The following is a 53,807-nucleotide window of genomic DNA, read 5'->3' on the forward strand; positions in this document are numbered from 1 at the left end:
GCCATCACCGAGCAGTTGAAACGCCTGCCCTTCCAGCACACGTTTGGCGGCAAGACCCACGCGCCGGTGATGGAGTTGGCCGAAAAGCTGAAGGCAATGGTGCCGGTCGAGGACGCCTATTTCTTCTTTGGCAATTCCGGCTCGGACGCTAACGACAGCCACTATAAGATGCTGCGCTATTACTTCAACGCGATCGGCAAGCCGCACAAGCGCAAGATCATCACTCGCGAGCGCGGCTATCACGGCGTGACCGTGGCGGCAGGCTCGCTGACCTCCCTGCCTGCGAACCTCGCCCATTTCGACGCGCCCCTTGAGGCGCTCTCGATTCTGCGCACCGATGCGCCGCATTATTACACCGGCCGTCAGGGCAATGAGACCGAAGCGCAGTTTGTCGAGCGCATCCTGCAAAACCTCGAAGACCAGATCCTCGCCGAGGATCCCGACACGATCGCCGCGATGATCATCGAGCCGATCACCGGCGCCTCCGGTGTGATCGTGCCCCCCGAAGGCTACTACGAGGGGCTGCAGGCGCTCTTGCGCAAACATGACATCCTGATCTGGGCGGATGAGGTCATCTGCGGCTTTGGTCGCACAGGCGCCGATTTTGGCTGCACCACCATGGGCATCAAACCGGACCTCATGACCTTTGCCAAGCAGCTGTCTTCGGCCTATTTCCCGATCTCCGCCTCCGTCATTCCTGGCTGGATGTACAAGGCGATGGTGGATCAGACCAATGAGGTCGGCGTCTTTGGCCATGGCTACACCTACTCGGGCCACCCCGCCGCCTGTGCTGCGGCCCTGAAGACGCTCGAAATCTACGAGCGCGACAAGATCTTTGACCACGCCGCCGAGGTCGGCACCTACCTGCAAGAGCAACTGCGCGCGACCTTCACCGATCACCCGCTGGTGGGCGAGGTGCGCGGCAAAGGCCTGATCGCCGCGCTCGAACTGGTTTCAAACAAGACCACCGGCGCCACCATCGCAGGCGGCAAGGGTGGTGCTGCCGCAGTCAAAGCCTGCCAGACCGAGGGCGTGATCCTGCGCGCGGTGGCCGGCAATGCGCTGGCCTTCTGCCCGCCGCTCATCATCACAAAGCCAGAGGTGGACGAGATGCTCAAACGCACCAAGGCCGGTGTCGATGCTGCCTACGAGGCCCTGAAATCCGAAGGCCTCTTGAACAGCTGATCCAAAACAAAAGGCGCCGCGATCGAATCGGGCGCCTTTTCATCTTCTTACAAATATCCCGGAGCGCGAGGCAGCGCCTCGCAACAGGCTTTTCCCATAGGGAAAAGCACACCCTGCGCGCCGCACGGCGCTCCTTCTGGCCCCCCTCAGAAGACCTTGAAGGTCATCGTCGTCAGCGAGCGCTCGATATTGGGGATCTGAAGCAGATGGTCGTTGATGTATTTTCCCACATCCTCGCCCGAGGGGATATAGAGCTTCATCAGCAGATCATATTCGCCACTGGTGGAGTAGAGTTCCGAGTGGATTTCATGCAGCGCAATATCCTCGGCCACCTTGTAGGTGGTGCCGGGTTTGCAGCGGATCTGGATAAAGACACAGGTGGACATTTCTCGCCTCAGCTTCTGTCAGGTCTGGTTGGCCTGCAACCTCGCATGTGGCGCAAGAAAGGGCAATCCCGGCAAATCCAACGCCGCACTGTGAGAGGCAGATCGCGACACCACATCCCTCCGACAATCGGAGCTGCCCCCTTGAGCCTGTGCACCTCTCAGCCCTATAAGCCTAGCCAACAGATTGAGGATTTCGCCATGCGCACAGCCCAGGTTTCCCGCTCCACCGCCGAGACGGAGATCTCCGTCTCCGTCAACCTCGATGGCAGCGGCACATATGACAATCAGACCGGCGTTGGCTTTTTTGACCATATGCTCGACCAGTTGTCGCGCCACTCGCTGATCGATATGACCATCCGCGCCAAGGGCGACTACCACATCGACGACCACCATACCGTCGAGGACACCGGCATCGCACTGGGTCAGGCCCTGGTGCAGGCGCTTGGCGACAAAAAAGGCATCAACCGCTACGGCGAGTGTCACCTGCCGATGGATGACGCGCAGGTGCGCGCGGCGCTGGATCTCTCCGCCCGGCCTTTCCTTGTGTGGAATGTGGATCTGCCCACCCAGAAGATCGGCAGCTTTGACACCGAACTCGTCCGCGAGTTCTTTCAGGCGCTGGCGACCCACGGTGGCATCACCCTGCATATCGACCAGATCCACGGGGTGAACAGCCACCACATCGCCGAGGCCGCCTTCAAGGCCGTGGCCCGCGCGCTGCGCACCGCGGTTGAGGTCGACTCCCGCAAGGCCGACTCCGTCCCTTCCACCAAAGGCGCGCTCTGACACGCTCCAGAAGAGCCCCCAGGCTCTCTCCCGCTTTTGCCTCGCCCAGACGCGTGCCCTAAGAGGGCTGCCGGGCCGGGGCGCATAAGATCCCGAGGATTTACCTATGCTGACCGCCATCATCGACTATGAGTCCGGCAATCTGCACTCCGCCGAGAAGGCCTTTCAGCGCATGGCGACAGAGGTCGGCGCGGGGGATGTGGTTGTCACATCCGACGCCGATGTGGTGGCCCGCGCTGATCGGTTGGTGCTGCCCGGCGACGGTGCCTTTCCCGCCTGCGCCGCAGAGCTGCGCGGCCACAAGGGCATCTATGACGCCATGGTCGAGGCCGTGGAGGTCAAGGGCCGTCCCTTCCTCGGAATCTGCGTTGGCATGCAGTTGATGGCCACCACCGGTCACGAATATGAGGACACGCCGGGGCTTGGCTGGGTCGACGGGGATGTGGTGAAAATCACCCCGGCAGAGGCACATCTGAAGGTGCCGCATATGGGCTGGAACGATCTGGTGATCAATCATCCGCACCCGGTGTTTGACGGCATCTCGACCGGGGATCACTGCTATTTCGTGCACAGCTACCATTTCCGCGTCGCCAACCCGAACGAACGGCTGGCGCATGTGGATTATGCGGGCGATGTCACGGCAGTGATCGGGCGCGACACCATGCTTGGCATGCAGTTTCACCCCGAAAAGAGCCAGCATGTCGGGCTCAAGATGATCGGCAATTTCCTCACCTGGAAACCCTGACGTCAGCCCTGCCCCCCTGCCCTTACCTTGCCCTGTCTCCCGCTCGAATCTGGACGCAGGCCGCCCCCTTGGGGCGGCGCGCGCAAGGGGCCGAAGGCCGCTTGCGCGCCACCGGAAGCACCGCGCGCCCGCCCCATCGAGGGGCGGGCGCGCGGCGTTTGGCCTCGATGTCATGTCTCACAGCCCTCGTCTCATGGCGAAGTCCACACCCGGATCGGCCCTGATCGCAGGCCAAACGCGCTCCGCCTCGGGCCACAGTGCTCTGCCTCAGGCCGCGGTGCTCTGCCGCAATGAAACGGGGGCCACGCCGTAGAATTTGCGAAAGGCCCGTGCAAACCCTTCTGGCGAGTCGTAGGCATAGCGGCGCGCGACGGCCTCAACCCGGTCGCCTCGGATGAGATCCTGACGCGCCAGCGTCAGCCGCCAACGCCTGAGATACCCCATGGGGGTCTCGTTCATCTGCGCCGAGAACAACTCGGAAAAGCGCGAAAGCGACAGTCCTGCCTCCTGCGCAAGATCCGAGGTGGTCCAGCTCCGCCCCGGTGCATCATGCATCGCCACAATCGCGCGGGCCAATCGAGGGTCTGCGAGACCAGCAAGAAGACCGGGCGCCGCCGTGCCAGCCTCGATCAAATGGCGCAGGAGGCGCACCATCAGGACCTGACCGAGGCTCGACACCACGGACTGCGCCCCACAGCGGTGCGCCTCCCGTTCCTGACGCAACAAGGCCAGCACGGACGCAAGGGCCGGGGCCTCGGCAAGATCCACCTCCACCCGCTGCGGCAGCGCCGCCACAAGCGGATTATGCGCCCCGTCCCAATCCACACGCAGCGCCAGACCGACCCCCTCTGCCCCGGTGTCCTCAACCCACCCTTCGGGGATGAACACAAGGATCTGACGCCCTGCCTCCGGCTGCATCACACAAAGGTTGCCCGCCCCGCGCGCGGCCAGAACCACCCGCATCCGAAAGCGGTCAATCAGGGTCGTGAGACGGTCCATGCGCTGCTCCGAATATCTCACAGCGTGTTTCACTGCGTGTTGACTTCGGAATACTGGTCAGCTTTTTCGGAATTATCAAGCCCAGAGTCGTGCGATACCCTCTGCAGAGCCGTTCCGGCGCGCCGGGACAGAGTCACATCAGACACCCCTCAAGACTGACCCACATACGGAGACACATCATGCTGATCCCTCGCCAGAAAACCCCGGACCTTACGCTGCCTCTCTTGGGTGGCGGCCAGTTTGACCTGGCCTCCGAGGCCTCTGAACGCGGCACCGTCATCTGCTTTTACCGTGGCCTGCACTGCCCGATTTGTGCCAACTACCTCAAGGAGTTCGAAAAGCGCGTGGCCGACTTTGCCGAGCGCGGCGTGAAGACCATCGCCATCAGCTCTGACGGCGAGGAGCGCACCCGCCAGATGGCAGAGAAGATCGAAGCCGAAAACCTGCGCTTTGCCTATGATCTGCCGCTCTCCGTGGCCAAGGACTGGGGGCTCTATATCTCCACCTCGCGGGGCAAGACATCGATTGGCATTGAAGAGCCTGCGCTCTTTGCCGAGCCGGGCCTCTTTATGGTGACACCCGAGCAGACGCTGTACTACGGCTCTGTGCAGACGATGCCCTTCGTGCGCCCGCATTTCTCGGAACTGGTGGCGGCGCTCGATTTTGCCATTGCCAATTCCTATCCGGCGCGCGGCGAATACACCGGCGCGGTCTAAGCGCACCTCTGCATCCCAGCTGCATCACCGGTCCCCGAAACGGCCAAGAGCAATGGACATCGCCTGACCAAAAAGGCATATGGGCCTGACCAGTTTTACGGTCAGGCCCACGCACTCTTGTACTTACGTTTCGAAAAATTCAGTCACCGGGACGGGCAGCATCGCTATCTGGTGCTGAGCCTTACGCCGACGCTGTTTGGGGACTGGTGCGTGATCCAATCCACCGGCCCGATTGGACAACCAGGTGGCCAGGAGCGGCGCAACTATTGCCCCACCCTCGGAGAGGCTGAAACCCTGTTCGAGAGCACGCGGGAGCGACAGGTCAAGCGTGGCTTTGTGCCGATCCCGGTGCAGATGGGCCTGTTCTGAGGCGCGCAGGCCCGCTGATGGCTTCCTGCTGGCTCCCTGTGAAAGCGCGCCTTACTTCACCCGTGTCCAGGTCTGTTTCGAGCAAATCAGTCCGCCCGCGACACAGCCCCGCAGACGCAGGCTGTTGCCGTTGAGGTCCATCTTGCCGATGTAGATCTTATCGTTTGACGGACGCCAGACCTTGCCCTCATAGGCGCCGCCGCCTTGCGGGACCATATCCATCACCAGCGTTTTGCCAAGGTTGGGGGAGCTGTATTCTCCGCCGTCGTTGAAGGTGCGTGCGATGGTGCCGCAGAGCGCCGCGCCGCAGGGCTTCATCGCAATATGTGCGTAAGAGCCGTCATCGGGCTGTGTCTTCCAGGTGCCCTCGATGGGGTCGGCGGCAAAGGCTGCGGTGCTCATCCCAACGGTGAGCGCAATGCTCGCGAGTATCTTTTTCATATGTCTTGTCCTCCCTATGAGGTGAAGTCTGACCGAGGCAGGCGCATTCAGGCAAGATTGACCTCGGGTCGCCCTCGGCACTGCGTGCACTCAGGACCGGGCGCCACCCCGACAGGATGCTCGCGTCATGGGGCATTCTGTGCGTCGCAATTCGCCCCTGACCTCCCGCGTTGCCGCCCCCCACCAGTTGAACCACACATGAGCGCGGGGCAATTGAGGCGCCAGAAGGCGCGGGCTACGTTGCAATTCACCCGCAGCTTGGGCAAAAGGGCAGCCGAAAGATATTCCACCATCACCAAAAGGGCGCACTGATGATCCTCTACCCTGCCATTGACCTCAAGGACGGCCAGGCCGTGCGGCTTCTGCATGGTGACATGGACAAGACCACCGTATTCAACGACAACCCCGCCGCGCAGGCGCTGGAGTTCGTGGCGGCGGGCTGCGAATGGCTGCATCTGGTGGATCTCAACGGAGCCTTTGCGGGCGAGCCTGTAAATGCGGCCCCCGTTGAGGAGATCCTGAAGCAATGCAAGGTGCCCGCGCAGCTGGGTGGTGGCATTCGGGACATGGCTACGATCGAGCGCTGGCTCGACAAGGGGCTGGCGCGGGTCATCCTTGGCACCGTGGCGGTGGAAAACCCCGACCTCGTGCGCGAGGCAGCACGCGCCTTTCCGGGCAAGGTCGCCGTAGGGATTGATGCCCGCAATGGCAAGGTCGCAACCAAGGGCTGGGCCGAGGAAACCGATGTCGAGGTGACCGATCTGGCGAAATCCTTCGAGGACGCGGGCGTTGCAGCCATCATCTACACCGACATCATGCGCGACGGTGCCATGAAAGGGCCCAATATCGACGCGACGGCAGCGCTGGCCAATGCGGTCTCTATCCCGGTGATTGCGTCGGGCGGGGTGTCATCCCTTGAAGATCTGCATGCACTCAAGTCCTGCGGTGCGGCGCTCAACGGCGCGATCTCTGGTCGGGCGCTTTATGATGGTGCGATTGATCTCGCAGAGGCGCTGGCCGTCCTGAAGGGCTAAATACGCCAAGGCAAATGGCGCTGCGGTGCCAGTCTTTTCCCACGCTCAGACCGAGATCGACCTCAGAGAGAGGGGTTTCGCTTCGGGCTTCGCCCGAAGCGACCGCGGTGGCGCGTGTCCATTGGACACGCGCCACCGCGCCCGGCCCAACGCCAACAGATCCACGCCAGAGGCGGGGATCGCATTGGGGGCGGGAGGTTTCTCTTTTCTGGGCATTGCGCCCGCTGTCGGGAGGACGGCGCTCTGCGGCACCTTGACCTCTGGGCACACATGGTAAGGGGCGCCATAGTCCGTGCAACACAGGAGCCGCGCCATGCCCCAATCTTCCCCCCAGTCCAAAGTCATATCCTGCCCGTTGCCCAAGACCTCGACCCTGTGGCAGCGGGTGCAGCCTCAGGATTTTATCGATGGCTATGCCGTCGAAAGCGCTCTTTCCCCTCGGGAGGCAATGGAAATTGGCCTCACCATGCCCGGCTGGGCCAGCGCGCTTTTGGCCCTGCGCAATCGTCTTGTTGCGCCCTTGGGGCTCAAGACCGAGGCCACCGATACCGGCGAAGGGGCCATTTTCCCGGTCACGCATGAAGACGAGAGCGAGATCATCCTTGGGACAGACGACAGCCACCTCGACTTTCGCATCTGCATCCGTCGCGAGGCCGGGCGCATCCATATGGCGACCTGGGTGCACCGCAACAATCTCTTGGGGAGAGCCTATCTTGTGGCAGTGATGCCGTTTCACATTCTGATTGTGCGTGACTCCATGCGCCGGATCGCCCGCGCCAGCGCACCACTTGCTCCTGTCAGCTAGGCCGCCAAGCAGATCTGACCTGACGCTCCACCAGTCTGGCCCCAGCCCGATGGTCTAACAGCCTGACAGAGGATCGCGGATTTCCCGCGTCCCGGCGCTATGCCCTCTTTTCCCGCCGCCGGTTCCGGTCCATAAGGCCCCTATGCTAAAGACCCGTCTCATTCCCTGTCTCGATGTTGCCGATGGCCGTGTGGTCAAAGGCGTGAATTTTGTTGGCCTGCGCGATGCAGGCGACCCGGTAGAAGCCGCGCGCGCCTATGATGCGGCCGGAGCCGACGAGATCTGTTTCCTCGACATCCATGCAACCCACGAGAACCGTGGCACCATGTTTGACATGGTCCGCCGCACCGCCGAGCAGTGCTTTGTACCGCTGACGGTGGGGGGCGGCGTACGCACCAAGGAGGACGTGCGGGCGCTATTGCTGGCGGGGGCCGACAAGGTCTCGTTCAATTCCGCCGCTGTGGCCAACCCGGATGTGATCGCCGAGGCCGCCGACCAGTTCGGCAGCCAGTGCATCGTCTGCGCCATCGACGCCAAATCCGTCGCCCCCGGCAAGTGGGAGATTTTCACCCATGGCGGGCGCCGCGAGACCGGCATCGATGCCGTGGAGTTCGCCCGCCTTGTAACCGCCAAAGGCGCGGGCGAGATCCTCTTGACCTCGATGGATCGTGACGGCACCAAATCGGGCTTCAACCTCGAGATGACCCGCGCGATTTCCGATGCGGTGAATGTGCCGGTGATTGCTTCGGGCGGTGTCGGCACTCTGGATCACCTCGTGGACGGTGTGACCAAAGGTGGCGCCAGCGCGGTGCTGGCGGCCTCGATCTTCCACTTTGGCGAATACACGGTGCAAGAAGCCAAGGAACACATGATCGCCAATGGCATCCCGATGAGGCTCCAATGACCTTGCTGCACGACCTCGAACAGACCATTCTGTCCCGCAAGGGCACCGATCCGGACACCAGCTGGACCGCGAAGCTCTTGTCCAAAGGGCCAGAGAAATGCGCCGAAAAATTTGGCGAAGAAGCCATCGAAGCCATCATCGAAGCGGTGAAGGACGACAAAGCCAAGCTCGCCTCTGAGGGCGCGGATGTGCTCTACCATTTTCTGGTGATGCTGGCAGCGCGGGATGTGGCGTTGGACGATGTTCTGACTGTGCTTGCTGAGCGGCAGGGTCTGAGCGGCCTTGCGGAGAAAGCCGCCCGTCCCAAAGGCTAGGCGCAAAAGCGTCGGGGCCAAGCGCGCGGCCCAAAGCGGACCGAGTGCAAAGCCGCCTATTCCACGGCCCAAATCATCCTCTGCAGACCCGCGAGTCGTGCAAGGCGGCTAAGTTCCGCATCGAGTTTCTGCAGGCGTTTGGGCGTCATCAAATGCGGATGTTCCATCCAAAGTTTGCTGAGCGTGAGCGTACCCTTGCTGCGATCGCCCTTGATCTCGGCGCGGCCCACTAGGCGGCTGCCTTCCAAGAGCGGGTAGATGTAATAGCCCCACTGTCGTTTGGCGGCGGGCACAAACATTTCAACTGTGTAGTCAAAGCCAAACAGCCGCGCCAGCCGCTTGCGATCACGGATGGCCGGGTCGAACGGGTTCAGAATGCGCAGCCGCGAGGTGGGCGATGAGAGCGCCGCAATGCGGGCTTCGATGTCGCCGCAGGCCAGCACGTTGGACCAGCTGCCATCCGCGCCCTCGACCTCGGCCTCGATCAGATCGGGCGCCGCCTCTTCTGCCCAGCGCGCCACTTCTTCGACCGCGCACGCCTCCCAGAATTTGCGGATCTCCCCCAAAGTGCCAAAGCCGATCCGATCAAGCGCCGCATGACAGAGCCCCTGCACCTGAGCCTGATCGCTCAGCTGAGGCACGTCTTGCGGATACACGCGCTCGGCCAGATCGTAGTATTTGGTAAAGCCCTCCCGATGCGAGGTGGCCAGTTCGCCCGCATACCAGAGATAGTCGAGCACCATCTTGTGCGGCGGGCGGGTCCACATGGCCGTCCTGTCCGCACGCCTGGTCTCAAAGTCCTTGGTGGAGAGCGGGCCGTCCTCCGTGATCCGGCGCAAAACATCCGAAATCAGCTCGGGGTCCAGATGCTTGCCAAACCAGTTGGAGCGGCTCACCTCATGCTTTTTGCGCGCAAACTGCCGCTGCCACATGGGCAGAAATGTCATCGGCAACACCGAGGCATCATGGGTGAAATGCTCAAACACCTGTCGGTGTGTGCGCAGCAGCGGGTCGAGCATCGGCTCGCGATAATTCTGGTTGCGGCTCCAGAGGATGTGATGATGCGCGCGCGACACCACCTGAATGGTATCAAGTTGCACGAAGCCAAGCTGTTCGATCAGCCCGAGCACATCCAGAGGCCCGGTGGGCGTCTGCGCCAGGCCATGCGACTGAAGCCACAGGCTGCGGGCGGTTCGATTGTCTATTTTTAACCGGGCCATTCAGCAGCGCCTCCGTGTTCCCCCTTTGTTTCACACAAAGAGGGAGGAGGAAAGCCGTTTCTAGCGGTCCGCAAGAACGCCCCCGCGCGCCGGGACACGGCCCGGCGCAACGGGTGTAGTTCTATCAAAACCGAGGGCGGCCCTCAGCCCCGACCGCGATAGGGCGGCACACCCTGATCGGGAATCCAGACACCCTCGGGCATCGTGCCGGACTGCCAAAAGACATCAATCGGGATACCGCCGCGCGGATACCAATAGCCCCCGATCCGCAGCCATTGCGGGTCGAGAAAGTCGACCAGCCGCCGCGCGATCGAGATGGTGCAATCCTCGTGAAAGGCGCCGTGGTTGCGAAAGGAGGTCAGGAAGAGCTTGAGCGACTTTGATTCCACCAGCCACGGGCCAGGAACATAGTCGATCACCAGATGGGCAAAGTCCGGCTGGCCCGTCATCGGACAGAGCGAGGTGAACTCCGGCGCGGTGAAGCGCACGTTATAGGCCACATCTGCCTGCGGGTTTGCCACCCGTTCCAGCTCGGCCTCTTCGGGGCTGGCAGGGATCCGGGTCTCACCGCCCAGTTGTTTGAGGTTTTGGTAAATATCTTCAGACATTGAACTCTCCATCACATCAGACGCCACGTTTGTTGCCCCAGATGAGGACATGCAGTTGCGGCAGAATACGGGGCGCAAACCACCGCTCGCCCATAGCCCGTTCCGTGAGCCAGCGCAGGCGCTCCGCCTGTGCATTGAGATCCACAGGGGTTTCGGGGTCGACCTCGGGGTTGCCGGGCTGCAGATACAGCGGCAGGTCACTGTGGCGGCGGTGAACCTCCCGCGCCCAGAGATAGTCGGCCTCATCAAAGATCACGATCTTCATCACCTGCTGGCGCGCCCCTGCGCCGATTTTGCGACAGGCAATAAAGGCGCCCCAATCCACGTCTTCCCCACTGGAGGGCGGTTTGGGCGAAAGCACCAGCGTCTCAAGATCGGAGAACCACGGTCGCGGGATCGAGCCTTGGGTTTCGCAGGCGAACCGATAGCCCGCCGCCTTTCCCCGCGCGATGAGCGGGCCGAAGTCCTGGATTGCCGGGTTGCCGCCCGAAAGCGATACAGTCAGGGGCTGGTCGCCCGAGAGGCGGCGCACCTCCTGCCAGACGGCTTCGGTCTCCATCGCGGCCCAGCTGTGGCGGTGCGCGCTGTCCACCGCATGCAGGCTGTCGCACCAGCTGCAGCGATAATCACAGCCGCCCGCGCGCACAAAGACCGTGGGTTCGCCAATCAAGGCCCCCTCGCCCTGAATCGTCGGGCCAAAAATCTCTGCGATCCTGAGGGTCATGGCCGGTACTCCGCCCAGGTCTTTGGGGTCTCGCTCACGAGAACCGCGCTGGTCTCGGGCCAGCGCGCGGCGCACCACTCGTAGAAATGGCGTGCCATGTTTTCCGCCGTGGACGGGCTGTCCATCACATCATTGAGATGCCGGTGGTCGAAGTGATCGTCGATATAGGTCTTGAGCGGTTTGAGATCATGATAATCGCGCACAAAGCCATCCGCGTTGAGGCTCTCGGCGGACAGCTCTACCACCACGATATAGTTGTGCCCATGCAGGCGCGCGCATTGGTGATCCAAAGGCAGATGCGACAGCTGGTGCGAGGCGGAGAAGTGAAACTCCTTGCGAATGCGAAACATCACTCTGCCTCCCGCCCGGCAATGGCCGCGCTCCAATAGTCTGGGTCGGCATAGACCGTGGGGTCCGCAACCTCCGCCAGATGGAAAGCCTCGCGCCGCTCCACGCAGGTGCCACAACGGCCGCAGTGGATGTCACCGCCCTTGTAGCAGGACCATGTTTCAGCAAAGGGCGTGTTGTGAGCGGCGCCGGCACGCACGATGTCGGCCTTGCTCTGCTCGACAAAGGGCGTGTGCAGGCGCACATCGGCATAACCGTCCAGCGCCGCGCGCTGCATCGTTTCAAAGGCGCGGGTGAAGCCGGGTCGACAATCGGGATAGATGAAGTGATCCCCGCCATGCACGGCGGTGGCCACGGCCTCATCCCCTTGCGCCGCCGCGACGCCAAAGCCAATCGCAAGCATGATCGCATTGCGGTTGGGCACCACGGTGATCCGCATGGTGTCCTCGGCGTAATGCCCATCAGGGACGTCGATGTCGTCGGTGAGCGCCGACCCGGAGAGCGCGCCACCGATGCTGCGCATGTCGATCAGGTGAAACGTAACGCCCAGCCGCTCGGCAGCGGCGCGGGCAAAGTCAAGTTCCTTGCGATGGCGTTGACCGTAGTCAAAGGAAACCAGACGGGTAAGTTGGTGTTTCTGGGAGGTGATATGCGCCAGCGACACGGAATCGAGTCCGCCAGAGCAGATGACAAGTGTTTTCATATTTGGGGCCCTTGTTTTGATGTCCGGGTAGGCTGCGACCGGATGGCGGGCCTTATTTCAGAAACCGCGGAATTTGCAAGAGCCCTCTCTCTGGGCGCTTTGAGCACGCGAAATGAAGCCCCCGCCAACGCGCGCAAAAAGTGGAGCGCTGGCACAGTTTCATGCGTGATCAAGAGAGTGGTAAAATTGGGCGATTGGGGCAGGATAATGCGCGCGTCTTCCTATGGCGGCACGCAGGCGCACCCTCTCCCGTTCCCGATATATACCGAGGTAATTCAATGAATTAGTGATATACAAAGGGAGGAGATGGTGGGCGACCCTGGAATCGAACCAGGCGTGCGTCTCCGCGAGGGAGTTACAGTCCCCTGCCACACCTTGCGGCCTGTCGCCCACTGTCAGAAGCTTGTTGCACCTGACGTGGAGGCGTGATTACTAGCGCACCAAACGGGCGTCAACCGGAAAAACGCAACTTTTTTCCGCTGCCTTGCATTTTGTTTTCCGGAGCATGCCATGAACAAGAAATCCAACAAGAAACCCGCTTGGGTCGTGGAGAAGGAAAAGGCCAAAAAGGCGGCAGCATCCGAGACCGTCTGGCTCTTTGGTCTGCATGCGGTGCGGGATGCGCTTTTGAACCCCAAACGTGAGAAGCTACGCCTTGTGGTGACGCTCAATGCGCAGAACAAACTGGAGGATGCCATTGCGACCTCTGGCATCACGCCCGAGGTGGTGGACCCGCGCAAATTCTCGGTACCGATTGATCCGGGCTCTGTACATCAGGGCGCTGCACTCGAGGTCAAGCCTCTGAACTGGGGCGGGCTTGAGGACAATTGTATCGGGGCCGAAGTGCCGCGCGTGATCCTTCTGGACCGGGTAACTGATCCGCACAATGTCGGCGCGATCCTGCGCTCTGCAGAGGTGCTGGGTGCATCGGCGGTGATCGGCACCCGGCATCACTCCGCACCGGAAACCGGTGCGCTCGCCAAGACGGCATCGGGCGCGCTTGAACGTCAGCCCTATCTCAGAATGCGCAATCTCTCCGATACCATCGTGGCATTGCAACAGATGGGGTATCTGGTGCTTGGCCTTGATGGCGAGGCAGAAGAGACCATCGAGGAGGCGGTCGCCGGGCGCACCAAAGAGCCGATCGCGCTGGTCCTGGGCGCCGAAGGCCCCGGTCTGCGACAAAAAACCAAGGAAACCGTGGACAAACTTGTCAAAATCGATGCCGCGCGCGGTTTTGGCTCCTTGAATGTTTCAAATGCCGCTGCACTCTCCCTATATGCATCTTTGAAGGGCTAGGACGCAGAGGAGGCTCCCATCGCACATCACAGTATTCCCGGAGGCAAGCTGATTGTCTGTTGTTATTGTGGCGTGCAATCCGCCTTTGTGCCGGACGCCACACTTCATGCGCTGGTGTGCGGCACCTGCGGCGCCCCCCTCAAGGCGCAAAAGCAACGCCCGCTGAGCGATCACAAGGGCGCAAAGCTGCCCAACGCCTCGACCCTTCAGCCCCATGGCAGAGATGACAAAGCGGCAAAGGTCAAAAAACCCAAGCCCGTCAAAACGGGCAAACCGGGAAAGTCGGGAAAATCGGGCGACTGGAGCACGCTTGCGCATGAACTGGCATCAGCCAAGCTGATGAAGAAGCGTAAGAAGAAAAAGAAATCCTCGTGGAAGATGGTCTTTGACGTGATCGAGGACATCTTTGACTGAGGCTGCTGGCGGGATGCGCCGATTTACTGTGTCTTCACGGTAGCAGTCGCTTCTGTCGCTGCTCACAACATGTTCAAATTCTCGTATGTTCTCTTTTCTCGGGGCGCGGCCTTGGGCATTGTTGGCACATCTCATCGCGCAGAAACGTGACCCCGGACGGAGACCTTTGGACGTGCCGACACATCCTCTGACACTTGCCCTGCGTTCTGCGAGTCTGGCCGTCGGGCTGGGGCTGATGGTGGCACTTGTGCCCGTGTCCAAGGTTGCGGCGGGGCAGATTTATATTGCGGTTCAGGATGGCTATGCGATGGGGGGCTATGACCCGGTGTCCTTCCACGAGGCGGAGGCCCCTTTGCGCGGTCACCAAGATCATGCCTTGATGTGGAAAGGGGCGGTGTGGCTGTTCCACTCCGCGCAGAACCGGTCCCGGTTCGAAGCCGATCCGCGGGCCTTTGCGCCAAGGTTCGGCGGGCATTGCGCCTATGGGCTCTCACGCGGGCACGCCTCGGTCGGCGATCCGGAGACATGGGAGATCGTGGATGGGCAGCTGTTTCTTTTCAATTCTGCGCGCGGGCGCAGCCTGTGGCAAGAAGACAGGCAACAGATGCTCAAAGCTGCGCAGGCGTCCTGGCCGGAGGCGCTGCGCGCCCAATGAGCGCTGAGGCCTGACCCGCGCAAGCAATGCGGCGCGTATCGTGATCCCTACAACCTGGCCGCGAGGTTGAGGCCGATTCGTCAAGGCGCAACCCGGCGGTCGTGATCACAAAATCGCGAGATCCCTTTAACCCGGCGGGCTGAGCCCCACCTAGTATCACAGACTATGGCGCTGGAACCGCCGTAGATCTTTTTCACTGTCCCTCGTTCCACACCTTGCGCCCGAAGCCATTCGGGCGCTTTTTTCTTGTCGAGGCATTGGTGCCAAATCCGTGAGCCCCTTTCAGAAGGGCTTGCATGGCAATCGCAGGCGACCCAGAGTGGCGGCATGTATTCGGATACGCTTCTCAAAGACGTTCTTCGTCGCACGCACAGCATCGCCGTGGTTGGGGTTTCAACCAACCCGGTGCGCCCCAGTTACTATGTTGCCAGATACCTGTCCCTCAAGGGGTATCGGGTCATTCCCGTCAATCCGGGCCACGCGGGCAAGGAGCTCTTTGGCGAGACGATCCGCGCCAACCTGTCGGACATTGATGTCCCCGTCGACATGATCGACATCTTCCGCCGTCCCGAAGCGGTGCCGGAGATTGTGGACGAAGCGCTGACGGTGTTTCCCACGCTCAAGACGATCTGGATGCAGATCGGGGTGGAACACGCAGAGGCCGCCGCAAAAGCCGAGGCGCGTGGCCTCACCGTGATCCAGAACCGATGCCCAAAAATCGAGTATCAGCGCCTCTTTGGTGAACTGCGTCAGGGTGGTTTTGCCACCGGGATCATTTCATCGAAACTGTGACCACTGGCGGAACGCGCCGGGGCGCTGCCCCGGACCCCGAGATATTTTTGAAAAGCTGAAGCGCGCCGGAGGGATCAGGCAGGATGCGCAATCGCGCGTTCGACCCATGCTACGAGGGCATCGAGATCCGGGCTGGCTTCTTCACAGAGCCCTTCGGCGAAATTCTGGAAGGCCTCGACATTCATCCTGTTCACGCCACAGACCACCGGCACCCCCATCGCCAGCGCTTCGGCAATGATCGGGCGCATGCCGCGGCCATCAGCCTCATGTTTGCCAAATTTGTTGACCAGCAGTACCTGCGGCGCAGGCGAGAGAGAGAGGGAGCTGGTGACCAGGCCGACCGCGCGTTCGAGTGCCTCGGGATTGAGACGGCAGCCGCGCGCGCCCTCGCCCAGCGATTGCGAGATGCGGATGGTTTCACCTTCTGGCAGTACCCGCACATCCATATCGCAGAGTTTATTGTCGTAGCATTCCGTGTTGGTCTGCACGATGCCGGCAGTCCGGATCCCCTTGCTGGCCAGTTGCTCGGCCAAGGCCGTGAGAAGCCGGTCGGTGGCGCCACGTTCTGTTGTCATCACATAGGTCAGCTGCATGGGCGCAAGCGAAGTGGGGTCATCCGACATGGGGGTAGCAGGCATGGGGTATCCTTTGTGTCTTTTGCCGGCAACCGTAGCGTGGTTGGCTTGCGCCGACCAGAGGGCTGTTGTCGCAGCCCGACCTGCGCAGGGATGGCGCGGCGCATCGCGCAAAAGCTGTGCCAGAAGACGTGCGAGCGAAACACCAGCATGAAAAATTTCCTGTAATCCACTGATTTTAATCACTATGCCTAGACGCACTCACACCCATAGCGCGAGTTCATCTTAGCACACCCGCCGGGAATCGCTTGACGCTTTTTGGGGGCTGCTCTACCCCTTGCAGCACGCAGGGGAGTCCCAACCCAAGGGGACTGAGAGGCGGACGGGGAGTGATCCCGGTGAAGCGACCCTTTGAACCTGACCCAGTTGATACTGGCGGAGGAAGCTAGGACAGTCGCGCACCGCCCCCGTTCAGGGCGCGTTCGCGCTGATCTGAGACGGCAGGATCTGAACACCCTGCCCCGTTTTCCTGAGGCCCGGCTCAATTGGTGTTTTTGAGAATGGACTCGAGGAGCACCAAGATGAACGTCCCCAACCCAAAGATCACCACAGGCGCATTGCCCGCCTCCCGTAAGATCTATGTGGCAGGCGAGATGCATGAAGGCATCCGCGTGCCGATGCGCGAAATCGCCACCCACCCGACTGCGGGCGAGGCGCCGCTACCGGTTTATGACAGCTCCGGCCCCTATACCGACCCCGATGTGTCAACCGACATCCGCGAGGGATTGGCCCCGTTGCGCGCGGCGTGGATCAAGGCCCGCTGCGATGTTGAGGCCTACAGTGGCCGCGATGTGACCGCTGCGGACAATGGCTTTGTCGAAGGCGATCGGCTGGTGCCTGAGTTTCCTGTAAAACCGGCGCCCCTGCGCGGGAGGCAGCGGGCCGCTCCGACTCAGCTGGCCTATGCGCGCGCAGAAATCATTACGCCCGAGATGGAATTCGTGGCGATCCGAGAAAACCAATTACGCGATCTGTCGCCCTGTCATTGTGCGCGCGACGGGGAGGATTTTGGCGCCAATATCCCCGACTACGTGACGCCAGAGTTCGTCCGCGCTGAAATCGCCGCAGGGCGCGCCATCATCCCCGCCAATATCAACCACCCGGAGCTGGAGCCGATGATCATCGGCCGCAATTTCAAGGTGAAGATCAACGCCAATATGGGCACCTCTTCGGTGACCTCCTCGATGGAGGAGGAAGTGGACAAGCTGGTCTGGGCGATCCGCTGGGGCGCAGATACGGTGATGGATCTCTCGACGGGCCGCAACATCCACAACACCCGCGAATGGATCATCCGCAACAGTCCCGTCCCCATCGGCACTGTGCCGATCTATCAGGCGCTGGAGAAGGTGAACGGCATCGCCGAGGATCTGACCTGGGAGGTGTTTCGCGACACGCTGATCGAGCAGGCGGAACAGGGCGTCGATTACTTTACCATTCATGCGGGCGTCCGGCTGCATATGGTGCCGATGACCGTGGAACGCGTGACGGGGATCGTGTCGCGCGGTGGGTCAATCATGGCGAAATGGTGCCTGCATCACCATCGCGAGAGCTTCCTTTATGAGCATTTCGAGGAAATCTGCGACATCTGTCGGCAGTATGACGTGAGCTTCTCGCTGGGTGATGGCTTGCGTCCGGGGTCGATTGCCGATGCCAATGACGAAGCTCAGTTTGCCGAGTTGGAAACGCTGGGCGAGCTGACCAGGATCGCCTGGGCCAAGGACTGTCAGGTGATGATCGAGGGGCCGGGCCATGTGGCCATGCACAAGATCAAGGAGAACATGGACAAGCAGCTGGAGTGCTGCCACGAGGCGCCGTTTTACACGCTCGGCCCGCTCACCACGGATATTGCGCCGGGGTACGATCACATCACCTCCGGGATTGGCGCGGCGATGATCGGCTGGTTCGGCTGTGCGATGCTGTGTTACGTGACGCCCAAGGAACATCTGGGCCTGCCGGACCGCGATGACGTTAAAACCGGGGTGATCACCTACAAGATCGCCGCCCATGCCGCTGATCTGGCCAAGGGTCTGCCCGGCGCGCAGCGGCGCGATGATGCGCTGAGCCGCGCGCGGTTTGAATTCCGCTGGGAGGATCAGTTCAACCTCTCGCTCGACCCGGAGACCGCGCAGAGCTTCCACGACGAGACCCTGCCCAAGGAGGCCCATAAGGTCGCGCATTTCTGTTCCATGTGCGGGCCAAAGTTCTGCTCCATGCGGATCAGCCACGACATCCGCGCCGAAGCCCAGAAAGAGGGGCTTGAGGCGATGGCCGCGAAATTCCGCGAAGGCGGTGAACTCTATGTGCCGCTGAAGGACACCGCGCCAGAAGAGGCCTGAGCGCAGACGTGGCCATCTGCCGCGCTGCCTGTGCGCCTCTTCAGGCGCGCGGGCAGCGCCCGGCCCAACGGGAGGTCGGGTCCCACCTTGAAAAGGTGGGGCATGACCGACGGGCGGGAGCCTTCCCGCCGCAACCTACCCAAATCAGGCCCGGATCAGCGCCTGATCAGAGCGGCTTGCCGTCGAACTGCTGCAAGGTAACGCCCGCATCTTCGAGCTGGCGGCGTACCGCGCGCGCTATCTCCAGCGCCTCGGGCGTATCGCCGTGCAGGCAGATGGTGTCGATGCGCGCCGGGATACGGCTGCCGTCCTCGGCCAGAATTGCCCCGTCCTGCACCATCTGGGCCACCCGCGCGCCAGCGCGCTCGGCATCATGGATCACCGCGCCCGGCAAGGACCGATCCACCAGCGAGGCATCGGCGTTATAGGCCCGGTCGGCAAAGATCTCGCAGGCGACATTGCAGCCCAGCGCCTCGGCCGCGGCCTGCTGCTGAGTGCCTGCCATCACCATGATGATGATCTCCGGCGCGACCTGCAGGGCGGCCTTGTAGCAGGCAAGCGCCATGTCGTAGTCCGCGGCCGCCATATTGGCCATTGCACCATGCAGTTTCAGATGACGCACCTTGCCACCCGCGGCTTCTGCCATCGCCTGCGCGGCGCCCACCTGGTACTGTACCAGATTACCGAGGCTCTCATGCGGCAAGTGCAGCTTACGCCGGCCAAAGCCCTGAAGATCGGGAAAGCCCGGATGCGCGCCAATGCCGACGCCGCGCGCAACCGCATCGGCCATGGTCTGCGCCATGACGTCCCAGTCGCCCGCATGCACGCCGCAGGCCACATTGGCCGAGGTCACAACGTCGAGCACCTCGGCATCGCGTCCCATCACCCAAGGGCCAAAGCTCTCGCCCATGTCGGCATTCAGATCTACGGTAGATGTCATGGCCCATGGCCCTCCTTCGTTCGTTTGCGTCCGCAGCGCGCTCAGAGCGCCTCATCAAGATCGCGCCCGGCGGTCACGCCGCTCACCAGTTGATAGGACAGAAGATCCCGCATTCGGGCCGGATCACGCACAAGCGGCGTCAGCCGAGAGGGCAGTCGCTCGCGCTCGGCGCGGGCCCGCCGTTCAATCTCGACCGCTTCCTCAAGTGTCACCTGTTCAAAGCGAAACGCCGCTCCTGCCTGTGCCTGTGCCACGCGCGGCATATCGCAAGGCAGAACAGAGCCGATGCGGGGATAGCCGCCGGTGGTCTGGCATTCGCTCATCAAAACATAGGGCGTGCCATCGCCGGTGACCTGAATGTCACCGGGTGCGATCACCTCGGACAGAACGCTCAAGCCCCCCTCAAGCGCAAACCCCTGCCCCTCCGGCAAGAGCCGCACCCCCATGCGATTGGCGCGGCTGTCACGGTGAAAGCGCACCTCTTGAAAGCGGGCCACCTCTACCGCGCCAAAAAGACTGGTTTGCAGGCTTGGCACCATGCGCAGCGTGCCGCCATCCAGGCGCGGCTCGGGGGTCAGGGTCATATTGACTGCACCGCCTGCATCGTCGCCAAGGGGCAGCTCCGCCCCATCCCGGAGACGCGCGCCAAGCCCCGAGGCGAGATGCGCACTGCGCGCGCCAAGCTGCAGCGCGTTTGCGATGCCGCCGCCCACATGAAGGTAGCCATACGACCCCGCCCGCACTGCGCCAATGCTGAGCTGCATCCCGGCCGCAAGAAGGTGGCTGGCATTCCAGCGCAATTCCGTGCCGTCCTGTAGCGTGGCCTTCATCGGCGCACCTGTGAGGGCGATACGGGTATCGGTTGTGACCTCAAATGTACCGCCAAGCCCGGCCATCTCGATGGCCGCCGCGCTTGGTTCCTGTCCCAAAAGCGCCGCGCCCTCATAAAGCGCCAGCCGATCCGCCGCGCCACCGCGCGACAGACCAAAGGCGAGATAGCCGCTACGGCCAAGATCCTGAATGCTCAGACCCGGTCCTGCGCGGTGAACAATAAGGCGCGCGCTCATGTCAGCACCTCGGATGTGGCACCGCCATCCGCTCCAGCGCGCTCGAGCGCGGCGTAGCGTTCGGGCGATATGGGCTCAAACAGCACTTCATCGCCCGGACGCAGCACAAAGGGCTCTGGCGCGTCGGGGCGAAAGAGGCGAAAGCGGGTCTGACCGATGTGGCGCCAGCCGGTGGGGGTGGTAACCGAAAACAGCACGATCTGGCGGATCGCCACGACCACGGCCCCCTCGGGGACTTCGGGGGTGAGCTCGGTCTGGCGCGGGATGTCAAAGGCGGGCGGCAACTCGCCCAGATAAGGCTGACCGGGGGCAAAGCCGATGGTCTGCACCCGAAGCCGGGTCTGTGAAATCTGCGTGACCGCCTCATCTGCGCTGAGGCCCGCCCGCGCCGCAGCCTCCTCGAGCTGGGGGGCGAGTTCGGTGCCAAACACCGTCGGCACCCGCCAGAGCTTGCGCCCCTGCGGCAAGGCGGCGGCGTACCAGTCGCGAGTCTCCAGCAGCGCCGCGACCTGGGCAATCATCTCGGCATGTGACGTCCCCAGCGGGTCAAAACGCAGGTAGGTGGACACCAAGGAGGTCGATGTCTCTTCAACCGCAGCCCAACCGGCCACATCCACCGCCGCACGAAACGCAAGTGCTGCGCGATTTGCGGGCTCACTCAGCCGGTCGGCAAAGCGCACCACCACGCCGTCAAAGCCGGCTGTCGCGACTTCGGGCCATTGCGTATCCCCGACGGGGGGCTCAACACGTATGGGGCTTTTTGTCATGGCATATGACTGCCAGCGGTTGCCGGGAAAGACCAGACCCAAATGTCGGTAGCGGCCGGGCTTTTGTCGGGAAGCCTCTCGCCAAGTGCCTGCGCGAAGCCCATAGTCACATCACCCCTAGCCATGAGCCGCCCGCATGTCTCGCCGCCACTACAATCTGCCCCCCCTGACCACGCTCACCGCCTTTGAAGCGGCGGCGCGCCACCTCAGCTTCAAGGACGCCGCCAAGGAGCTCTCGGTGACACCGGGCGCGGTCAGCCACCAAGTCAAAGCGCTGGAGGGGGAATTGGGCGTGGCGCTGTTTCGCCGCAAGCATCGCGGCGTGGATCTGACGGTGCCGGGGCAGACCCTCTACGACACGCTGGCGGGGTCCCTGACCCGCATCTCACAAAGCCTGCAGTCCATCCGCGACCAGAGCAGCGCAGGCGTGGTAACGGTGGGCTCCACCACGGCGATGGCGGCCATGTGGCTATCGCCTGCCGTGATCCGGTTCTGGCGCGACCACCCGGAGATCAACATCAACCAGGTGGTGCGCGACCGGGCTTTCACCACCTCGGCAGAGCTTGATCTCTATATCTGGTATGGCCGCGAAAAGGATCAGCGGCTGGATCAGTTTCCGCTCTATCGCGATCGCCTGCTGCCTGTTGCCGCCCCGGAGCGGGCCGCCGAGTTGGCAGGCGCGGATCTGGACGTGCTGGCCAGCCAGCGCCTGATACATCTGGAGGGCGACGACATCAGTTGGACCAAGTGGCACGACTGGTTCCGCCAGCTTGGCTACAGCGGTCCGGTGGCTTCGGGCATCCGGGTCAACAACTACTCTATCGCGCTGCAGGCGGCGCGCGATGGCGCCGGGCTGACGCTGGGTTGGGAGCGGCTGATCTCGCCGCTCATCACACAGGGCGACCTAGCGATCATCGGCCCGCATGTCCTGTCCGCACCAGAGCGGTTTTTCCTCGTCAGCAAACCCGACGAGGAGCTGACGCCCAGCGCCAGATTGCTGCGCGACTGGATCATCGAAGAGGCCAGCCAGATCACGGATGAGCCCTGCTAACGTGTGAGTGAGATTTTCTGATATTGAGGGCGCCCGCGCTGCGCCACATCCTCGGCTCAAGATCCTTGCCACATCCGTTCAAAGGAGCGCCGGATGACCAAGCCAGTCTCACTTCAGTCTGTCCTCACGTCGGTCAATCGCGCCAACGGGCTGCCCAATGCGCATTACATCGACCCGGTGGTCTTTGCCGAGGAGCGCGCTGCGGTGCTGTTTTCCAATTGGTCCGGCGTGGGTTTTGGCAAGGACATCCCCAACCCGGGCGATGCAAAGCCCGTGGATTTCCTCGGTGTGCCGCTGTTGCTGGTGCGCGACCACGATGGCGGTGTCCATGTCTATCAAAACACCTGCCGGCATCGGGGCATGATCCTTGTGGAAGAAGCCAAGAACATCCGTGGCACCATCCGCTGCCCCTATCACAGCTGGTGCTACAGCCTGAAAGGGAAGCTGCGCGCTGCACCCCATGTGGGCGGGGTTGGCCAGAACACCCATGCCGACGTGAAGATGGACGAATTGAGCCTCGTCTCTTTTCGCGCTCATGTCTGGCAGGACGTGATCTTTGTGAATATCGACGGCAAGGCCGCGCCCTTTGAGGAGGTGCATGCGGACCTTCTGCAACGCTGGCAGGAATTCGACCGCCCCTTGCACCACGGCGGACCGGAAAGCTCGCTGAAGTTGGAAGTCAAAACCAACTGGAAGCTCGCGGTGGAAAACTACTGCGAGAGCTATCATCTGCCTTGGGTGCATCCTGGCCTCAACAGCTATTCGCGACTAGAAGATCACTACAACATTGAAAAACAGGGGAAATACTCCGGCCAAGGAACGTTGGTCTATCGCCAGCTGCGCGGGGCCGAGGATGAAGTCTTTCCCGATTTCGAAGGGCTCAGCGACAAATGGGAGACCGGCGGAGAATATGTCGCGCTCTATCCCAACGTCCTCTTGGGGGTTCAGCGCGACCATAGTTTCGCAATCGTCCTGGAGCCCAAGGGATGCGAGGAAACGGTCGAGCACATCGAGCTCTACTACGCAAAATCAAGCGCCGAGACACCCGAGCTGGACCCGTTGCGCCATCAGAATGCGCAGCTCTGGAAGACCGTTTTTGAAGAAGACGTCTTTGTGGTCGAGGGCATGCAGAAGGGGCGGCATGGGCCAGTGTTCGACGGCGGGCGTTTCTCCCCCGCGATGGACGGGCCGACGCATAATTTTCACCATTGGGTTGCCACCCAGATCGAGGCTGCGCGCGCCTCATGAGTGCTGTCGAGTTGCAGATCTCACCGCAAGAGGCGGCTGCCCTGCACCACGCCATTCTGGCCGCCCATGCCCAGCATGATCTGGCACAGCTGGTCGAGCTCTATGCCATTGTGGCGGACGGCAAGGAGGCCGAGGGCGACACTGATGCAGCCTGTTTCTTTCTGACGCAGGCCTTTGTCTTTGCGCTGGAAGCAGGCGTGGCGCGCGCCCAAGAGCTGAACCACCGGCTTGTGGCCTATGGGCGCGCCTGGCCGCTCGAACAATAACCTCCCCCGGGCGCCCTTTGCCGCTTGGGCGCGTTTACTGGCTGATCCCCTCAAGTGATGGCGGCCTTGGGGTCCGTTTTGCCCATCACCGCAATGGCTTCTGCCAGTTCTTCAAAGCTCGCCGGGTTGCCACTGGAGACGCGCCACGCAAGGCCGATATGGCGCTCCAGGCCTGGCTTAAGTGTGACGACGCAGACATCATCCTTGCGGTTGTCGATTTCGGAGCGCGTGTAGGACTGCGGCATCAGCGTCACCCCCATGCCGAGCGCAACCATCTGGCGGATCGCGTCGAGGCTGGTGCCATCGATGTCGTCCTGCATCCGCGCGCCAACCGTCTGCGCCAGCCCCTCCACCTGCCGCCGCAGCGCATAGGCGGGGTTGAGGCTGAGAAACTGTTCCTGCCCCAGATCGCGCCGGCGGGCGACACCCGCCATTGCAAGCGGATGACCCCGCGGCACCACAAGATAGAGCGGCTCGCGAAACAGCGGGTGAAAACGGATGTCATCGCGCTGGATCGGCGCTTGGGTCAGGATGAGATCATGCTTGCCCGCAACCAGATCCTCCAGCAAATCGCGCGAAGGGCCATCGCGAATGATGAGCCGGAAATCGGGATAGGTCTCATGCAGACGCTTGAGCACCTGTGGCAGAATATAGGGTCCAATGGTGGGAGACGATCCCAACCGCAATGTGCCGCTCAACCCCGCGCGGCGGGTGGCCGATGCGTTCACCAGCAGCTCGCAATCGGCCAGAATACGTTCCGCCCTGGCGGCCACATCTCGCCCCGCAGCGGTCAGGATCAACCCATTGCGCCGCCGCTCCAGCAGCGGCGCGCCGACGATTTCCTCAAGCGCGGCGATCTGAAGGCTGAGCGAGGGCTGGCTGATCCCCAATTGCCGCGCCGCGCGTCGAAACTGCAGCGCTCGGCTCAGAACCGCAAAGTATCGCAAGTGACGCAGGCTCAGCTCTGGCATAAGATACCCACAGATTCCATTGATAGTTTTTTCCAATACTATTTCACAATAAGATTGTATTGGATCAAGGCAAGCCCTCCCCCATATCGAGGGAACCATGACGGCTGCCCCCGTTACATGTGTCCCACAAAATGGAGGTTCCCTATGAAAGACAGCCCCAAGGTCAAAGCGTTCTCGCTTGAAGTTCGGTTGACCAAACTGCGCTTGAAGCATCAGACGCTGAAGGCGCGGATTGCGCGCGAGATGAAGCGTCCTTCGCCCTGCAGCGCCACGTTGCAGTTGCTCAAACGTCAGCGCCTGCGCCTGAAGGACGAGATCGTGAACTGCGCCAACAGGCTCCGCGCCCTGGGACGGCGCGACCTTGCAAGCGGGCCGATGCTGTCTCGCCCGACATCATAAGCTGAGGCCTTCAGCTTCGGTTTACCTCATCTCATGCGAGCATGAGAATTATCGAGGTTGCCCAAGGTGGGGCGGCGGTGGAACATTTCCCCAACGCCCCTTCCCCGCAGAAAAGCAAAGGCACCCTCATCATGCGTACAGAAGCCAAGGCCGTGGTCATCGGCGGCGGGGTCATCGGTTGTTCGATCCTTTATCACCTGACCAAACTCGGCTGGTCCGATGTGGTGCTGCTGGAGCGCGACGAGCTGACCTCGGGATCGACCTGGCACGCGGCGGCCAATATCCATGGCCTGCACGACAGCACCAACATCTCGCGCATCCAGCACTATACGATGACGCTCTACAAAGAGCTCGAGCAGGAAACCGGCCAGGGCTGCGGCGTGTTTCAGCCCGGATCTCTCTATCTGGCGCAGACCGAAGACCGCGCGCACCAGCTGCGTCTGCAGGCCGCCAAGGCCAAGCTCTACGGAATGAACTTCTACGAGATTTCCATTGAGGAAGCTCAGGAACTCAACCCGCTGGTGAATTTCGACGGGATCCGCTGTGTCATGTATGAGCCCGATGGCGGCAATGTGGACCCCTCCGGTGTGACACAAGCCTACGCCACCGGCGCGCGGCAACGCGGCGCCGAGATCCATCGCTTTACACCGGTTACGGCCACAGAGGCGCAGCCAGATGGCACCTGGATTGTAAAAACCCCCAAGGGCGACATTCACACCGAATGGGTGGTGAATGCAGCGGGTCTTTGGGGCCGGGAGGTGGCAAAACTTGCGGGCCTCGAGTTGCCTCTGCAACCCACCGAGCATCAGTATTTTGTCACCGAAACAATTCCGGAGATCGCCGGAATGGAGCGTCGCCTGCCATCTGTATCGGATCGCGACGGGGAATATTACCTGCGCCAAGAGGGACAGGGGCTTCTGGTGGGCGCCTATGAGAAGGGCATGAAATTCTGGGCCGAGGACGGCACGCCCCTGGATTTTGCGCATGACCTGTTCCCCGACGACCTCGAGCGCATCGAAGAAAACATGATGAACGCCATCGAACGTGTGCCTGTGGTGGGGGATGCGGGCATCAAGCGCGTGATCAACGGACCAATGATCTGGTCACCCGATGCCAATGTGTTGTTTGGCCCGGTGCCGGAGCTTTCGGGCTATTTCTGCTGCAATGGCATCATCCCCGGCTTTTCGCAGTCCGGCGGTATGGGCCTGATGGCGGCGCAGTGGATGATCGAGGGCGAGACGCAGTTTGACATGTTCAACTGGGACGTGGCGCGGTTTGGCGACTGGGCCACAAAGGAATTCACCAAGGCGCGCGTAGAGGATCAATATGCGCATCGGTTTGCGATCCATTTCCCAAATGAAGAGCGCAGCGCAGGCCGCCCCGCCCGCACCCGCCCGATCTATGAGATGCAGCGCGAGATGGGCGCGGTCTTTGGGCTCAATGCCGGATGGGAGCACCCCTTGTGGTTTGCGGATCAGCCCGGCGCCGAGGACACCAATGGCTTTACCCGGCAGAACTGGTGGGGGCCGGTGGGCGAAGAATGCAAGATGCTGCGCGCGCGTGCCGGCATCATCGACATATCGAATTTCGCCAAATACCGCTGCAAAGGCCCTGATGCCGAGGACTGGCTCAATGCGGTATTTGCCAATCGCATGCCAAAGGCGGTGGGGCGATCGTGCCTCACGCCCCTGATTTCAAAGCGCGGCGGGATCGCCGGGGATTTCACCGTGACACGGCTGGCGGAGGATGAATTCTGGGTCATCGGCTCCGGCATGGCGGAGCGCTATCACAAGCGGTTCTTTGGTGCGGTGCCCTTGCCGGAAGGGACCTCGTTCGAGAGCCTCACCCAGGAGGTCTGCGGTTTCAACGTGGCAGGCCCCAAATCGCGCGAGATGCTCCAGCGCATGACTAATGAGCCCTTGGACACCGCCTCATTCCCCTTCATGCGCAGCAAACGACTGATGCTCGCGGGGATCAATGTGGTGGCGTTGCGCGTCTCTTTCACGGGGGACCTCGGCTGGGAGTTGCACTGCGCCACAGAGGATCAGGAAAAGCTTTATATCGCGTTGATCGAAGCAGGCCGAGAGTTCGGCGCCGGCCCCGTGGGCAGTCGCGCCCTGATGTCGCTGCGCGTCGAGAAGGGCTATGGCTCCTGGAGCCGCGAGTACAGCCCCGAGTATTTCCCGCATGAGGTGGGATTTCAGCCGCTGTGTAAAATGGACAAGGATTTCCTCAACAAATCTGCCGCCAAGACCGCGATGGGCGCGCCCGCGCGCGAAGAATTGGTGCTGCTGCATCTCAATGCCGAGGATGTCGAGGCCTCTGACGCCGATGCAACCGGAGGGGAGCCGATTTTCAAGGACGGACGCGGTATCGGGCGGGTAACATCGGGCACCTATGGATACACGGTCGGCATGTCGCTGGCACTTGGCTATGTCAAAGACGCCAAGCCCGGTGATACCGTAGAGGTAATGGTGCTGGGGCGCGCGCACCGGGCCGTGATCCTCGCCGAGCCGCCCTTTGACCCCAAGGGCGAGCGGCTGCGCGCCTAGGACAAAACAGCCGGTCGGTTCTGCGGCAGGAGCGCCGCGATACCGGTGCTGTCACGGCCGTCGATGAGCGCGCCAAGGTGACGTGCGGTGGTGGGGCCAAGGGTGAACCCCTGGTGCCCATGCCCAAAATGAAACCACAGGCGGTCGTGGCGTGGGGCGGCACCGACCATGGGCAGCATATCCGGCAGAAACGGACGCGTGCCGTGCCAGATCGGTCCGCCCTCGGCAGTGCCGAGATCCATATAGGCGGCTAGACCTTTGGCGCCTCGATCCAGCTGGCGCGCATCCGGCACCCGGCCAGAGGCCTCCAGCGCCACGCCACAGGTCATGCGCAAGCCCCCTTTCATGCTCGAGAGCACAATACCGTGCTGGGCATCATGCACGGGGCGGCGCAGCTTGGGCCCCGTGGGATACATGCGATGCGCGCCGTGTTTCATGATCATCCGCACCCGGTAGCCCAGTTGGGCCAATATCGGCGGCGTCCATGGCCCAAGCGCGATCACGGCATGCTCGCCGTGCAGCCGCCCGGCCTCTGACATGAGCGCCCAGGCCGACCCCTCCGGGCGCAAAGTGCTGGCATCGCCGGTACAAATCTCTCCGCCCCGGCTCTGGAACAGTGCGGCATAGCGCGCGACCAGTTCGCCGGGGGCGGCGCAGCTCCAGACGTCGCGCCAATGGATGCCCCCTGCGGGTGGGCGCTGATACAACGGCTCCATCCTGCAAAGCTGCGGCCCGCTCATGGCCGTTGCCTCGACTCCATAACTTTGTCGCAGCCGCTCGAGATCAGAGGCCAGGCTGTCAAACATGGCCGCATCCTGAAAGACCGACAGATAGCCATCCTGCGCGATCAGATCCTGTGCTGCCGCCGCGGTGATCCAACGGTCGTGATCGGCGCAGGCGGTGCGGATCAGATGCGCGTTGGGCTGCGACAGGGCGAGATGGCGGTTAGGATGCGAATAGCGATAATACTGCCAGAGCGCGGGCAGCTGGCTCAGCACGCCGCGCAGGGACCAGATCACGTCGTTGCTGCGTCCAGACAGAATACCAAGGATCTCGGGCAGCGCGCGGGGCATGGCGTAGGGCTCGGCCGCTTCGGCCTGAATGAGCCCCGCATTGCCATAGCTTGTCTCCTGCCCGGGTGCTTTGCGATCCACAACCGTGACCGCGTGCCCGCGCGCCTGCAGTTCGAGCGCCGTCGAGATGCCCACCATTCCGCCACCAAGAACCAGAATTTCGGACATGAGCGCAGGCTCCTCAAGGCAAAAGATATTCTGTCACGCCCGCCAGGGGCAGCGGGCGCGGTTGGTGTTTGTAAAATCAAAGGGCGCGATGACGCGCTGAGATCAGCCTTTGGCGGCGATGATCAGGATTTCCACGGTGAAATCGGGCGTGGCGAGCTTGGATTCCCCACAGGCCCGCGCCGGTGCGCGCCCCTCAGGCACCCAGGCATCCCAGACGGCATTCATCTCGGCAAAATCGCTCATATCCGCGAGCCAGATGGTGGCCTGCAGGATGCGCTCTTTGGAGGAGCCCGCCTCGGCCAGCAGCGCGTCGATCTTGTCAAGGCAATCCTGCGTCTGCTGGGTGACGCTTGCGCCCGCGGTGCCGACCTGACCGGCAAGGTAGATGGTGTCGCCATGGGTGACGATCTGGCTCATGCGCTGGGTGGTGTGGGCGTAGGTGATATCGCTCATAGTAGTCTCTTATGGTTTGAGGATTAAAGGAAATCTCAGCGTGCAGCAGAGGTAAATCCGCCAAGCACGCGGGTGAGGTTATGACCGAGGCTGTCGGAGATGTAACCGCCTTCCTGCACAAAAAGCGTTGGAAGACCGGCGCGGGCAATTGCCTCGCCAATGCGCGAAAACCCGTCGCCGGTAACCTGAAAGCCCTGAAACGGATCGTCCACGGAGGCATCAAGGCCCAGCGCGATCACAAGTACATCGCACCCAAAGGCGCGCACCCGGTCAAGACAGGTGTCCAGTGCATCCAGAAACGGTGCATCTTCGGTACCACGCGGCAGCGGCAGGTTGAGGTTATAGCCCCGCCCCCGGCCCTCGCCGCGCTCAGAACTGTGGCCCCAGAAGAACGGGTAGAAGTCCGCAGGGTCGGCGTGGATCGAGAGCGTCAGCACGTCGTCGCGATCATAAAACAGCCCCTGCGTGCCGTTGCCGTGGTGGACATCCACGTCCAGAATTGTGGGCCTGAGGCCCCGGTCCCGCAACAGCTGCGCCGCGATGCCGGAGTTGTTGAGGAAACAAAACCCCCCCGCCATATCTCCAAACGCGTGATGTCCCGGCGGGCGGCAGAGCGCATAGGCGGCGCGCTCGCCCTTTGCAATCAGGTCGGCGGCGGTGATCGCAGTCTGCGCCGACCAATAGGCAGAGCCCCAAGTGTCGGCATTGATCGGACAGGAGGTATCGGCCTGATGATAGCCCGCCTGCCCTAGCGCAGACCGTGGATAGCTGTCACGGCGATCCCCCGGCTTGATATGAGAAATCACCTCCGGACCTGCGCCTTCGATCTCGCTCCAGCGGGCGTGGATGGTCCGCAGGAAGGTCAGGTATTCCGGCGAATGCAGCGCCGCGATGGGGCCAAGGCCCGCATCCTCGGGCGCTGTGAAGGTACAGCCTGCCGCCTCCGCGCCGCTGCGCAGGATCTCGGTGCGTTCGGGTTGTTCGGGATTGGGCTTCATCACCCCAAAGGCCAAGAACTGGCTGGGGTTATGGGCACGTTGGCGGGGATCATAGATCGCTTTCATGCGGGGTCTCCTTGCGGCCTTAGCCAAAGACAAAATTGGGCAGCCACAGCGCCACCTCGGGCACAAATGTGGTGATCAGCAGCGTCGGCAGCCATGCAAACAGGATCATGATGAAGGTGGGCTTCAGCATCTCGCTCACGGGTGTGTCGGTGACCTTTGCACCTAGATACAACAGCGGTGCCGTGGGCGGCGTGATATTGGCCATGCCGAGGTTCACACCGAGGACGGCGGCAAAATGCACCGGGTCCATTCCGACGCTCTGCACGATGGGCAACAGGAGCGGTGCTGACAGCAACAGACCCGAGATATCGTCCATCAGCATACCGATGAGTATCATCACCAGATTGACCATCAGCAAGATCACGATCGGGTTGTCCGAGATCGAGAAGATCAGATCCTTGGCCATGCCGGGGATGTCTTCAAAGACCAGAAAGCGGCTGACGATCACTACCACAAAGACCATCAGCATCACCACACCGATGGTGGTGCCCGCATAGCGCAGGGTCGGCCAGATATTCTGAGGCGTAAGGCCGCGATAGATGAACAGACCAACGGGAATGGCATAGATCACCGCCACGCCTGCGGCCTCGGTCGGGGTCATGATGCCGCCGTAGATACCGCCAAGAATGATGATCGGCATCAACAGCGCCGGAAAGGCCCGCCCGCCGCGCCGCACAAATTCCTGCGGGTAGCTTGCAGGGCGTTCCAGCAGTTTCAGGTCCGCCTCGCGCATCAGTACGTAGTTCACCATGCACAAAAGCGTAATCAGGATCAGCCCCGGCACCACGGTCGACAGGAAGCATTTCAGCACCGATTGCTGCGCAACCCACGCATAAAGGATCTGCGACGACGACGGCGGGATCAGGAGCCCCAAGGGACAGGCCGCCACGATCAGCGCCGCCGCCGGGCCGCGCGGGTAATTCGCGGCCTTCAGATGCGGCATCATAATCGACCCGATACAGGTGAGCGTCGCCGCCGCAGAGCCTGAGATCGAGCCGAAGATACCGCTGGCGAACACCGCCGCCGCGCTAAGGCCTCCGTGGATACGCCCCACCAGAAGCTCCGCCACTGACACCAGCGGCGCCGCGATCCGCCCCCGCTCCATGATGGCGCCTGCCAGAATGAACAGCGGAATCGCAAGAAGCACGATGGAATTCATCTTCCAGTGCCCCGTGGGCAGGAACCCGGTCACATCATGGCCGCCAAAGACGCCGATAAAGACCAGCACGCCCCCAAAGGCCAGAGGCACGCTCACCCCAATGAGGAGCAGCACACACAGGATAAAAAGACTGCCGAGAATAATCATGGGCTCAGGCTCCTTGGGCGGGGTCGCTGTCGGCAGAGACCGCAAACCGCGTCGCCGGGAGTTTCAGGAAAACAAAGAGCCGCAGCGCGCTATAAAGCCCCATCAAGCCAAAGCCGAAGAAGATCGCCGCACGCGGCACAAAGAACGGGATCTGCAGGGCAATCGTGGTCTGATAGCGCGGGTAATCCCCGATTTCCTCGATCATCATCACCGTGGACCAGTAAAACAGCACCAAGGTCACCAGGAGTTCAATCGCGGTAATGAGGATCGCCCGCGCGCGCCGCTTGACGGGATCAAGGATCACAAAATCCAGGAGATCGGCGTTTACATGCGCGCCCTCCCAGGTGCCGATGGCGGCCGCGATGAAATAGAGCCAGAAACAGATGATGAGCAGCCATTCTTCGTAGGCGAACAGATCAGCGTTGAAGCCATATCTGAACACCACCACAAAGAAGAACGTCAGCGCCATGGCGATACAGCCAAAGCACACGTAGATGGTCTGAAGCCGCAACAGGATGCGGACCAGCTTGGCCAGCCCTGCGGGCAAATCTTGGCTCAGGTCTTTCATGACGCGGTCACCGTCCAAAGATCATTTGAGGATCATAAGGTCACAGGCCCCGCAAAACGGGGCCTGCACATACTGAGATCAGGGCGATCAGTTCTTGGCGGTCATCAGGCGGTCGATGACGTCCTGACCAACGATCTCGGCAATGCCGGGCCAGACGTCCTTGCGCACGGTTTCAGCAATCGCGCTGCGTTCGGCGTCAGAAACTTCAACGACCTCGTAACCGGTCTCTTTAAGCTTATCGATATAGCCCGCCTCATTCGCCTTGGCCTCGGCAAAATAGGTCTGTGCTGCCTTGTCGAAGGCGGCCTGTACGGCGGCGCGCTGTTCGTCGTTCATCTCTTCCCATGTTTCCATGGAGGCGTAATAGGTCGTGTTCTCGACCACTGCGCCATAGGGGATGAAATACTTGCCCACATCCGAGGTGGCAAAGGCGCTATAGGCCAGCTGCGCGGTGCAGCAGATGGCCCCGTCCACGACGCCGGACTGGATCGCGGGGAAAACCTCACCCCAGTTCATCGTGGTGGCGTTAAAGCCCATGGCCTCGACGGTGTTTTTGATCACCTGGCTCGACCAGACGCGAATATTGACGTCCTTGTCGCCGACCGAGGTGGCGTTCTCAGGCAGGTTCTCGGCCACAACGCCGATGAAACCTTCGGGTGCATTGGCCAGAAGTTTCAGCCCCAGCCCCTCCAGACGCTCGGCAAAAATCTCGTTAAAGGCGCTGTCCTTGTTGAGGTAGATGTCTTCCATCTCATCAAAGCTCGACACCAGATAAGGCAAGGAGTTGATCTCCAGCACCGGGTCACGATGCGCGTAGATCACGGAATGCACCAGATCGACGTTGCCGCGCGCGGCGTCCTCGAACAGCTCTTCGCCAGAGCCCAGCTGCCCCGCCTCAAACAAGGTCACCGAGAGGCCCACATCAGCGCCTTCGATATCCGCTTCGATCTGCTTCAGAATGTCATTGCCGAAGTGTTCGACCGGGACGACCCCGGCGAGTTTGAGCCGCATGTCTGCCGCGTCTGCAGCGCCGAGCGACAGGGTGAAAGCAGCCGCCGTGGCTGCGGTGGTCAAAAGTGACTTACGCATGAGAAAAACTCCGTTCCCTGTTGTCAGTGTGACGCGTCCCCTGGTGGCCCCTCTGTCGGCTTTTGCCGCTTCTGAAGGAGGCCGGGTTCAACGCCAAGCTTCGGCGAAATTTGCGAAGGGATAGCAAATAGATCAAATAGATAATTGATTACCCCTGCATAGATTCTGATAATGGTCCTGAATATACGTCATCTGGCAGCTCACACTCAGGGCCGACAGACCCACTCTCAAACCCTTGATTTTAAAAACATGACACCACCAGATCAGGTCCATCCCCGCCCCCATATCGACCCGGAACGTCTGACCCGCGAGATGAACTGGAACCTCCTGCGCACCTTTGTAGTGCTGGCCGAGAGTGGCTCCATCACCGAGGCAGCAGAGCGTTTGCGCCTGAAACAGCCCTCGGTTTCGGTTGCGCTCAAGAAGCTTGAAGACCAGCTGGGGCAGCACCTGATAGATCGCTCGCCGGGGCATTTCACCCTCACCAAGGCCGGCCAGATGCTCTACCGCGAGGCGGTCAACATCAACGGTTCCATCCTGCGGCTGGCGACCCTGATGCGCACCGTCACCCCTGAAATCAGTGGCCATGTGCGAATCGCGGTGGCGAGCCATGTGCTCTGCCCGCTGTTTGACAGTGTGATCGGCGATTTTTACGCCGCGCACCCAAAGGCCAGCCTTGCGATTGACGTGATCACCAGTGGCGATGCGATCACCGCCGTGGCGGCCAAGCGGGTGAGCTTTGCCCTCGCTCTTGTGCGCGAACAGGACCCAAACCTGCGCTATCTGCCTGTCTACCGCGAAACCTTCGGATTGTTCTGTGGCCCCCGTCACCCGCTCTTTGGCCGCAGCGATCTGACCCTTGAGGACCTCAAGGGCCATGCGGCGGTGGTGTTTGACAATGACCGCCTGCAGGACGCGCTGCAGGATGTCACGCTCTTACGGGCCCGCGCCGCCCTCGCCCCCGAGGTCACGGGCGTTTCTGAAAACCTCGAGGAGGTCCGCCGTATGATCATGGCAGGGCTTGGCATTGGGCCTTTGCCCAAACATGTGGTCGCGCGCGACATCGAGGATGGTCTGTTGTGGCAGGTCCCTCCGTTCGAGGACCTGCCCGAAGTCGACGTCTATCTGATCTGGAACCCGACAACCGTGCGCAACCGCGCCGAGGAAACGCTGCTCACCACTTTGATCGAGCGCCTCGAAACCGTCCCCTTTGCCGAGCGCTCCTATGCCTGACCTCTCACTTTTCACCTTTTCATAAATACCTCATTCCAACATATCAGAGCGGCGCAACCTGTGGTCAGGACACAGCACCCTTGCGCCATCCCCCACTCGGAGCTAGGGAAGCGCCATGCGCATCATTCGGGATTATCAATTCGTCGAAGAGCAGGATCGCGGGGCCACCGTTGCGATCGGCAATTTCGATGGCGTTCACCGCGGACACCGCTCGGTCATTGATCTGGCACGCAAGGCCGCGCCCGATGCGCCCCTTGGCGTGATGACCTTCGAGCCTCACCCGCGCGAGTTCTTTGCCCCCAATGCCCCGCCCTTCCGGCTGATGTCGGCAGAGGCACGGGCACATCGGCTGGAAAAGATCGGCGTGGAGAAGCTCTATCAGCTCAATTTCAACCACGCGCTCTCATCGCTGACACCCGAGGAGTTTGCCCGCAATGTGATCGCCGAGGGACTTGGCCTTTCGCATGTGGTCGTGGGGGCCGATTTCTGTTTCGGCAAGGGCCGCGCAGGCACCGTCGAAGATCTGCAACGCTTCGGACAGGACATGGGGTTCGGCGTCACCATCGCGCCTTTGATGGAGTACTCAGAACACACCGTGTCCTCGACTGCGATCCGCACCGCGCTGAGCGAAGGCCGCCCGCGCGACGCGGCCGCCATGCTGGGCCATTGGCACCGTATCGAAGGCGAAGTGATCGGCGGCGAACAGCGCGGCCGCACGCTGGGCTTTCCCACCGCCAATCAGTCCATTGACGGCCTGCACCCGCCGGCCTTTGGCGTCTACGCGGTGCTGGTCGATGTGCTCGATGGGCCGCACAAGGGCAGCTATCATGGCGCAGCTTCGGTCGGCGTGCGCCCGATGTTTGATGGCGAGCAGCCCAACATCGAGACCTATCTCTTTGATTTCAAGGGCAACCTTTATGGCGCGCATCTCTCCGTGGGTCTTGTGGATTACCTGCGCCCCGAGCTGAAGTTCGACGGGCTCGAGCCTTTCATCGCGCAGATGCAGGCCGATTGCGATCAGGCCCGCGCCATCCTCACATCGCTCTGAGGGGGTGACATGACCAATCAGATCGACCGCAACGGGCTGACGCCGAAGTTCTGGGAGAAGAAGCCCCTGAAGACACTCTCGCAGCGCGAGTGGGAGGCGCTCTGTGACGGGTGCGGCAAATGCTGTCTCAACAAGCTGGAGGACGAGGACAGCGGCGAGGTTGCGCTCACCCGTGTGGCCTGTCGCCTGCTCGACGATCAGAGCTGCCAATGCGCGCATTACGAGACCCGGCACAGCTTCATTCCCGAATGCATCGTGCTGAAACCTGAAAACCTGGACACCCACGCCTATTGGATGCCCCAGACCTGCGCCTATCGCCGACTTTGGGAAGGGAAATCCCTGCCCGACTGGCACCCGCTGGTGACGGGCGATCCGGACAGCGTGCATCGCGCTGGGGTCTCGGTGCGCGGCATGACGGTGTCGGAATTCGACACGCCGCTGGAGGAATGGGAAGACTACATTATCGAGGAACCGGTCTAAGGATACGCCCGGAGAGCGCTGACCGACCCCAGAGCCGATCAGCACTGGCTTATCTCTGAGACCAAAAAGCCCCGATCACCTCGGCCACCGCTTCGGGATGTGTCACCGGCACCATATGGCCTGCGCCCTTGATGACGCTGATCTGCGCCTCTGGCATCCGCGCCGACAGCGCGTCGGTAACCGCGGTCATGATGGGCTGCGTCGCACCGCCCTGCATCACCAGCACCGGCATCTCGAGCGCCTCGAGCGCACCCGGCGCAAGCAGCCCGGCCGCATCGTCATAAACCTGGCTGTCACAGTCCATCACCGCCGGAAACGATCGCACCATGGCGGCGCGGGCATGCTCTGGCAGATCCGGCCATTTCGGATGGCCCGTCCCCCAGGCCCGGTTAAAGAGCCGGGTGGCATATTCCACATCGCCCGCCGCAAAGGGGCTGCGCACCGCCATGTGATCGGAACGCATCTGCTCGAGCGCGTCCGGGTTCTGCACCTTGGCGGCAGCAAAAAGCACCGGCTCGATCATCACGAGGCTCCGCACCAGGTCCGGGCGCATCTCGGCCATGGCCAGCGCCACCGTCGCCCCGAAGGAATGCCCGATCAAGTCAACCGGTCCACCCGCCTCTGCCACCTCAGCCTCCAAGAGACACAGCCCGGCCTCGGCATTGCGACGCTGCAACAGGCCCTGCCCGTCCCAATCCGGGCTCTTGCCGTGCGAGAGCATGTCAAATGCGGTGCAGCTGACACGGTCCTCGCCCAAGGCCGCAACAAGCCCCCGCCAGGCCCCCGAATGCGCCAGCGAGCAATGCACCGCCACCAGAGGACGCGCCCCGGTGCCAAACTTTCGGTGATAGACCTCTTGCGGCAGCGCGCTCAGATCGAGGCTCACGCGCCCTGCCCCGCAAGATGCCAGTCAAGATCAACCAGACGGTCCTGTCCCCAGAACTTCGCCCCGTCGGATGTGACATAAAACGGCGCGCCAAAGACATCGGCGTTCACCGCATCCTCGAGATTTTGCGCATAGATCTCCGCGCCGGTCAGAAGGCCGCTATCCGCAAGCGCGGGGTCAAAACCGGCGCTCTCCAACAGCGATTTCACCACATCATCCTGCGCGATGTCGCGCTCCTCGGCCCAGACGGCCCGCAATGTGCCATGGACAAGTGCGCCAAGATCGCCGCCGCCCGCCTTTTGCGCCGCGATGATCGCATAAGACGAAGGCGCCGCATTGGTCGGCCAATGGGCGGGCTTCAGGTTCAAGGGCAACCCGGTGCGCTTGGCCTGACGCTCCATCTCGATCAGGCGATAAGCCTGCCGCGCCGGATGACGGTCCTTGGGTGGCGTGCCCCCGGTGCGGGCAAAGAGCGCCATGATGTCAAACGGCTTGTAGGTCACCGCAGCACCATGGCGGGCCGCGATTTCCTCGAGCCGCTGCCCAGCCAGATAGCTGAAGGGCGACAAAGTTGAGAAATAGTAGTCGATTGACAGGGAAGAGGCGGTCATGGCGAGAATTCCTCGTGCTTAGAACTAGGCCTGACCCTATGTGCGTGTTAAGCGGGGTTCAATATCACGAATCTGTCACATTGCTGCCTGGGGAAAAACAGCCAATGCCGACCTTGAACGAACCCAAGTTGATCTCTGGGAACGCCAATCTTCCGCTCGCAAAATCGATCTCGCGCCGCATGAGCATGCACCGTGGTGTCGACCAAGACCTCGTGAACGCCCGTGTCGAGCGTTTCAACGATGGCGAGATCTTTGTCGAAGTCTACGAGAACGTGCGCGGCGAGGATATGTTTATCATCCAGCCGACCTCGAACCCGGCCAATGACAATCTGATGGAGCTGTTGATCATCGCCGATGCGCTGCGCCGTTCCTCGGCCCAGCGGATCACCGCAGTGATCCCTTACTTCGGCTACGCCCGTCAGGACCGCCGCACCAAGGCGCGCACGCCGATTTCAGCCAAGATGGTCGCCAATATGCTGACCGGCGCAGGCATCGAGCGGGTTCTGACCATGGATCTGCACGCCGCTCAGATCCAGGGTTTCTTCGATATTCCGGTGGACAACCTCTATGCCAGCCCGATCTTTGCGCTGGACGTGAAGGCGCAGTTCAAGGACCAGATGGACGACCTGATGGTGGTTTCGCCCGATGTGGGTGGCGTGGCGCGTGCCCGCGAGCTCGCGAAACGCATCAACGCCCCCCTGTCGATCGTCGACAAGCGCCGCGAAAAGGCGGGCGAGATTGCCGAGATGACCGTTATCGGTGACGTCAAAGACAAGATCTGCCTGATCGTCGATGACATCTGCGACACCGCTGGCACCCTCTGCAAGGCCGCGCAGATCCTGCTCGACAATGGCGCCAAGGAAGTCCACGCCTACATCAGCCACGGCGTGATGTCCGGCCCCGCCGTGGAGCGCGTGACCAATTCGGTGATGAAATCGCTGGTGCTGACGGACTCGATCCAGCCCACCCAGCCGATCCTCGACGCGCCCAATATTCGCATCGTGCCCACCGCGCCGCTCTTTACGCAGGCGATCCTCAACATCTGGCACGGCACCTCGGTGTCCTCGCTGTTTGAGGACAAGACCCTGATCCCGATCTACGAGTCGCTCTACAACAGCCAGAGCTAAGATCGCTCGGATTTCACCAAAACACCCCGCGACGTGTCGTGGGGTGTTTTTTTGTGGACGTCGAAGAAATGCACCACGCATGGCCACGTCTGTTCAATGGTTTCAAAGGACGAAGGTGAGGCCAGGGGCAGCGGTACGCCCTGTCCGCGCCCTGTTTTCATTGCGCAAGGATATCAATCACTGGGCGAGGCAAAGTATGCTTTTAGGACAGCGCGCTTTTGGACCTCGCGCGACGACTTCGGGCTTTGTGCCCATTCCGACTGAGGCTGCGGATTGTATGAATGCCGCCTTTCGGCAATAGATACGTTTCGCACAAGCGAGCCAACGCACATCTGACGCGAAACAGATATCCTGCGGTTCGATGCTCAAATCGTTTTTTCAACAGAGAATTTGCATGAACGCCTCTAAACCAAACACCCCTCTAGAACTGACGGTGCTCATCATTGGCGCATATGGCCTCATCGGGTGTGGGGTCGCGCAGCGTTTAGAGCACGACGGACATAGGATCATCGGGCTTGGTCGCGATAGCGACACCGGGAAACGCGTCATTCCAACAATCGACTGGCTGCCCGCAGATCTTCGCTCATTGACCAAAGCGAGCGCATGGCAACCTTTCTTGGAAGGCATCAATGCCGTCGTGAATTGCTCCGGCGCTCTACAGGACGGGCCCGAGGATGACCTCGAGGTAGTCCACCACCACGCCGTGGCCGCTTTGGCTGAAGCTTGTGCGACCTCACAAGTGAAACTCGTTCAAATTTCGGCGGTAGGTGCCTCTGAGGATGCGGCAACGCCATTTCTTGCATCAAAGGGACGCGGTGATGCTGCGGTTCAGCGAGCAGGCAAAGATCACCATATCTTTCGACCCGGGCTCGTTTTGGCAAGACATAGCTATGGTGGGACAACCATGCTACGCATGTTGGCCGCATTTCCGTTGGTACAACCTCTTGCAGTGCCCGATGCCAAGATTCAGACTGTTGCATTGGATGATGTCGCAAAAGCCGTAAGCGCAGCACTTGCAGGTGATATTCCCAATGGCTTTGTTGGCGATCTGGTGGAAACCGAAACTCATTCGTTGCGCAACGTGGTGGCGTCAATCCGCGCTTGGATGGGATTTGCGCAAACAAAACATGAGTTTCTGATCCCAAGTCTATTTACAATATCAGTGTCGAAGATTGCAGATGGATTGGGAAGGCTCGGATGGCGATCGCCGTTGAGAAGCACTGCGATCAAAGTGCTCGACGATGGCGTAACCGGAGTTCCCACAGACCTCTCTCGGTTTGGGTTGTCTCCCGTCAGATCACTCTCGCAAACCTTGGCGAGTATGCCAGCGCGGGCTGAGGATCGACTGTTTGCTCGAATGGCACTGCTGACTCCCATCATCATTGCTACGCTCATTTGTTTTTGGTTTTTGTCTGGTGTCATTGGACTCCTCCGAATAGGTGAGGCTGCGCTTGTTCTTGAAAACGTCGGCTGGACACATGCCTTGGCAGTGACCAGCGTGCTTTTCTGGTCGATCGTCGATCTCGCTATTGCAGCGGCATTTGCCTACCGTCCCTATGCGAAAAAGGCGTGTTGGTGCGCCGTTGGCGTCAGTCTTTTCTATTTGGGGGCATCAACGGTTTTTGTACCGCACCTATGGCTTGATCCGCTCGGCCCGATGATCAAAGTCCTGCCTAGTATTGCTTTGGCTTTGGTTGCCCGTATTGCACTGGAAACGCGATGATTGTCTGGATTGATGTTGTGCGTTTGCTGCACGTCCTTGGCGCCTGTGTTTTGATCGGCACCGGAGCCGGGATCGCGTTCTTTATGGTCATGGCTCATCGCACCAGGGATGCGGCCAGTATCGCGCATACAGCCCATATTGTTGTCATCGCTGACATGCTGTTCACGGCAACGGCTGCGGTAGCGCAACCTATCACAGGCTTCGTTTTGGCTCGCTATTATGGGTGGCCCCTTTGGGAAGGTTGGATTGCAGTCTCGCTCGCGCTGTATGTATTTATTGGGCTTTTTTGGCTGCCTGTCGTGTCGATCCAAATCAAAATGCGTGACGAGGCCCGTACATCCGCCCAAACAGCGACACCGCTGTCAGCACGCTACATGCTGTTGTATCGCATTTGGTTCGCTTGCGGCGTCCCGGCGTTCCTGGCGATTGTTGCGCTGCTATGGCTCATGGTTGTCCGCCCCGCGATATGACACTGCACACCAGAACATAGTGAGCGCTTTGGATCTCCAGCCGCAGCTGATAGGCAGGTGATACCCTGTCCACCTTACGGTTCCCCATGCACACCACTGACCTTCTGCGTCTTGCCGCTCTGGTTTTCACCGCCGTCACCTGTGTTGTGCTTGGCGATACCGCAGGTAAAGTGCTGACCTCGGGCGGTGTGGACCCGGTGATCGTCGCTTGGGCACGCTTTGGACTTGGGGCTTTGGTGCTCCTGCCGCTGAGTGGTCTGCGTCTTACCGAGCTGTCGATTGCCCGCGACTGGCGGGTCTGGCTCAGGGCAGGCTTTGTCACCGCCGGGATTTCCTGCATTCTGACCGCGCTGCGCACAGAGCCTATCGCCAATGTGTTTGGTGCATTTTTTGTTGGGCCCGGCGTCTCTTATGTGATTGCGGTCCTGTTCCTGGGCGAGCGCCCCTCGCCGCTGCGCAGCCTGCTGCTGGGACTTGGGTTCATTGGCGTCATGCTGGTGGTCAAACCCGGGTTCGGCGTGAGCTTTGGGCTGTTCTACGCGCTGGCGGCGGGGTGTTTCTATGGCGCCTATCTGGCGATGACCCGCACCGTGGCCGGCAGCTATCGACCGCGACTTTTGTTGATGTCGCAGCTGCTGATCGGCACGCTGCTGCTGACCCCGATGGGGCTCAGCGTGGAGATGCCGACACTTGACTGGACGATCTTTACGCTCCTGTCGCTGAGCGCGCTTGGTTCGGCAGTTGGGAACTACATTCTTGTGGTCGTGAACAAAACTGCCGAGGCCTCTCTGATTGCGCCGTTGGTCTACAGCCAGTTGATTTCGGCAACTGTGCTGGGCGTCGTGGTTTTTGGCGAGTGGCCCGATGTGATTTCGCTTTGTGGTCTTGGGCTGATCCTCTTGTCAGGGTTTGGCTCGCTCCTGGCCCATCAACGCGCGACGCCGCTCTGAGTGGTGAGGCGGCGCGCCTTGGCCCGCCGCCGGATCCCCCAAGAGGGTCTCGCAGATTCGGCTCAGTCCACGTCCGGCTCGGTGAGATCAAGACCAGATGTCGGCACATAGGTGTCCTGACCGAATTGCAACGCGGCAAGCTCCGCCTTCTTCTCTGCAATCTGCTGCTCCCGATCGGCAACAACCTTGTCGAACCATTCTTTTTTGGCGTCCAAGAGATTGTCCGGATCCGCTTTGAAAACCGCAAGATGGGCCTCGGCGGCATCGATTTCCTTTTGCTTTAGCGCAACAAGTTCTGCCAGCGCATCTGCGTCGGATTGCAGCCCCAGCGCCTTGAGCGTCGATTTTTCCAGCTGATCCTTCAGGGCGTCGTTGTCTTTGACAAAATCATTGAGGAAAGTAACCACCCGAGAGGCTTCGGTGCTTTCTTCAAACGATACCGAGATGTTCACCGGCGTATAGGTAAAGGGGGCGGTCTGCAGGCGCTGGACCTCGTTCACGAAGGGGGTGAATTCGGCGTTGCCCTGCAAACCATCCAATGATCCCAGGTTCAAAAGGTCCTGGATACTCTGAGGCAGAGCCGCGCTTGGCATCGCAAATTTCGACCAAGCACCCCGCCCCAGCACCGCCTCGACGGTGGTCGGGCCAAAGCCGCCAAAGGCTTTGCTTGACTGGACGCTCACCCCCACATTGCCGCTCGAACCGGTGACTGCTGACAGCTGATTGGCATGAAAGCTTGCCAGAGCGACGGTATTGTCGGAGGAGGTGCCTAGGCTTGAGACCTTGATCGTGACACCAATGTCGCGCTTCTCCTTGCCCTCGGTGGCAAAGTTCATCACGTCGAAATAGACCGGCACATACCGAAACGCGCTGCCATCGGCGGTCACCTCAAGGCGCAGCTCAAGGATCGTGCCCAGTGAGCCACCCTCGAGCACCGCGATCCCCGCCTTGGCCAGACGATAACCCGCCGTTTCATCCGAAAGCCCATTGGTCTCCGTTTCCTGCGTCCATGCCTCCACGGTTTCCTGATCCTGCGCGATCCGCTGCAGCAGGTCAGCCGTCCTGATCGCCCCGGCCTCGGTTTGGATCGGAGCCGACGCAGTCACAACGGTCAGGCATCTCAGCGCCGGGTTCAGAAACACCGGGCGGACCGTCTTTGTCTTGTCGGGGTCGTCCTTGGTTGGCGCGAGAACCTCCATCTCGTTTGCAACCCGGAACATATCGACCCCAATCATCCGCTCGGCGGTCTTGGGGTCAGGATTTGCCTTTTTGTTCAGATAGCTCACACCGGTCTCAAAGGCTGTCTCGACCAGTTTCACCGCCAGTGCGGTTGCGATGGGCGTCAGCGCGCTCTTGGCACCATCCGCCGCCGGCTCGGGACGTTCGATGTCGATAAAGCGCACCGGCAAGGCAAAGCCCGGGCTCACATCGGCCGAGCGGCCAATTGTCAGGATGCAGTCATCAGAGGTCACGACGGCCATGTCAGTCGCGCGCGCCACATCCGCAAGGCTTGTCGCTGCGATCACTGCTGTCGCAAAGGGGAAACAGGCTTTCATCAAAAACTCTCCAACTCTTAAAATACATGTCGAATAGGAAGAGTGTACACGCGGGAGGGGACTAACCAAAGATATATTCCCCTCCCGCAGGTGGCCCATGATGGGCCATCGCGCATCGTTATGAGCGCAGGGTTCGGGTCAGGCGCGTCTGAGCCGAAGCGCATTGGTGAGCACCGACACCGAAGAAAGCGCCATCGCCCCGGCTGCAAAGACCGGTGAGAGCAAGATCCCAAAAGCAGGATAGAGCGCCCCTGCCGCCAGCGGGATCAGCGCTGCGTTGTAAACAAAGGCCCAGCCGAGATTTTGCCGGATATTCACCAGCGTCTTGTGCGAGATCTGGATCGCTGTCGCGACACCGCGCAGGTCGCCCGACATCAGGACCACATCCCCCGCCTCGATGGCCACATCGGTGCCGGTGCCAATGGCAATCCCCACATCCGCTTGTGCCAGGGCTGGTGCGTCATTGATCCCGTCGCCGACAAAACCGAGCTTGCGCCCCCGCGAGGCCAGATCCCTGAGTGCGGATACTTTGCCTTCGGGCGCGACGCCCGCAACCACATGGCTGATGCCGAGATCGCGCGCGATGGCCTCTGCCGTGGCGGGCGCGTCGCCGGAAATCATCGCCACATCCTTGCCCATGGCCCGCAGGGCCTTGATCGCCTCGGCGCTGGTGGGTTTGATCGGGTCGGCAACTGCCAGGAGCGCCGCCAACTGCCCGTCAATGGCGGCATAGAGCACGCTTTCCCCGCGCCCGGCGCGTTCCAGCGCCTCAGAGGCCAGCGCATCGACGCTGATGCCGGCTTCGGACATCAGGCGCGCGCTGCCGATCCGAATCTCGCGCCCCGCCACCTCAGCCGTGACGCCGCGCGCCGTGAGGCTCTGGAAATTGCTGACCTCGCCAAGGCTCAGGCCCTCGTCCTTTGCCGCCGTTACCAAAGCGCGGGCGATGGGATGCTCCGAGCGGGCCTCCACTGTCGCCACCGAGGCCAGCACCTCTGCCCGTTCGAACCCTTCGGTCGAGCGCAGCGCCACCAGCGACGGACGCCCCTCGGTGAGCGTGCCTGTCTTGTCAAAGGCAATGATGTCCACCTCATTGAGCGATTGCAGCGCGTCCCCCTTGCGAAACAGCACCCCCAGTTCTGCCGCGCGCCCCGTCCCCACCATGATAGAGGTGGGGGTTGCCAGCCCCATGGCACAGGGGCACGCAATAATGAGCACCGACACGCCCGCCACAAGGGCGTTGGTCAATGTTGGCTCTGGACCCACAAAGAGCCAGACTGCCACCGTAAGAACCGCCAGAACCATCACCACCGGCACAAAACGCAGGGTGACCTTATCCACGAGGCTCTGGATCGGGAGTTTGGCGCCCTGGGCGTCTTCGACCATGCGGATGATCTGGGCCAGCGTGGTCTCAGCGCCTGTGCGAGTCACAGCAACAGTCAGACTGCCCTCGCCGTTCACGGTGCCGCCTGTCACAGGCGCGCCTTCGGTTTTCTCAACCGGGATCGGCTCGCCGGAAATCATGCTCTCATCCACATGGGCGGTGCCCGCCAGCACTGTGCCATCGGTCGGGATCCGTTCGCCGGGGCGCACCAAGATGCGGTCGCCGGGTGCAAGGTCCTCGACCTCGACATCCTCAGGCTGGCCGTCCTTGGTGAGACGCCGCGCATGGCGGGCCTGGAGACCCACAAGCACCTGGATGGCGGCGCCGGTGCGGCCCTTGGCGCGCGCCTCAAGCCAGCGCCCGATCAGGATCAGAGTGACGATCATCGCCGCGGCCTCGAAATAGACCGCGCGCACATCGGCGGGCAGCAGCGCGGGCGCAAAGGTCGCCACAAGGGAATAGATCCACGCCGCCCCTGCCCCAAGCGCCACAAGACTGTTCATATCGGGCGCGCCCTTGCGCAAGGCAGGCAGGCCCAGTGTAAAGAACGCCCGTCCGGGCAGGAACAGAACCGCCGTGGTGAGCAAGGCCTGGATCACCCAAGAGGTTTGCATGCCGATGGTCTGCGCAATCCAGTGATGCACGGCTGGCACCACATGACCGCCCATCTCGAGCAAAAATACAGGCAGCGTCAGCGCGGCGGCGATCATGACCTGACGGCGCAGGTCGCGCGCTTCACGATCCTTGCGGGCGGCGCGGTCTTCGGTGTCTGTTGCCTCTGCGGGGCGCGCACGATAGCCCGCCTGCGTGCTGGCCGCGGCCACCTCAGAGGGCGTCACCACACCTTGCAGGATCTCCACCTGCGCGCTCTCGGCGGCAAGGTTCACATTGGCCGAAACCACTCCCGGCAGCGCCTTGATCGCGCGCTCCACCCGACCGACGCAACCGCCACAGGTCATGCCCTCGATCGAGAGCTGCACGCTCTGATGGCGCGCGGGCTTGCCAAGATCGCGTAGGGCGCTGTCGGCCTGTTGCAGGGCCTCGGGGCTGTCTGCGGTGATCTGCGCGGTTTCATTGGCGAGGTTCACCGAGACGTCCCGCAGTCCCGGCAGGGCCGCCAATGTGCGGTCGACACGCCCCACGCATCCGGCGCAGGTCATTCCTTCAATCGAGAGGCGGGCGGTGATCGGTTGGGTCATGAAGCGACTCCGTTATGGCCTGTTGTCTTCCATGTAGGGGTTCCTGTCACTGGAAGCTCAAGAGGGAATATGAGATTTTTTCCACAACACGCCATATTGGGTGAATTGCCCTGCCCCGAGGGAAGATTTTGCGCCGGTGGGCAGCAGGACACCCGCTGCCCCTGTCACCCTCTGAGCGGGCAGGCTTGATCCTGAAGATCCACAAGCAGGCGTCGCAGCTCGGTGAGCTCAGCCAGTTTGACATCGACCGCGTCAATCCGATCCTGGATCAATGTGGCGGTTTGTGCGGCACTCAGATCGCGACTCGATAGAGTCGCCATCACATGCTCCATCTCGCGCAGGGTAAAGCCGATGCTCTGGCCCAGTCGGATCAGTTTCACCAGCCGCTCCATCTCGGGATCAAACACGCGATAGCCGTTGGCCATACGTTCAGAGCGGATCAACCCCCGCCGCTCATAGAGCCGAAGCGCATCCGCGCTGACCCCGGTGCGCTGTGCCAGATCCCCGATTTTCAACATCTGCTTGACCTTAGACTATAGTCCAACCTCTATACCGAGCCCCAACGCAACAGGAAAGGAAGAATCATGTTCTGCGATGGGATGAACAAAAAGGTCTATCTGGCCTCGGCTTGGTATGATCTGGCCATGTCGGTTCCCTTTGCCCTACCGATTACGCTGTCGTTGACGTGGGGCTATGTGATGATCCCGCTCAACGCCGCGTTGGGGTTTGGGGTGCTTGAGCCCCTTGAGACACATGGGGCGATGTTTGCCAATTTTTACGGCTCGATCGTGATGTTCTGGGCCCTCTTGCGGCTCTATCTCGCGGACGTGCGGCTGGCGGTGGTCGATGGGACCGGGCGGTTTCTCTACAGCATTGCGATGATCAACGCCCTGATGCACGGCGCAACGCCGCTCCTGTGGTTCTTCCTGACCGTGGAGATGACTTTCTGCGTTCTGCAGTTGGCGGGTGCGGTCGCGCGCCATCGTCGTCAGGCTGTTCATCGTGGCGTTGAAACGCCCATTTGAGACCACGCATCCTCAGCCTGGGGCGCGCGACTGCGCGCCTCAGGCGTGTCCCGGTGTACTCCACAACGCCTGGCTGGACCTCTACCTGCACGCACTCCGTCGCGAAGGTGACTTGGAGGCTGATAAGACAGCGTCTATGCGATCCACACGCCCGACGCAGCGCGCACAGGGCCCGGCTTCGGTCGAAAGAGTGGCCGGGCTGGGATGGCTCATGGTGTGATCCCCCCTATGCGGATCTTGCGCGATTGGCCCTTTTTTAGGGTCGCTGCGTGCTCATAAGGAAATACGAGACTTTCTGCCGCCAACAGAGAACAGCCTTCTGGACGTGGTGATTGTCGTGCCTGCAGGGTTAGGTTCAAGCATAGCGCGAGACATCCCAACTGTCGTCGACCGGAACCGGGACCACGTAGGTCTGCAACCGATCCTGAACACGCAGCTGAAGATGCAATTCCTTGCCGCCCACCTCGGCACTGTCATAGACCGCAAAATGATCGCCGCATGTCACCAAGTAGGAGAAAATCTTCTGCTGTGTCAGAGGCGTGCCATTTGTGACAGGCTCGATGGGGTGGACGATCTGATCAGCGTCCAAATCGTCAGGGATAGACTTAAACCGGATCTTATCGCCTTGGGACAGTTTGGCAGGCGTCATCTGCCTTTCCTTGCGAAATTGCGAGTAAAGAATACCCAAAAGGATAACCCATAAAATGAGCGACATCTGTGCACGCGCCACTAAGTTGCCCCCATAGGTCGCGGCAACACCACTTAGCAGCAGCCACAAGCAGCAAGGCCCAAGCGCATAGCCAGCAAAGAGAATGATCGTAAACCGTTTCGTCTTCGAAAAATGCCACTGCCAGAATGTCAGCGGTTCTCGTTTCGCCACGAGAGCCCCCTACTCCACGTCCCAATCATCCTCAAACGGCAGATCGCCGATGGCCATCCAGGCAGCGCGGACGCGGGCGACGCGGCTGTCGGACCAAGTGCGGAATACCACGTCAAAGCCGGTTTCGGAAATATTCTCGGCCACCAGTTCGGATCGATGCGCGGTGTCCTGATGCATGTCCATCAAAGAAGCGGTGACCTGCACTGCGGGTATCGCGCGAAAAGGATGGTCAAAACGGACGTTCAAACGGCGTTCACGCCCGCCAGAGCCGGTCCACATGGAGCCACCGGAATCGAACTCGGAGAACACCTCAACATCCCCTTGCGCGACGCCGGTGCGTTGGCTGCGAAATGTCGTATTGCGCACGGAACAACCTCGTGATGTGTGAATACATCTAAAATTACTCATATCAAAATGATGCTTAACAAAAAGAAAACCGGCCCGCAGATCTGCGGGCCGGTTTCTATAGGTTTCATCTGTTCCCGGAGAATCAGAGGCTCATGTGGGTCCCGAGCGCTTCCATGTCTGCAAGCATCTTGGCCGCGTCTTCCACCAGACCATGCTCAGAGTTGTCCTCCTGCGCGGTCTTGTACATGGTGCGGGCTTCCTCGATGAGCTCGTCCAGATGGGCGCGGGTCATCTCGTCCATGGGGATCGCCCGCTCCGCGAGAACCGACAGGCCCTCGGCAGTGATCTGGGCAAACCCGCCAGTGACGAGATACTCCGTTGTGCCTTCCGGTGCGTCCACCTTCAGGATGCCCGGACGCAGGGTGGTCAATGTCGGCGCGTGCAAAGGCATCGCCGTCATGTCACCCTCAGCACCGGGGATCTGGACCGCGCGGGCCTGAAGCGAAGCAAGGCTCCGCTCCGGGCTCACGAGATCGAATTGCATCGTATCAGCCATGAGGGCCCTCCTTAGGCCGCGTCAGCAGCCATTTTCTCGGCTTTTGCGATCACTTCGTCGATGCCGCCAACCATGTAGAAGGCGCCTTCGGGAAGGTGGTCGTATTCGCCAGCCACAACGGCTTTGAACGACGCGATGGTGTCCTCGAGGGAAACCTGCACACCGTCGGAACCGGTGAAGACTTTTGCAACGTCGAACGGCTGCGACAGGAAGCGCTGGATCTTACGCGCACGCGCAACGGTCAGCTTATCCTCTTCGGAGAGTTCGTCCATGCCGAGGATCGCGATGATGTCCTGCAGCGACTTGTAGCGCTGGAGGATCTGCTGAACGTCGGAAGCCACTTTGTAGTGCTCTTCGCCAACGATCTGCGGGTCCATCAGGCGCGACGAGGAGTCGAGCGGGTCCACAGCGGGGTAGATGCCGAGCTCGGAGATCGCACGGTTGAGAACGGTGGTCGCGTCCAAGTGGGCAAAGGTTGTTGCAGGTGCCGGGTCGGTAAGGTCGTCCGCGGGAACATACACCGCCTGGATCGAGGTGATCGAGCCGTTCTTGGTGGAGGTAATACGCTCCTGCATCGCACCCATGTCGGTCGCCAGCGTCGGCTGGTAGCCCACAGCGGAGGGGATACGGCCAAGAAGTGCAGACACCTCGGAACCGGCCTGCGTGAAGCGGAAGATGTTGTCCACGAAGAACAGAACGTCGGTACCGGACTGGTCACGGAACTGCTCTGCAAGGGTCAGACCGGTCAGGGCAACACGGGCACGCGCACCCGGAGGCTCGTTCATCTGGCCGTAAACCAGAGCAACCTGCGACTCTTCGAGGTTATCGGGTTTGATAACGTTGGATTCGATCATCTCGTGGTAAAGGTCGTTGCCTTCACGGGTCCGTTCGCCAACACCCGCGAACACGGAGTAGCCCGAGTGCACTTTTGCGATGTTGTTGATCAGTTCCATGATGAGAACGGTTTTACCAACGCCGGCGCCGCCGAACAGACCGATCTTACCACCCTTCGCATAAGGCGCGAGAAGGTCGATCACCTTGATGCCGGTCACGAGGACCTCGGATTCGGTGGACTGGTCGTTGAACTCGGGCGCGGGCTGGTGGATCGCGCGGGTCTCTTTCGCAACGATCGGCTCGCCTTCGTCAACCGGCTCACCCACAACGTTCAGGATGCGGCCCAGGGTTGCGTTGCCAACCGGGATCGAGATCGGAGCACCGGTGTCGGTCACTTCCTGACCACGCACGAGACCTTCGGTCGCGTCCATCGCGATGGTACGGACAGAGTTCTCGCCGAGGTGCTGAGCAACCTCGAGAACGAGTTTCTTGCCGTTGTTGTCGGTGGTGAGGGCGTTCAAAATCGCCGGCAGCTCGCCGTCGAACTGGACGTCCACAACGGCGCCGATGATCTGAGTCACCTTGCCTTTTGCATTTGCCATGTTTCGTCTCCGGTTGTCTCTTAGAGCGCCTCGGCGCCCGAAATGATTTCAATAAGCTCGTTGGTGATGACGGCCTGACGCGAGCGGTTGTACTCGATGGTCAGCTTGTCGATCATTTCGCCCGCGTTCCGCGTAGCGTTGTCCATCGCGCTCATCCGGGCCCCCTGTTCGGACGCCCCGTTTTCCAGCAGACCCGCAAAGATCTGGGTGGCGACGCCGCGCGGCAGAAGATCCGCAAGGATCGCCTCTTCGCTGGGCTCGTAATCCACCACACCGGAGGTCGCCTCGGCGCCCTCGGCATCGAATTCCGCCGGGATGATCTGCTGGGCAGTCGGGATCTGGGTCACGACGTTCTGGAACTTCGAGTAGAAGATCGTGGCAACGTCGAACTCGCCCGCGTCAAAGCGTGCAAGGATGTCCTTGGCGATGCCCTGCGCGTCGACATAGCCCACGCGCTTGACTTCGGTCAGATCCACATGGCCGACGAACAGGTCGCCGAACTCACGCTTCAGGACATCACGGCCCTTTTTGCCCACGGTGAGGATCTTGACGGTCTTGCCCGCGGCCTGAAGGTCGAGAACCTTCTGACGCGCCAGCTTGGCGATGTTGGCGTTGAAGCCACCGCACAGGCCGCGCTCGGCGGTCATGACCACCAGGAGCTGCACCTGATCCGAACCCGTCCCCGCAAGGAGCTTGGGCGCGGTATCGCTTTGACCGACAGAAGCTGCCAGCCCCGCCATCACGGCATTGAACCGCTCGGCGTAGGGGCGTGCATCCTCAGCCGCTTCCTGGGCGCGGCGAAGTTTCGCCGCCGCGACCATCTGCATGGCTTTGGTGATCTTACGAGTGTTTTTCACACTCGAGATCCGGTTTTTTAGGTCCTTGAGAGAAGGCATGTGCTGTCTCTCTCCTTACGCGAAGTCTGCTGCGAATTCGTCCAGAACAGCCTTCATCTTCTCGACCGGTTCACCCTTCTTGAACTTGGGATCCTCATCGGTGATCCACTGCAGGAAGTCGGCCTTCTTGGAGCGCAGGAAGGTCAGAAGCTCGGCTTCATAACGACCCACTTCCTTGACGTCGACTTTGTCGAGGTAGCCGTTGGTGCCCGCGAAGATGATGCAGACGATTTCAGAGTTGGTGAGCGGCGAATACTGCGGCTGTTTCATCAGCTCGGTGAGACGCGCGCCACGGGCCAGCAGCTGCTGGGTTGCGGCGTCGAGGTCGGAACCGAACTGCGCAAAGGCCGCCATTTCGCGGTACTGAGCCAGGGACAGTTTCACAGGGCCCGCAACGGAAGACATCGCATCGGTCTGAGCCGAGGAGCCCACACGCGAAACCGACAGACCGGTGTTCACGGCGGGGCGGATGCCCTGGTAGAACAGTTCGGTCTCAAGGAAGATCTGACCGTCGGTGATGGAGATCACGTTGGTCGGAATAAACGCAGACACGTCGCCGCCCTGGGTTTCGATGATCGGCAGCGCGGTCAGCGAGCCTGCACCGAAGTCTTCGTTCAGCTTTGCGGAACGCTCGAGCAGACGGGAGTGGAGGTAGAAAACGTCACCCGGATAAGCTTCACGGCCCGGCGGGCGGCGCAGCAGCAGGGACATCTGACGATAGGCCACAGCCTGCTTGGAGAGGTCATCATAGATGATGAGCGCGTGCTTGCCGCTGTCGCGGAAGTATTCGGCCATCGCGGTCGCCGCGTAGGGGGCGAGGAACTGCATCGGTGCCGGGTCGGACGCGGTTGCGGCCACAACGATGGAGTATTCCATCGCGCCGGACTCTTCGAGCTTTTTCACCAGCTGCGCCACGGTGGAACGCTTCTGACCCACAGCAACGTAGACGCAGTAGAGTTTCTTGCTATCGTCGTCGCCTGCAGCGTCGTTGTAGGACTTCTGGTTCAGGATGGTGTCCAGAGCGATCGCGGTCTTACCGGTCTGACGGTCACCAATGATCAGCTCGCGCTGGCCACGGCCAACGGGGATCATCGCGTCCACGGACTTGAGGCCGGTTGCCATCGGCTCGTGCACGGATTTACGCGGGATAATGCCCGGCGCTTTCACGTCTGCAACCTTGCGCTCTTTAGCTTCGATCGGGCCTTTGCCGTCGAGCGGGTTGCCGAGGCCGTCAACAACGCGACCCAGAAGCTCGGGACCAGCAGGCACGTCCACGATGGAGTTGGTGCGCTTGACGGTGTCGCCTTCTTTAATGTCACGGTCGGAGCCGAAGATAACCACACCGACGTTGTCGGATTCCAGGTTCAGCGCCATACCCATGATGCCGCCGGGGAATTCGACCATTTCGCCCGCCTGGACGTTGTCGAGGCCATAGACACGGGCAATACCGTCACCGACGGAGAGCACGCGACCAATCTCGGCCACTTCGGCTTCTTGACCAAAATTCTTGATCTGGTCTTTAAGGATCGCGGAAATTTCCGCTGCTTGGATACCCATTTATCCGACCTCTTTCATTGCATTCTGTAGGGAGTTGAGCTTGGAGCGGATCGAACTGTCGATCATCTTCGAGCCCACTTTAACGACGAGACCGCCGATGATGCTTGCATCGACGGTGGCATTGATGGTGACCTTTTTACCCACGCGCTCGGCGAGGGTTTTGGCCAGTTTTTCGCTCTGCGTCTTGGTCAGCGCCTTGGCGGAGACGACCTCGGCGGTCACTTCGCCTCGGGCTTCTGCGATACGGGCGCGCAGCGCGTCGATCAGGGCGGGCACCACAAACAGGCGGCGTTTGGCCGCCATCAGCGCGAGGGAGTTGCGCAGTACATCTACAAGCCCCATCTTGTCCGCTACGGCAGAGATCGCAGCGGCCTGTTCCTCACGCGACACCAGCGGTGAGGTGATGAGAGTACGCAGGTCTTCGCTGTCAGCCAGGGAGGCTGCCAGATCGTTGATGCTAGTCTCGAGGTTGTCGAGAGCATTGCTCTCGGCAGCGATCTCGAAGATCGCTGTGGCATAGCGGTCGGCAATGCCTGCGGAAATCGAAGCTGGTTCGGACACGTCCACCCTTCCGATATTATTTTGGCCCCGGTTTATATGCGTCCTGGCAGGTAGCATCCGGGGGCGTGAGGTCGCCCGATTTTGGCCGGGCATCGAAATCAGCGTGGATGTAGCAGAGCCTTTGCGACCTAGCAACTCCCTCTGTCCGAAGCTGCGAAAACCGAAGTCACACGTTTTCAATGACTTAACAAAACTATGGTGGTTTGACGCAGCTGTTATTGGAAAAAAATTACGCGCCCCTGCCTGTCGCTACACGATTCCGAGGCCCGAATTTGCGTCATTTTGGTACACAAACGTACACAATGTCGAATCTCACGCCTGAAGTGTCGACAACGGTGCCCGGACGCAAGGATCGCCGCCCGAAGGCGCGCGCTTGGGCTCGCAGAAGGCGCACCGCTTGGGCGTCTGTCTCGTCTCAGGTAGGTTCCGCGATCGGGTTGGAGAGCCCCTCCAGCACCCGGATCGGGTTGGTGCGGCGCGC

Annotated in this window: 59 protein-coding genes and 1 tRNA gene (2 of these 60 running past the window's edge); 27 read left to right on the plus strand and 33 right to left on the minus strand. The window is 61.3% G+C overall.

Translation table 11 applies throughout. From position 1 onward, the window contains the following. Nucleotides 1-1,185, plus strand: the 3' portion of a protein-coding gene (locus ACZ1HH_RS09380; RefSeq protein ID WP_472636486.1) for an aminotransferase. 168 nt of this gene lie to the left of the window's left edge; the window shows 1,185 of its 1,353 coding nt (coding positions 169-1,353); the start codon falls outside the window, past its left edge; its stop codon occupies nt 1,183-1,185. Between the two features lie 146 nt (nt 1,186-1,331). On the opposite strand, the gene ACZ1HH_RS09385 is transcribed toward ACZ1HH_RS09380, so the two are convergent. Next, entirely contained in the window at nt 1,332-1,571 is a 240-nt protein-coding gene (locus tag ACZ1HH_RS09385; RefSeq protein WP_005652398.1) for an Lrp/AsnC family transcriptional regulator, read from the minus strand. Nucleotides 1,572-1,769: 198 nt separating this feature from the next. Here ACZ1HH_RS09385 and hisB point away from each other — a divergent pair, with 198 nt between their 5' ends. After that, nucleotides 1,770-2,357, plus strand: coding sequence for an imidazoleglycerol-phosphate dehydratase HisB (hisB, locus tag ACZ1HH_RS09390; protein WP_472636487.1), 588 nt, complete (start codon nt 1,770-1,772; stop codon nt 2,355-2,357). Nucleotides 2,358-2,463: 106 nt separating this feature from the next. Beyond that, nucleotides 2,464-3,102 carry an imidazole glycerol phosphate synthase subunit HisH gene (gene hisH / locus ACZ1HH_RS09395; protein ID WP_011539358.1) on the plus strand — a complete coding sequence of 213 codons (639 nt, stop codon included), beginning with the start codon at nt 2,464-2,466 and terminating at the stop codon, nt 3,100-3,102. Between the two features lie 267 nt (nt 3,103-3,369). Here hisH and ACZ1HH_RS09400 read toward each other — a convergent pair whose 3' ends face one another. Continuing rightward, complete coding sequence (locus ACZ1HH_RS09400) at nt 3,370-4,101, minus strand: helix-turn-helix transcriptional regulator (RefSeq protein ID WP_472636488.1); 732 nt, start codon at nt 4,099-4,101, stop codon at nt 3,370-3,372. A 179-nt stretch (nt 4,102-4,280) separates the two neighbouring features. On the opposite strand from ACZ1HH_RS09400, the gene ACZ1HH_RS09405 reads away from it, so the two are divergent. Then, nucleotides 4,281-4,817: a peroxiredoxin-like family protein gene (locus tag ACZ1HH_RS09405; RefSeq protein WP_011539360.1), complete on the plus strand. Its 537-nt coding sequence runs from the start codon at nt 4,281-4,283 to the stop codon at nt 4,815-4,817. Nucleotides 4,818-4,934: 117 nt separating this feature from the next. Then, nucleotides 4,935-5,186 carry a WGR domain-containing protein gene (locus tag ACZ1HH_RS09410; RefSeq protein WP_011539361.1) on the plus strand — a complete coding sequence of 84 codons (252 nt, stop codon included), beginning with the start codon at nt 4,935-4,937 and terminating at the stop codon, nt 5,184-5,186. A 51-nt stretch (nt 5,187-5,237) separates the two neighbouring features. Here ACZ1HH_RS09410 and ACZ1HH_RS09415 read toward each other — a convergent pair whose 3' ends face one another. Further along, complete coding sequence (locus tag ACZ1HH_RS09415; RefSeq protein WP_472636489.1) at nt 5,238-5,627, minus strand: DUF2147 domain-containing protein; 390 nt, start codon at nt 5,625-5,627, stop codon at nt 5,238-5,240. Between the two features lie 311 nt (nt 5,628-5,938). Between ACZ1HH_RS09415 and hisA the strand changes: the two genes are divergently transcribed. The 4 genes from hisA to ACZ1HH_RS09435 all read left to right on the plus strand — a co-directional run bounded on the left by hisA (nt 5,939) and on the right by ACZ1HH_RS09435 (nt 8,684). Continuing rightward, entirely contained in the window at nt 5,939-6,661 is a 723-nt protein-coding gene (hisA, locus tag ACZ1HH_RS09420) for a 1-(5-phosphoribosyl)-5-[(5-phosphoribosylamino)methylideneamino]imidazole-4-carboxamide isomerase (protein ID WP_472636490.1), read from the plus strand. 313 nt (nt 6,662-6,974) lie between these two features. Then, a complete protein-coding gene (locus ACZ1HH_RS09425; protein WP_472636491.1) occupies nt 6,975-7,466 on the plus strand; it encodes a DUF2867 domain-containing protein in 492 nt (163 codons plus the stop codon). A gap of 142 nt (nt 7,467-7,608) precedes the next feature. Beyond that, the gene (gene hisF, locus ACZ1HH_RS09430) at nt 7,609-8,370 is read left to right on the plus strand and encodes an imidazole glycerol phosphate synthase subunit HisF (RefSeq protein ID WP_416368803.1); all 762 of its coding nucleotides are present in this window, start codon (nt 7,609-7,611) and stop codon (nt 8,368-8,370) included. Beyond that, nucleotides 8,367-8,684 (plus strand): phosphoribosyl-ATP diphosphatase, encoded by a 318-nt coding sequence (locus ACZ1HH_RS09435; protein WP_011539366.1) that lies wholly within the window; start codon nt 8,367-8,369, stop codon nt 8,682-8,684. Before hisF ends, ACZ1HH_RS09435 begins: the two co-directional genes overlap by 4 nt. A 56-nt stretch (nt 8,685-8,740) precedes the next feature. Here the strand turns inward: ACZ1HH_RS09435 and ACZ1HH_RS09440 are convergent, their stop codons facing one another. The 6 genes from ACZ1HH_RS09440 to ACZ1HH_RS09465 form a co-directional block, all read right to left on the minus strand. Beyond that, nucleotides 8,741-9,904, minus strand: coding sequence for a winged helix-turn-helix domain-containing protein (locus ACZ1HH_RS09440; protein WP_472636492.1), 1,164 nt, complete (start codon nt 9,902-9,904; stop codon nt 8,741-8,743). A 143-nt stretch (nt 9,905-10,047) separates the two neighbouring features. Next, on the minus strand, nt 10,048-10,512 hold the full coding sequence (gene queF / locus ACZ1HH_RS09445; RefSeq protein WP_472636493.1) for a preQ(1) synthase: 465 nt from the start codon (nt 10,510-10,512) through the stop codon (nt 10,048-10,050). Between the two features lie 16 nt (nt 10,513-10,528). Beyond that, nucleotides 10,529-11,236: a 7-carboxy-7-deazaguanine synthase QueE gene (gene queE, locus ACZ1HH_RS09450; RefSeq protein ID WP_011539369.1), complete on the minus strand. Its 708-nt coding sequence runs from the start codon at nt 11,234-11,236 to the stop codon at nt 10,529-10,531. Next, on the minus strand, nt 11,233-11,586 hold the full coding sequence (queD, locus tag ACZ1HH_RS09455; RefSeq protein WP_416368806.1) for a 6-carboxytetrahydropterin synthase QueD: 354 nt from the start codon (nt 11,584-11,586) through the stop codon (nt 11,233-11,235). The genes queE and queD overlap by 4 nt, the downstream gene beginning before the upstream one ends. Beyond that, the gene (gene queC / locus ACZ1HH_RS09460; RefSeq protein ID WP_472636494.1) at nt 11,586-12,287 is read right to left on the minus strand and encodes a 7-cyano-7-deazaguanine synthase QueC; all 702 of its coding nucleotides are present in this window, start codon (nt 12,285-12,287) and stop codon (nt 11,586-11,588) included. Before queC ends, queD begins: the two co-directional genes overlap by 1 nt. Before the next feature lie 307 nt (nt 12,288-12,594). Beyond that, a tRNA-Tyr gene (locus tag ACZ1HH_RS09465) sits at nt 12,595-12,678 on the minus strand. 119 nt (nt 12,679-12,797) lie between these two features. On the opposite strand from ACZ1HH_RS09465, the gene rlmB reads away from it, so the two are divergent. The 4 genes from rlmB (at nt 12,798) to ACZ1HH_RS09485 (ending at nt 15,447) form a co-directional block, all read left to right on the plus strand. Continuing rightward, nucleotides 12,798-13,586 carry a 23S rRNA (guanosine(2251)-2'-O)-methyltransferase RlmB gene (gene rlmB / locus ACZ1HH_RS09470; RefSeq protein ID WP_011539373.1) on the plus strand — a complete coding sequence of 263 codons (789 nt, stop codon included), beginning with the start codon at nt 12,798-12,800 and terminating at the stop codon, nt 13,584-13,586. A 72-nt stretch (nt 13,587-13,658) separates the two neighbouring features. Next, nucleotides 13,659-14,000 (plus strand): hypothetical protein, encoded by a 342-nt coding sequence (locus ACZ1HH_RS09475; RefSeq protein ID WP_011539374.1) that lies wholly within the window; start codon nt 13,659-13,661, stop codon nt 13,998-14,000. Between the two features lie 172 nt (nt 14,001-14,172). Beyond that, complete coding sequence (locus ACZ1HH_RS09480; RefSeq protein WP_472636495.1) at nt 14,173-14,655, plus strand: YHS domain-containing (seleno)protein; 483 nt, start codon at nt 14,173-14,175, stop codon at nt 14,653-14,655. A 327-nt stretch (nt 14,656-14,982) separates the two neighbouring features. Next, complete coding sequence (locus ACZ1HH_RS09485; RefSeq protein WP_472636496.1) at nt 14,983-15,447, plus strand: CoA-binding protein; 465 nt, start codon at nt 14,983-14,985, stop codon at nt 15,445-15,447. A gap of 74 nt (nt 15,448-15,521) precedes the next feature. On the opposite strand, the gene ACZ1HH_RS09490 is transcribed toward ACZ1HH_RS09485, so the two are convergent. Beyond that, the gene (locus tag ACZ1HH_RS09490) at nt 15,522-16,040 is read right to left on the minus strand and encodes a DUF2478 domain-containing protein (protein WP_472637320.1); all 519 of its coding nucleotides are present in this window, start codon (nt 16,038-16,040) and stop codon (nt 15,522-15,524) included. A gap of 563 nt (nt 16,041-16,603) precedes the next feature. Between ACZ1HH_RS09490 and thiC the strand changes: the two genes are divergently transcribed. Beyond that, nucleotides 16,604-18,418, plus strand: a complete 1,815-nt coding sequence (gene thiC / locus ACZ1HH_RS09495) for a phosphomethylpyrimidine synthase ThiC (protein WP_472636497.1) — start codon at nt 16,604-16,606, stop codon at nt 18,416-18,418. Nucleotides 18,419-18,584: 166 nt separating this feature from the next. Here the strand turns inward: thiC and ACZ1HH_RS09500 are convergent, their stop codons facing one another. From ACZ1HH_RS09500 to ACZ1HH_RS09510, 3 genes are read right to left on the minus strand one after another with little or no spacing between them, the layout of a single operon-like run. Beyond that, nucleotides 18,585-19,358, minus strand: coding sequence for a LamB/YcsF family protein (locus ACZ1HH_RS09500; RefSeq protein ID WP_472636498.1), 774 nt, complete (start codon nt 19,356-19,358; stop codon nt 18,585-18,587). A gap of 41 nt (nt 19,359-19,399) precedes the next feature. Then, nucleotides 19,400-20,425, minus strand: a complete 1,026-nt coding sequence (locus ACZ1HH_RS09505; protein ID WP_487320253.1) for a 5-oxoprolinase subunit C family protein — start codon at nt 20,423-20,425, stop codon at nt 19,400-19,402. Further along, nucleotides 20,422-21,192: a 5-oxoprolinase subunit B family protein gene (locus tag ACZ1HH_RS09510; RefSeq protein ID WP_416368812.1), complete on the minus strand. Its 771-nt coding sequence runs from the start codon at nt 21,190-21,192 to the stop codon at nt 20,422-20,424. The genes ACZ1HH_RS09505 and ACZ1HH_RS09510 overlap by 4 nt, the downstream gene beginning before the upstream one ends. Nucleotides 21,193-21,328: 136 nt before the next feature. Between ACZ1HH_RS09510 and ACZ1HH_RS09515 the strand changes: the two genes are divergently transcribed. From ACZ1HH_RS09515 to ACZ1HH_RS09525, 3 genes are all read left to right on the plus strand, one after another. Next, nucleotides 21,329-22,243, plus strand: coding sequence for a LysR substrate-binding domain-containing protein (locus ACZ1HH_RS09515; protein WP_487320254.1), 915 nt, complete (start codon nt 21,329-21,331; stop codon nt 22,241-22,243). 93 nt (nt 22,244-22,336) lie between these two features. Beyond that, nucleotides 22,337-23,491, plus strand: a complete 1,155-nt coding sequence (locus ACZ1HH_RS09520) for an aromatic ring-hydroxylating oxygenase subunit alpha (protein WP_472636500.1) — start codon at nt 22,337-22,339, stop codon at nt 23,489-23,491. Then, on the plus strand, nt 23,488-23,757 hold the full coding sequence (locus tag ACZ1HH_RS09525; RefSeq protein ID WP_472636501.1) for a hypothetical protein: 270 nt from the start codon (nt 23,488-23,490) through the stop codon (nt 23,755-23,757). The genes ACZ1HH_RS09520 and ACZ1HH_RS09525 overlap by 4 nt, the downstream gene beginning before the upstream one ends. 50 nt (nt 23,758-23,807) lie before the next feature. On the opposite strand, the gene ACZ1HH_RS09530 is transcribed toward ACZ1HH_RS09525, so the two are convergent. Continuing rightward, complete coding sequence (locus ACZ1HH_RS09530; protein WP_472636502.1) at nt 23,808-24,728, minus strand: hydrogen peroxide-inducible genes activator; 921 nt, start codon at nt 24,726-24,728, stop codon at nt 23,808-23,810. A 144-nt stretch (nt 24,729-24,872) separates the two neighbouring features. Here ACZ1HH_RS09530 and ACZ1HH_RS09535 point away from each other — a divergent pair, with 144 nt between their 5' ends. Together ACZ1HH_RS09535 and ACZ1HH_RS09540 are read left to right on the plus strand one after the other, a co-directional pair. Further along, nucleotides 24,873-25,127 carry a YdcH family protein gene (locus tag ACZ1HH_RS09535; protein ID WP_472636503.1) on the plus strand — a complete coding sequence of 85 codons (255 nt, stop codon included), beginning with the start codon at nt 24,873-24,875 and terminating at the stop codon, nt 25,125-25,127. A gap of 131 nt (nt 25,128-25,258) precedes the next feature. Then, nucleotides 25,259-27,679 carry a GcvT family protein gene (locus tag ACZ1HH_RS09540; protein ID WP_472636504.1) on the plus strand — a complete coding sequence of 807 codons (2,421 nt, stop codon included), beginning with the start codon at nt 25,259-25,261 and terminating at the stop codon, nt 27,677-27,679. Here ACZ1HH_RS09540 and ACZ1HH_RS09545 read toward each other — a convergent pair. The 6 genes from ACZ1HH_RS09545 to dctP all read right to left on the minus strand — a co-directional run bounded on the left by ACZ1HH_RS09545 (nt 27,676) and on the right by dctP (nt 33,400). Further along, nucleotides 27,676-28,920 (minus strand): NAD(P)/FAD-dependent oxidoreductase, encoded by a 1,245-nt coding sequence (locus tag ACZ1HH_RS09545; RefSeq protein WP_472636505.1) that lies wholly within the window; start codon nt 28,918-28,920, stop codon nt 27,676-27,678. The genes ACZ1HH_RS09540 and ACZ1HH_RS09545 overlap by 4 nt on opposite strands. Before the next feature lie 102 nt (nt 28,921-29,022). After that, nucleotides 29,023-29,373, minus strand: a complete 351-nt coding sequence (locus ACZ1HH_RS09550) for a RidA family protein (protein ID WP_011539389.1) — start codon at nt 29,371-29,373, stop codon at nt 29,023-29,025. A 35-nt stretch (nt 29,374-29,408) separates the two neighbouring features. Beyond that, nucleotides 29,409-30,437, minus strand: a complete 1,029-nt coding sequence (locus tag ACZ1HH_RS09555) for a histone deacetylase family protein (RefSeq protein ID WP_487320255.1) — start codon at nt 30,435-30,437, stop codon at nt 29,409-29,411. A 19-nt stretch (nt 30,438-30,456) separates the two neighbouring features. Continuing rightward, entirely contained in the window at nt 30,457-31,743 is a 1,287-nt protein-coding gene (locus tag ACZ1HH_RS09560) for a TRAP transporter large permease (protein WP_472636506.1), read from the minus strand. A 4-nt stretch (nt 31,744-31,747) separates the two neighbouring features. Continuing rightward, nucleotides 31,748-32,311: a TRAP transporter small permease gene (locus ACZ1HH_RS09565; protein WP_416368820.1), complete on the minus strand. Its 564-nt coding sequence runs from the start codon at nt 32,309-32,311 to the stop codon at nt 31,748-31,750. An 87-nt stretch (nt 32,312-32,398) separates the two neighbouring features. Then, nucleotides 32,399-33,400 carry a TRAP transporter substrate-binding protein DctP gene (dctP, locus tag ACZ1HH_RS09570; RefSeq protein ID WP_011539393.1) on the minus strand — a complete coding sequence of 334 codons (1,002 nt, stop codon included), beginning with the start codon at nt 33,398-33,400 and terminating at the stop codon, nt 32,399-32,401. A 249-nt stretch (nt 33,401-33,649) separates the two neighbouring features. On the opposite strand from dctP, the gene ACZ1HH_RS09575 reads away from it, so the two are divergent. From ACZ1HH_RS09575 to ACZ1HH_RS09585, 3 genes are all read left to right on the plus strand, one after another. Further along, nucleotides 33,650-34,633, plus strand: coding sequence for a LysR family transcriptional regulator (locus ACZ1HH_RS09575; RefSeq protein WP_416368821.1), 984 nt, complete (start codon nt 33,650-33,652; stop codon nt 34,631-34,633). Nucleotides 34,634-34,748: 115 nt separating this feature from the next. Further along, on the plus strand, nt 34,749-35,681 hold the full coding sequence (locus ACZ1HH_RS09580; RefSeq protein ID WP_472636508.1) for a bifunctional riboflavin kinase/FAD synthetase: 933 nt from the start codon (nt 34,749-34,751) through the stop codon (nt 35,679-35,681). Nucleotides 35,682-35,690: 9 nt separating this feature from the next. After that, the gene (locus ACZ1HH_RS09585; protein WP_011539396.1) at nt 35,691-36,161 is read left to right on the plus strand and encodes a YcgN family cysteine cluster protein; all 471 of its coding nucleotides are present in this window, start codon (nt 35,691-35,693) and stop codon (nt 36,159-36,161) included. Between the two features lie 49 nt (nt 36,162-36,210). Here ACZ1HH_RS09585 and ACZ1HH_RS09590 read toward each other — a convergent pair whose 3' ends face one another. Continuing rightward, a complete protein-coding gene (locus ACZ1HH_RS09590; protein ID WP_487320256.1) occupies nt 36,211-37,047 on the minus strand; it encodes an alpha/beta fold hydrolase in 837 nt (278 codons plus the stop codon). After that, nucleotides 37,044-37,658 carry a 2-hydroxychromene-2-carboxylate isomerase gene (locus ACZ1HH_RS09595; RefSeq protein WP_472636509.1) on the minus strand — a complete coding sequence of 205 codons (615 nt, stop codon included), beginning with the start codon at nt 37,656-37,658 and terminating at the stop codon, nt 37,044-37,046. Before ACZ1HH_RS09595 ends, ACZ1HH_RS09590 begins: the two co-directional genes overlap by 4 nt. Nucleotides 37,659-37,762: 104 nt before the next feature. On the opposite strand from ACZ1HH_RS09595, the gene ACZ1HH_RS09600 reads away from it, so the two are divergent. The 4 genes from ACZ1HH_RS09600 (at nt 37,763) to ACZ1HH_RS09615 (ending at nt 41,928) form a co-directional block, all read left to right on the plus strand. Beyond that, nucleotides 37,763-38,785, plus strand: a complete 1,023-nt coding sequence (locus tag ACZ1HH_RS09600; RefSeq protein ID WP_011539399.1) for a ribose-phosphate pyrophosphokinase — start codon at nt 37,763-37,765, stop codon at nt 38,783-38,785. 394 nt (nt 38,786-39,179) lie between these two features. Further along, nucleotides 39,180-40,508 carry an SDR family oxidoreductase gene (locus ACZ1HH_RS09605; protein WP_472636510.1) on the plus strand — a complete coding sequence of 443 codons (1,329 nt, stop codon included), beginning with the start codon at nt 39,180-39,182 and terminating at the stop codon, nt 40,506-40,508. Beyond that, nucleotides 40,505-40,978 (plus strand): DUF2269 family protein, encoded by a 474-nt coding sequence (locus tag ACZ1HH_RS09610; protein WP_011539401.1) that lies wholly within the window; start codon nt 40,505-40,507, stop codon nt 40,976-40,978. Before ACZ1HH_RS09605 ends, ACZ1HH_RS09610 begins: the two co-directional genes overlap by 4 nt. 86 nt (nt 40,979-41,064) lie before the next feature. Then, nucleotides 41,065-41,928, plus strand: coding sequence for a DMT family transporter (locus ACZ1HH_RS09615; protein ID WP_011539402.1), 864 nt, complete (start codon nt 41,065-41,067; stop codon nt 41,926-41,928). 62 nt (nt 41,929-41,990) lie between these two features. On the opposite strand, the gene ACZ1HH_RS09620 is transcribed toward ACZ1HH_RS09615, so the two are convergent. From ACZ1HH_RS09620 to ACZ1HH_RS09630, 3 genes are all read right to left on the minus strand, one after another. Beyond that, nucleotides 41,991-43,484, minus strand: coding sequence for a hypothetical protein (locus tag ACZ1HH_RS09620; protein WP_472636511.1), 1,494 nt, complete (start codon nt 43,482-43,484; stop codon nt 41,991-41,993). 138 nt (nt 43,485-43,622) lie between these two features. Continuing rightward, nucleotides 43,623-46,067, minus strand: a complete 2,445-nt coding sequence (locus ACZ1HH_RS09625) for a heavy metal translocating P-type ATPase (RefSeq protein ID WP_472636512.1) — start codon at nt 46,065-46,067, stop codon at nt 43,623-43,625. A 164-nt stretch (nt 46,068-46,231) separates the two neighbouring features. Then, entirely contained in the window at nt 46,232-46,585 is a 354-nt protein-coding gene (locus ACZ1HH_RS09630) for a MerR family transcriptional regulator (protein ID WP_472636513.1), read from the minus strand. Nucleotides 46,586-46,651: 66 nt separating this feature from the next. On the opposite strand from ACZ1HH_RS09630, the gene ACZ1HH_RS09635 reads away from it, so the two are divergent. Further along, nucleotides 46,652-47,092 carry a hypothetical protein gene (locus ACZ1HH_RS09635; protein ID WP_472636514.1) on the plus strand — a complete coding sequence of 147 codons (441 nt, stop codon included), beginning with the start codon at nt 46,652-46,654 and terminating at the stop codon, nt 47,090-47,092. A gap of 355 nt (nt 47,093-47,447) precedes the next feature. Here ACZ1HH_RS09635 and ACZ1HH_RS09640 read toward each other — a convergent pair whose 3' ends face one another. The 8 genes from ACZ1HH_RS09640 to ACZ1HH_RS09675 all read right to left on the minus strand — a co-directional run. After that, nucleotides 47,448-47,972, minus strand: coding sequence for a hypothetical protein (locus ACZ1HH_RS09640; RefSeq protein ID WP_472636515.1), 525 nt, complete (start codon nt 47,970-47,972; stop codon nt 47,448-47,450). A 9-nt stretch (nt 47,973-47,981) separates the two neighbouring features. After that, nucleotides 47,982-48,338, minus strand: a complete 357-nt coding sequence (locus ACZ1HH_RS09645) for an H-type lectin domain-containing protein (protein WP_011539408.1) — start codon at nt 48,336-48,338, stop codon at nt 47,982-47,984. 124 nt (nt 48,339-48,462) lie between these two features. Beyond that, complete coding sequence (locus tag ACZ1HH_RS09650) at nt 48,463-48,876, minus strand: F0F1 ATP synthase subunit epsilon (RefSeq protein ID WP_011539409.1); 414 nt, start codon at nt 48,874-48,876, stop codon at nt 48,463-48,465. An 11-nt stretch (nt 48,877-48,887) separates the two neighbouring features. Beyond that, complete coding sequence (atpD, locus tag ACZ1HH_RS09655) at nt 48,888-50,312, minus strand: F0F1 ATP synthase subunit beta (RefSeq protein WP_011539410.1); 1,425 nt, start codon at nt 50,310-50,312, stop codon at nt 48,888-48,890. Nucleotides 50,313-50,332: 20 nt separating this feature from the next. Next, nucleotides 50,333-51,208 carry a F0F1 ATP synthase subunit gamma gene (locus ACZ1HH_RS09660; RefSeq protein ID WP_011539411.1) on the minus strand — a complete coding sequence of 292 codons (876 nt, stop codon included), beginning with the start codon at nt 51,206-51,208 and terminating at the stop codon, nt 50,333-50,335. A 15-nt stretch (nt 51,209-51,223) separates the two neighbouring features. Further along, nucleotides 51,224-52,765 (minus strand): F0F1 ATP synthase subunit alpha, encoded by a 1,542-nt coding sequence (gene atpA / locus ACZ1HH_RS09665; RefSeq protein ID WP_011539412.1) that lies wholly within the window; start codon nt 52,763-52,765, stop codon nt 51,224-51,226. Then, a complete protein-coding gene (locus ACZ1HH_RS09670; RefSeq protein WP_044026841.1) occupies nt 52,766-53,326 on the minus strand; it encodes a F0F1 ATP synthase subunit delta in 561 nt (186 codons plus the stop codon). 415 nt (nt 53,327-53,741) lie between these two features. After that, nucleotides 53,742-53,807: the final stretch of a class I SAM-dependent methyltransferase gene (locus ACZ1HH_RS09675; protein WP_011539414.1), read on the minus strand. The gene runs 681 nt beyond the window's last position; the window shows 66 of its 747 coding nt (coding positions 682-747); the start codon falls outside the window, past its right edge — the gene reads right to left on this strand; the stop codon is at nt 53,742-53,744.

The sequence above is a fragment of the Epibacterium sp. HA2-3 genome, assembly GCF_055693725.2.

What these genes read in the sequence shown, in the direction of transcription:
- ACZ1HH_RS09545 (WP_472636505.1), bottom strand. Translation starts at nt 28,920, where the DNA reads ATGTCCGAAATTCTGGTTCTTGGTGGCGGAATGGTGGGCATCTCGACG.
- ACZ1HH_RS09385 (WP_005652398.1), bottom strand. Translation starts at nt 1,571, where the DNA reads ATGTCCACCTGTGTCTTTATCCAGATCCGCTGCAAACCCGGCACCACC.
- ACZ1HH_RS09505 (WP_487320253.1), bottom strand. Translation starts at nt 20,425, where the DNA reads ATGAGCGCGCGCCTTATTGTTCACCGCGCAGGACCGGGTCTGAGCATT.
- ACZ1HH_RS09525 (WP_472636501.1), top strand. Translation starts at nt 23,488, where the DNA reads ATGAGTGCTGTCGAGTTGCAGATCTCACCGCAAGAGGCGGCTGCCCTG.
- atpD (WP_011539410.1), bottom strand. Translation starts at nt 50,312, where the DNA reads ATGGCAAATGCAAAAGGCAAGGTGACTCAGATCATCGGCGCCGTTGTG.
- ACZ1HH_RS09405 (WP_011539360.1), top strand. Translation starts at nt 4,281, where the DNA reads ATGCTGATCCCTCGCCAGAAAACCCCGGACCTTACGCTGCCTCTCTTG.
- ACZ1HH_RS09585 (WP_011539396.1), top strand. Translation starts at nt 35,691, where the DNA reads ATGACCAATCAGATCGACCGCAACGGGCTGACGCCGAAGTTCTGGGAG.
- ACZ1HH_RS09560 (WP_472636506.1), bottom strand. Translation starts at nt 31,743, where the DNA reads ATGATTATTCTCGGCAGTCTTTTTATCCTGTGTGTGCTGCTCCTCATT.
- ACZ1HH_RS09515 (WP_487320254.1), top strand. Translation starts at nt 21,329, where the DNA reads ATGTCTCGCCGCCACTACAATCTGCCCCCCCTGACCACGCTCACCGCC.
- ACZ1HH_RS09510 (WP_416368812.1), bottom strand. Translation starts at nt 21,192, where the DNA reads ATGACAAAAAGCCCCATACGTGTTGAGCCCCCCGTCGGGGATACGCAA.
- queC (WP_472636494.1), bottom strand. Translation starts at nt 12,287, where the DNA reads ATGAAAACACTTGTCATCTGCTCTGGCGGACTCGATTCCGTGTCGCTG.
- ACZ1HH_RS09535 (WP_472636503.1), top strand. Translation starts at nt 24,873, where the DNA reads ATGAAAGACAGCCCCAAGGTCAAAGCGTTCTCGCTTGAAGTTCGGTTG.
- atpA (WP_011539412.1), bottom strand. Translation starts at nt 52,765, where the DNA reads ATGGGTATCCAAGCAGCGGAAATTTCCGCGATCCTTAAAGACCAGATC.
- ACZ1HH_RS09660 (WP_011539411.1), bottom strand. Translation starts at nt 51,208, where the DNA reads ATGCCTTCTCTCAAGGACCTAAAAAACCGGATCTCGAGTGTGAAAAAC.
- dctP (WP_011539393.1), bottom strand. Translation starts at nt 33,400, where the DNA reads ATGCGTAAGTCACTTTTGACCACCGCAGCCACGGCGGCTGCTTTCACC.
- ACZ1HH_RS09600 (WP_011539399.1), top strand. Translation starts at nt 37,763, where the DNA reads ATGCCGACCTTGAACGAACCCAAGTTGATCTCTGGGAACGCCAATCTT.
- ACZ1HH_RS09595 (WP_472636509.1), bottom strand. Translation starts at nt 37,658, where the DNA reads ATGACCGCCTCTTCCCTGTCAATCGACTACTATTTCTCAACTTTGTCG.
- ACZ1HH_RS09530 (WP_472636502.1), bottom strand. Translation starts at nt 24,728, where the DNA reads ATGCCAGAGCTGAGCCTGCGTCACTTGCGATACTTTGCGGTTCTGAGC.
- ACZ1HH_RS09625 (WP_472636512.1), bottom strand. Translation starts at nt 46,067, where the DNA reads ATGACCCAACCGATCACCGCCCGCCTCTCGATTGAAGGAATGACCTGC.
- ACZ1HH_RS09650 (WP_011539409.1), bottom strand. Translation starts at nt 48,876, where the DNA reads ATGGCTGATACGATGCAATTCGATCTCGTGAGCCCGGAGCGGAGCCTT.
- thiC (WP_472636497.1), top strand. Translation starts at nt 16,604, where the DNA reads ATGAACGTCCCCAACCCAAAGATCACCACAGGCGCATTGCCCGCCTCC.
- ACZ1HH_RS09630 (WP_472636513.1), bottom strand. Translation starts at nt 46,585, where the DNA reads ATGTTGAAAATCGGGGATCTGGCACAGCGCACCGGGGTCAGCGCGGAT.
- ACZ1HH_RS09435 (WP_011539366.1), top strand. Translation starts at nt 8,367, where the DNA reads ATGACCTTGCTGCACGACCTCGAACAGACCATTCTGTCCCGCAAGGGC.
- hisH (WP_011539358.1), top strand. Translation starts at nt 2,464, where the DNA reads ATGCTGACCGCCATCATCGACTATGAGTCCGGCAATCTGCACTCCGCC.
- ACZ1HH_RS09500 (WP_472636498.1), bottom strand. Translation starts at nt 19,358, where the DNA reads ATGACATCTACCGTAGATCTGAATGCCGACATGGGCGAGAGCTTTGGC.
- ACZ1HH_RS09580 (WP_472636508.1), top strand. Translation starts at nt 34,749, where the DNA reads ATGCGCATCATTCGGGATTATCAATTCGTCGAAGAGCAGGATCGCGGG.
- ACZ1HH_RS09565 (WP_416368820.1), bottom strand. Translation starts at nt 32,311, where the DNA reads ATGAAAGACCTGAGCCAAGATTTGCCCGCAGGGCTGGCCAAGCTGGTC.
- ACZ1HH_RS09485 (WP_472636496.1), top strand. Translation starts at nt 14,983, where the DNA reads ATGTATTCGGATACGCTTCTCAAAGACGTTCTTCGTCGCACGCACAGC.
- ACZ1HH_RS09605 (WP_472636510.1), top strand. Translation starts at nt 39,180, where the DNA reads ATGAACGCCTCTAAACCAAACACCCCTCTAGAACTGACGGTGCTCATC.
- ACZ1HH_RS09425 (WP_472636491.1), top strand. Translation starts at nt 6,975, where the DNA reads ATGCCCCAATCTTCCCCCCAGTCCAAAGTCATATCCTGCCCGTTGCCC.
- queD (WP_416368806.1), bottom strand. Translation starts at nt 11,586, where the DNA reads ATGTTTCGCATTCGCAAGGAGTTTCACTTCTCCGCCTCGCACCAGCTG.
- hisA (WP_472636490.1), top strand. Translation starts at nt 5,939, where the DNA reads ATGATCCTCTACCCTGCCATTGACCTCAAGGACGGCCAGGCCGTGCGG.
- ACZ1HH_RS09615 (WP_011539402.1), top strand. Translation starts at nt 41,065, where the DNA reads ATGCACACCACTGACCTTCTGCGTCTTGCCGCTCTGGTTTTCACCGCC.
- ACZ1HH_RS09540 (WP_472636504.1), top strand. Translation starts at nt 25,259, where the DNA reads ATGCGTACAGAAGCCAAGGCCGTGGTCATCGGCGGCGGGGTCATCGGT.
- ACZ1HH_RS09550 (WP_011539389.1), bottom strand. Translation starts at nt 29,373, where the DNA reads ATGAGCGATATCACCTACGCCCACACCACCCAGCGCATGAGCCAGATC.
- ACZ1HH_RS09610 (WP_011539401.1), top strand. Translation starts at nt 40,505, where the DNA reads ATGATTGTCTGGATTGATGTTGTGCGTTTGCTGCACGTCCTTGGCGCC.
- ACZ1HH_RS09415 (WP_472636489.1), bottom strand. Translation starts at nt 5,627, where the DNA reads ATGAAAAAGATACTCGCGAGCATTGCGCTCACCGTTGGGATGAGCACC.
- queE (WP_011539369.1), bottom strand. Translation starts at nt 11,236, where the DNA reads ATGACCCTCAGGATCGCAGAGATTTTTGGCCCGACGATTCAGGGCGAG.
- queF (WP_472636493.1), bottom strand. Translation starts at nt 10,512, where the DNA reads ATGTCTGAAGATATTTACCAAAACCTCAAACAACTGGGCGGTGAGACC.
- ACZ1HH_RS09400 (WP_472636488.1), bottom strand. Translation starts at nt 4,101, where the DNA reads ATGGACCGTCTCACGACCCTGATTGACCGCTTTCGGATGCGGGTGGTT.
- ACZ1HH_RS09520 (WP_472636500.1), top strand. Translation starts at nt 22,337, where the DNA reads ATGACCAAGCCAGTCTCACTTCAGTCTGTCCTCACGTCGGTCAATCGC.
- ACZ1HH_RS09635 (WP_472636514.1), top strand. Translation starts at nt 46,652, where the DNA reads ATGTTCTGCGATGGGATGAACAAAAAGGTCTATCTGGCCTCGGCTTGG.
- ACZ1HH_RS09575 (WP_416368821.1), top strand. Translation starts at nt 33,650, where the DNA reads ATGACACCACCAGATCAGGTCCATCCCCGCCCCCATATCGACCCGGAA.
- hisF (WP_416368803.1), top strand. Translation starts at nt 7,609, where the DNA reads ATGCTAAAGACCCGTCTCATTCCCTGTCTCGATGTTGCCGATGGCCGT.
- ACZ1HH_RS09620 (WP_472636511.1), bottom strand. Translation starts at nt 43,484, where the DNA reads ATGAAAGCCTGTTTCCCCTTTGCGACAGCAGTGATCGCAGCGACAAGC.
- ACZ1HH_RS09440 (WP_472636492.1), bottom strand. Translation starts at nt 9,904, where the DNA reads ATGGCCCGGTTAAAAATAGACAATCGAACCGCCCGCAGCCTGTGGCTT.
- ACZ1HH_RS09555 (WP_487320255.1), bottom strand. Translation starts at nt 30,437, where the DNA reads ATGAAAGCGATCTATGATCCCCGCCAACGTGCCCATAACCCCAGCCAG.
- ACZ1HH_RS09490 (WP_472637320.1), bottom strand. Translation starts at nt 16,040, where the DNA reads ATGCAGCTGACCTATGTGATGACAACAGAACGTGGCGCCACCGACCGG.
- hisB (WP_472636487.1), top strand. Translation starts at nt 1,770, where the DNA reads ATGCGCACAGCCCAGGTTTCCCGCTCCACCGCCGAGACGGAGATCTCC.
- rlmB (WP_011539373.1), top strand. Translation starts at nt 12,798, where the DNA reads ATGAACAAGAAATCCAACAAGAAACCCGCTTGGGTCGTGGAGAAGGAA.